This is a genomic window from Micromonospora sp. NPDC050276 (genome assembly GCF_044459545.1).
GTDB lineage: Bacteria > Actinomycetota > Actinomycetes > Mycobacteriales > Micromonosporaceae > Micromonospora.
This window is the reverse complement of the sequence record NZ_JBITJA010000008.1, coordinates 167,015-216,676: the sequence shown is the minus strand read 5'-3', so window position 1 is coordinate 216,676 and position 49,662 is coordinate 167,015. Positions and strand designations below refer to the sequence as shown.

The window sequence follows — 49,662 nt, the reverse complement described above, 5'->3', positions numbered from 1 at the left end:
AGCCCCCCCACGCCCCCCCCCCCCGCCCCCCCCCCCCCCCCCCCCCCCCCCCCCCCCCCCCGCGCCCCCCCCCCCCGGGCCCCCCCCCCCCCCCCCCCCCCCCCCCCCCCCCCCGCGGCGGGTCACTGACCCTGGTCGGGCTCCAGGCTGCCGATGGTCAGACCCGCCGCGTCCGCGGCGGCGTCCCGGTCGCCGCGGGTCTGGTCCTCCCGGCTGAGCAGGTTGGCGTACTCGGTCACGTCGGCCGGGTCAGGCACCGTCGGCAGGCGGCGGAGGAACGCCTCCACCGCACGGGTGGCGGCGGTGTGCGCGGCAGCCGCCTGGCGCAGCAGTTCGCGGTCGTCGGCGGGCGGGTAGAGGTCGGTCATGTCCGCCAGATACCCGGCCCACGGCGGTTCGCACCCCAGCGGCAGCTCAACCCGGTCGGACCCCGCTGGGCTGCCGGACACCGAACCCCGGGTTGCGCGGCAGCCAGGCCAGGTACGCCGGGTGCGGCGCCAACGAGTCGACGTACGCCGCCTTGGCCGTCTCCAGCACCAGCTCGGCGCCCTGTGCGGCGGGCGAGTCCGGATGCCAGCCGAGCAGCAGCCGCCAGCGCAGCGGCGTCCCGGCGAGTTGCCGGGTGACCAGGCCGCTCACCGGGCGGAAGGTCGCCTGGCACAGGGCCACCGCCACGCCGGCGTCCACCAGGTCGACGCAGCCGCGGATGTCGGTCTCGTACACCTTGCGGGGGGTGAAGCCGGCGCGGGCGCAGGCGGCGGCGAAGCAGTCGGCGAAGCAGCCGTCGCCCGGCGCGGCGACCCACTGCTCGTGGCGCAGGTCCGCCAGGCGTACCTCGTCGTGCGCCGCGAGGGGGTGGGTCTCCGGCAGCAGCACCAGCACCGGGTCGACGGCCACCTCCTGCCAACTCAACCCGAACCCGGCCGACGGGCTGGCGTCGCCGCACACACCGGCGAGCGCGAAGTCCAGGCGGCCGCCCGCCACCAACTGTGCCAGCTCATCCACCGACCAGGACGCGTACGTGGTGATCTGCGCCGGCGGCTGCTCGGCCGCCAACCGGTGCACCAACCGGCCCAGGATCGGGCTGTTCACCCCGCCGAACCGGTAGCACGGCGGCGTGTCGCCCGCCCCGGCCAGCCGGGCGGCCTCGTCCTGCAGCCCCTTCATCGCCGGCAGCAGCACCCGTGCGCGGGCCAGCACCAGCTCACCGAGCGCGGTGGGCCGGGCCCCGCGCCGGTCCCGATCGAACAGCGGGCCGCCCAGCGTCCGCTCGATGCGTTGGAGCTGGGCGGTGAGCGCCGGCTGGGCCAGGCCGAGCGCCGAGGCCGCCTTCGTCACACTTCCCGTCTCCGCGATCGCGCAGACCACCCGCAGGTGACGCAGCTCCAGGTTCATAGGGTGACGGTAGGACTACGACTCTGCTGGCGGAATAGCCCGAGCGGATCGGTGATAATGAATGCATTACTGGCTGTCGGCGGTCACCGGTCGCGCGGAGGCTCCGGCAGGTCCGCCAGGTACGTCGGCCGTCGGGTCACCGCGTCGAGGACCTTGTCCACCACCCCGACCGCCGGCTCCACGATCCGGTTCCACGGAGGGGTGGCCGGCGTGCCCGGGTGCGGTCGCGTCGGCGCGGCCTCCTCGGCGATCTCCAGCCGGTTGCCGAGCCGGATCAGCTCCTCCTCGGTGGCCACCGCGCGCAACTCGGTGACCAGCCCGTCCACCCCGTCGACGTGCCGGCGGACCCGCTCGGCGACCTCGGTCAGCGCCTCGTCCGTCAGCCCCTTCAGGGCGCCCAGGAGGGCCGCGTCGGCGTTGATCTCCGCGTCCACCCGTTCGGTGGCCGTCGGCAGCGCCGCGCGTACCGCCGGCAGCAGGTACTGCTCCTCGGCGGACAGGTGCCGCGACAGCGCGGCGGTGAGCACCGCCAGCCCCTCCTGCGGCGTGGTGTCCGGCCCGCTCAGCCGGTCCAGCAGCGCCAGCAGTTGCCGGTGCTCCCGGTCGACGATGTCGGCGATGCTGCGACCGCCGGGCCGGTAGCCCTCCTCGGATGCGGGCGCGGGCGGCAGTGGCGGCAGGGGAACGGCGGACATGGTGCCCTCCTCGACTGGCGGGCGGAAGCTCCGGCAGGGGACGTACGGTCGTGGGCGGCGATACCCGCACGCGCTCACCGCGAAACCGGCTCGTCGATGCGTCCACCCGCGCCGCCCGGTCGACCAGGTCGGGCTGGTATGAAGAGGCGATGACGAGCGATGCCGCCTCCGCCCGACCCGACCCCACCGCAGAGGTCGTGGACCTCTGCCGCGACCTGCTGCGCATCGACACCACCAACACCGGTGACAACGACACCAGCGTCGGCGAGCGCCGCGCGGCCGAGTACGTGGCGGAGAAGCTCGCCGAGGTGGGCGTGGAGTCCGTCCTGCACGAGTCCGCGCCGGGCCGGGCGAACGTGGTGGCCCGCATCCCGGGCGCCGACCCGAGCCGCGGTGCGCTGCTGGTGCACGGCCACCTGGACGTGGTGCCCGCCGACGCCGACGAGTGGTCGGTCGACCCGTTCTCCGGCGAGCTGCGCGACGGCTACCTGTGGGGTCGGGGCGCGATCGACATGAAGGACTTCGACGCGATGGTGCTCGCCGTGGTGCGGCACTGGCAGCGCACCGGGGTCCGACCGCCGCGCGACATCGTGCTCGCGTACACCGCCGACGAGGAGGCGGGCAGCGACTACGGCGCGCGCTTCCTGGTGGACAACCACCGTGGCCTCTTCGACGGCTGCACCGAGGCGATCGGTGAGGTGGGCGGCTTCTCCTACTCGGTCAACGACAGCCAGCGGCTCTACCTCATCGAGACCGCCGAGAAGGGCATCGACTGGCTGCGGCTGCACGCCAAGGGCCGCCCCGGGCACGGCTCGATGATGCACGACGACAACGCGGTCACCGCGCTCGCCGAGGCGGTCGCCCGGATCGGCCGGCACCGCTTCCCGGTGGTGGTCACCGACACCGTGCGGGCCTTCCTCACCGAGGTCTCCGACCTGCTCGGCATCGAGTTGGACCCGGACGACCCGGAGACGGCCATCGCCAAGCTCGGCCCCATCGCCAACATCATCGGCGCGACCATCCGCAACACCGCCAACCCGACCCGGTTGAGCGCCGGCTACAAGGACAACGTCATCCCCGGCCGAGCCACCGCCACCATCGACTGCCGCAGCCTGCCCGGCCAGTCCGAGTTGCTGGAGCGGCAGCTGCGCGAGCTGGTCGGCCCGGACATCGCGATCGAGTACGTCCAGCGGCAACCGGCGCTGGAGACCACCTTCGACGGTGACCTGGTCGAGGCCATGTCGGCGGCCCTGCGCGCCGAGGACCCGGGCGCGCGGCCCGTTCCGTACATGCTCTCCGGAGGCACCGACGCCAAGGCGTTCTCGCAGCTCGGTATCCGCTGCTTCGGCTTCGCCCCGCTCCGGCTGCCCGCCGACCTGAACTTCTCGGCGTTGTTCCACGGCATCGACGAGCGCGTTCCGGTGGACGGACTACAGTTCGGCGTGCGGGTTCTCGACCGGTTCCTCCGCACCTGCTAGCCGTGTCCGGCCGTGTCCGCCGGCGCGCAACCTCCCCATCGTGAAGGGACTGCCCCACATGACCGACCAGCATGGTGAGCTGGACGCCGCTCTCGAGCGGGTGATCGAAGCGGCCCGCCACCACCTGGCCGCCGTACGCGCCGCGCAGGGCCGCGTCGACGACGACGACGTCTGGCAGGCGTACGTGGCGTTGAACAACGCCTCCTTCGCGTACGACGAGCAGCTGCTCGACGCCTTCGGCGAGGTGACGCCGTGGGACGTCGACTCGATCGATCCGGACGAGGCCGACGAGCGGTTCGGCGGCGGCGAGGGGGCCGAGGCCAGCGACCCGCACCCTCGGGTGATCTCGGTGCGTCAGCGCCGTGACTACCGGATCCCGAGCGTCTCCGCTCTGCTGCGGGTGGCCGAGGCGGCCCGCCGCGAAGGCACCCCGGAGGACGACGAGCCGGCGCCGGTGGAGGGCGTCGGCGAGGCGGTGCTGGAGCTGCTGCAGAGCGGCGACGGCTCGCTCGGCGCGCTGGACGTCCCCGAGTTGGAACCCCTCGACGGGGTGGTCATGGTCAGCGAGGTCGGCACCCCGGTCGACCTGGAGTCGTTCGACGACGACGACGCGGTCGGCCCGTTCCAGCCGGCGGCTGACGACCGACTGGTCGGCCGGCTCGACGAGCACCCGTTCCTGGAGCTCGACGACGACCACGACCACGCCGGGCACCAGCACTAGGCCGCGTGCCGCCCGGGGCCCGCTCGGGCCCCGGGCGTGCGGCCCTCAGTACGACAGACCCGGCTGCGGCTGGTTGATCCGTCGACGGCGCAGCACCACCTGGCGCGTGCCGTCCCGGTACAGCCGCACCCGGGCCAACTCCCATCCGGAGAACTCCGCCTGGATCGCCAACTGCGCCGCGGCGGTCAACCGGTCGACGTTCGGCGGCAGCCGCAGTGGCGCGTACTCGTAGTCCATGCCACCCATGCTGCCCAGCCCAGCGGCCGTTCGCCACCCCCTCCGGGGTGACCCACGACGCTGCCGTGGCCGGTTCGTGCCGCCCGTGCCCCCATCACGCCGATCTTGCACTTTCGGTCGCCGAGATGAGTGGAACGCCCGCTATGCCGCGACAGCAACCGCAAGATCGCTGAGGGGGCCGGCCCTCGGCCGGTCGATCATGGAGTTGTGGTGTCCGTTTTGGGATGGTTACTGTGGTTTTGTTGCCCACCACAACTCCATGATCGACGGTGCGGGTGGGGTGCGGGTGGGGGTGCGGGTGGGGTGGGGGGGTTCAGCGGGTGGGGAGGTTTGTGGTTAGTAGGGCGGCGAGGGCCGGTGCGGCCAGGGTGACCGCTCGGGCGCTGCCCGGGTCGACCGCCAGCCCCCAGGACGGGTCCGGCCAGTCCTCGAACAACTCGGCGCAGGGCAGCGCGATGAACGGCACCCCGTCGCCGGTGAACGCGGCGAGCGCCCGAGGCGAGGTGAAGATCGGCAGCAGCGGCTCGCCGGTTGCGTCGCCGAGGACCGCCCACGGGAAGTCGGCATCCGGCGTCGGCTCCCCGACCAGCGGGACGCACACCGTGGCGCCGGCCAGCACGGCGAGATAGCCGGGTAGGTCACGCCGGTCGGCCGCCGCCGCGAGCACCGCCACCACCGCCGGCTCCGCCCCCTCGGCCGGAGTCGGCTCGACCTGGATCACCGCGACCGGGGCGGACTCGGTCGGTGCCGACCGGACGGCGACCGATCGCGCCGTCGGGCCGGGGCCCGCAGGCTGCGGCGCCGTGCCAGCGCCCGCAGCGGGTCGCGGCGTCGGGCCGGGCGCGGCCGGCGGTACCGCCCGGCAGGAGAGCGCGCCGGGCTCGTCGGTCAACACCTCGGCGGCGGTACGGGTGACGAACACACTGAGCCGCTCCACCTGCTCCGGGGTGCGCGATGCCTCGTACCACCAACTGCCGTCGCCGGTCGGACGGTGCCAGCCGAGCGCGGCCAGGCGTGCCTCGTCGTGGCCGGGGCAGACCACCCGCACCACGTCGCGGCGCACCAGCAGCCGGAGCCCGCGCGGACCGGCGGAGAGCTCCAGGTCGGTGTCCCGGTCGCAGCGGGCGACCGTCTCGCGCAGCCGAGTGACGATCTCCGGCCAGGTCGGCGACGTCACGCCGGTGCGCCGGGCAGGCGGTCGTCCAGCCGCCCGAGCCGGGCCATGGTCTCCTCGAGCCGGCCCAACGCCGAGAAGTCGCCCGGCGTGCCGAACAGGTCACCGAGCCCCGCGCCGAGCGCGACGTCCAACCCCTCGGTGTGCTCGTCGACGTGTTCGCTGGCCACCGCGCGGGCCCGCCGGTACGCCTCGAGCACCAGCTCGGCCAACCCCTCCGTGCCGGCGCGCAGAGCGGCGGGGGCGAGGGTGAGACCGGTCAGCGCGCCGGTGGCGTCGACGGTCGCCGAGACCAGACCGCTCTCGTCGGCCGCGGTGCCGGACAGCTCTGCCAGGTCGTCGCGGAGGCCCGCGAACCGGCGCTCGATGTCGGCGATCCGCCCGGCGAGCGCGTCGAACGCGGACGTCGGGTCCGTCATGAGATTCCTCCCCGTGGATCGTGCGGCCGGGTGGTGCCCGGCGGCCGGGAGATCGTATCGTCGGTGCGCTCGACTCATGGGGGAGGAACGGCATGCCGCCGGATATCGATGTCGACGTGCAGGCGGTCCGTCGACTGGAGACAGCCGCCAAGCAGGTCGCCAGCTCGCTCGCCGCCCTGGAGAGCCAGATCGTCTCGGCCGGCGACGTGCCGTCGGACGCCTTCGGCCATCTGCCGTTCGCCAGCGACCTGCTCCGCGACAAGTACGCCGAGCAGGTCACCGGCGGCAGGGAGCTGTTCGGCGCCGCCAATGCCGCGTTCGGTCGGGTCGCCAAGGCGTTGGCCGACACGGTCGAGGCGTACGAGCACAACGAGCGGGACCTCGACGCCGGGTTCAAGGCCATCCAGTCGGGGCTGCCCGGATGAGCGGCCCGGCTGGCAGCGCCGTCCAGCTGTGGAACGGCCTCGACAGCGCGTTCTCCGGGGTGCAGGACGCTGTGGACAGTGTCTGCCGGACCCTGGCCTGGCCCCTCATCCAGCTGGTCGACCTGGTCGACGGGGAGCCCGCCGTGCTGCGCGCCAAGGCCGCCGAGTGGGACGCGCTGGCCGCGCAGGTGCGTGACCTGGCGCAGGGGCACCGCGGCGCCCGCGAGTCCGCGCAGGCGGGGTGGCGCTCACCGTCCGGTGCGGCGTACGGCCAGCGGTTGGCCGATGTGGAGCAACAACTCCTCGACGTCGCGGAGCAGTTCGCCGCGACCGCGGAGTACCTGCGCAGTGTCGCCGACGGCCTGCAGACCGTGCACGACGTGCTCGTGGACCTCTGCGTGGAGTTCGTGAACTTCCTCCTGGTGACGCTGGTGACGGCGTTGCTGATGGCGCCGGTCACCATGGGCGCGTCCTGGGCTGCCGGCGTCGGCGTGGCCGTGACCAGGGGCCTGATCGTGGTCACCCGGATGTTGAAGGTCATCCGACCGCTCGCGGTGCACCTGCAGAAGGTCATCCGGCTGCTCCAGCGGATCATGCTGTACCTGCGCAAGCTGCGGACCCACCTGGACAAGCTGGTGGACATGCAGAAGGGGCTGCGCGCCGGCAAGAAGTACGCCGACAAGCGCCGCGCCGCCGGCAAGCTCGACAAGTGGCACCACAAGTTTCTCGACCCCACCAAGGGCACCTACAAGCTGGGCAAGTCCGGCTCCCCGTTCGACATGGGTGCCCTGGACAGGGCTGCCGCGCTGCGCGCGCACGGGGTCACCGACGGCGCCCGGGTGATCGCCCGGGACTGGGCCACCAACCTGCCGTGGAACGTGCCGAACTCGGTCGTGCACGGCGTCACCTGGGGGACCGTCGCGTTGACCAGCGGGCTGTCGGTCCCCGGCAGCGAACAGGTCGGCGACCAGATCGACCAGGCGGTGCAGGGCGGCGCCGACTGGATCGACCAGAATGTGTTCGGCCAGCCGCCGGCGGGCCAGCCGGCGGGCCAGCCGGCGGGCCGCTAGGGAGGCGACGCGTGATGTCAGGGGAGCGGGGCCGGCTCGGTCGGTTCACCGACGCGGTGCTCGGTGGCGCGCGGGCCGCCCGGGACAAGGCCCGTGAGCTGCGCGACGAGTTCCGCACCAGCGACGAACCCGAACGTGCCCTCGTCGCACCGCTGCTGACGGGGCAGGACCTGCGTTACGTGGGGCTGGGGCCGGTTCGCCTGTCGCAGACCCACCAGGCCGGTCGGCAGCTCGCGGACGAGGTCGGTGCCGAGCTGGCCGAGGCCCTCGACCCGAAGGTGCTGTTCGGGTTGCTCAACATCGTCAACCCGGTGGTCTGGGTCGACGCGGTGCTGACGCCGGTGCGGCTGGCCGCGGGGGTGCTGTTGCTGCCGGGCAAGGCCGGCGCCATCGCCGCCGGTGTGCCGGAGTTGGCCGAGCCGCAGCCGGATCTGCCCCACCAACCCGCCCAGCGCGAGCCGATCCCGCTCACCGCGGAGCAGGAGGCGTTCCGGGCGCTGTTCCGGCTGAGCCAGTACCGCCCGCTGGCCGACCAGCTCGCCGAGATCGCCTACCGGCGCCGGTACGTCTTCAGCGGCGACCTCGCCACCCTCGCCGGCAGCCTGCTGCTCTTCCTGGAGCGCTACACCGGCACACCGCTGGCCGTGACCGACACCCACCTGCACCTGCTGCGGATGGGCCCCCGCCCGGACGCCGACCGGCCCGACCGGCGTCAACCGCGGGTGCTGTGGAGTGTGCGGCGCGACCGGGTGGCCCGGGTCGACTCCGAGCGTGGTGCGAGCGGGCTGGTGCAGCTCGCCTCCACCATCGTCTTCGACGACGGCTCCTGGATCCGGCTCACCCAGCCCGCCCTGCGCGACGACCAGTCGCGCTTCCTCACCGCGATCCACGACCTCCCCGGGCAGCGTCCGACACCCTGACCCGCCCGGCGGGTCAGCCACGAACCGCCCGGCGGGTCAGCCGTCGCGCTCGGGGTAGCCGACCGGCACCGCGGAGACGTCGTCCAGCGCGGTGGTGATCTCCTCGGGCAGGGTGATCCGCTCCACCTGGAGCGCGCCGAGCAGCTGCCCCACCGTCCGGGCGCCGAGGATCGGCGCGGTCACACCGGGCCGGTCCCGGATCCAGGCCAACGCCACCTCCAACGGCGACACGCCCAGGCCGCCGGCCGCGGTCGCCACCGCCTCCACGATGCTGGAGCAGCGCGGCTCCAGGTACGTGGCGACGAACCGTTCGAAGTGCGGCGACGCGGCCCGGGAATCGGCCGGGCGGCCGTGCCGGTACTTGCCGGTGAGCACGCCCCGGCCCAGCGGCGACCAGGGCAGCACGCCCAGGCCGAGCGCGTCGCAGGCGGGCAGCACCTCCCGCTCCACGCCCCGCTCCAGCAGCGAATACTCCACCTGGGCCGCGACCACCGGCGCCCGCCCCGGCCAGGCGGTCTGCCAGGCGGCGGCCCGCGCGGTCTGCCAGCCGGAGAAGTTCGACACCCCGACGTAGCGGACCTTGCCGCTGGCCACCGCGTGGTCCAGGGCGGCCAGGGTCTCCTCCAGCGGGGTGTCCGGGTCGTACCCGTGCACCTGGAACAGGTCGACGTGGTCGGTGCCGAGCCGGCGCAGCGACGCGTCCAACGTCCGCAGCAGGTGCCCCCGGGAGCCGTCCCGGCGTCGGCCACTGCCGGGGCGCAGCCCCGCCTTGGTGGCGATCAGCAACTCCTCGCGGGGAACGAGGGAGCCCAGCAGCGAGCCGATCACCGACTCGGCGTCACCGTCGCCGTACACGTCGGCGGTGTCGATCAGGTTGCCGCCCGCGTCCAGGTAACTCTTCAGCTGGGCCGCCGCGTCGTCGGCGTCGGTGTCCCGACCCCAGGTCATGGTGCCGAGCGCGAGCCGGGAAACCGCCAGCCCGCTTCGGCCGAGCGGTCGCTGTTGCATGGGTGAACCTTATTTCGAACCTGCCGCTACGGATATCCTCGCTCCCGTATCTCTGCCGGTTCTGCCGGTTCCGCCGCCCCGGGCTGCCCCGATGGAGGGTGGATCATTGGTAGCGAGCCGGTGATCGAGTCCGTTATCGGCATTGCGTAACCTGGTGCGACCTGTGCCACGGATGGGGGAGGACCAGTGCGACTCGGGCTCAGTCTTGGATACCAGACGGCGTGGAGCACACCGGCCGACCACCTGGCGTTGGCCCAGGAGGCGGACCGGCTGGGCTACTCGGTGGTCTGGGCTGCGGAGGCGTACGGCTCCGACTCGCCCAGCATGCTCGCCTGGATGGCCGGGCAGACCGAACGGATCGACGTCGGCGCCGCAGTGATGCAGATTCCCGCCCGTACGCCGGCGGCGACCGCCATGACCGCCGCCACGATCGACGCGCTCTCCGGTGGCCGGTTCCGGCTCGGCCTGGGTGTCTCCGGCCCGCAGGTGTCCGAGGGCTGGCACGGCGTGCGCTTCGCCAAGCCCCTCGCCCGCACCCGCGAGTTCGTCGACATCGTGAAGTTGGCCATCGCCCGCAAGGAGGTGGCGTACGACGGCGAGCACTACACGTTGCCGCTGCCGGACGGCCCCGGTAAGGCCCTGCGGCTGGGCTTCCACCCACCCCGCGAGCACATACCGATCTATCTGGCCGCGGTCGGCCCGAAGAACCTGGAGTTGGCCGGCGAGATCGCCGACGGCTGGCTGGCGGTGTTCTACGCCCCGGAGTTCGCCGAGGAGCAGCTCGCCTCGGTGCGCGCCGGGCGGGCCAAGGTCGGCAAGGAGCTGGCCGGGTTCGACGTGGTGCCGTCGGTGCCCGTGGTGGTCGGCGACGACGTGGCCTCCTGCGCCGAACTGGTGCGCTGGTACGCCGCCCTGTACGTGGGCGGCATGGGCAGCCGTCAGCAGAACTTCTACAACCAGCTCGCCACCCGGATGGGCTACGGCGACGCCGCCCGCGAGGTGCAGGACCTGTACCTGGCCAAGCGGCAGCGCGACGCCGCCGCCGCCGTGCCCATGGAGTTCATCGACCGCACCTCGCTGCTCGGCCCGAAGGAGCGCATCGCCGAGCGGATGCGGGAGTACGCCGCCGCCGGCGTCACCACGCTGTCGGTGACCCTGTTCGTGGCCGACCGGGACAGCGGCGTGCAGACCCTGCGTACCGTCGCCGAGGCTCTCGAGCTTTCCGGAGTTGGCGAGTGACCTGGATCGAGGCCATCGTCCTGGGCATCGTCCAGGGGCTGACCGAGTTCCTTCCGGTCAGCTCGTCGGGGCATCTGCGGATCACCTCGGCGATCTTCTTCGACCGTGACGCCGGCGCGTCGTTCACCGCGGTCACCCAGCTCGGCACCGAAGCGGCCGTGCTGATCTACTTCGCCAAGGACATCTGGCGGATCACCCGGACCTGGCTGGTCGGCCTCCGGGACAAGTCGGTCCGTTCCAGCCTCGACTACCGGATGGGCTGGTACGTGATCGTCGGCTCGATCCCGATCGGGCTGTTCGGGTTCGTGTTCAAGGACCAGATCAAGACCGCCGGGCGCAACCTGTGGGTGGTGGCGACCACGCTCATCGTGTTCGCGTTCGTGCTGGCGTTCGCGGAGTACTGGGGGCGGCAGACCCGTACCCTGCAGAACTTCCGGATGAAGGACGGCATCGTGATGGGCTTCGCCCAGGCCATGGCGCTGGTCCCCGGGGTGTCCCGCTCCGGCGGCACGCTCACCGCCGGCCTGCTGCTCAACCTGACCCGGGAGGCGGCGGCACGGTACTCGTTCCTGCTGGCCATCCCGGCGGTGGTGATGTCCGGCGTGTTCAGCCTCGGGGACGTCTTCGAGCCGTCCGCCCCGGGCACGTCCGCGCCCTCGGTGGCCCAGATGATCGTGGCCACGGTCATCGCCTTCGGCATCGGGTACGCGGCCATCGCCTGGCTGCTGCGCTATGTCGCCCACCACACCCTGTACGTCTTCGTGCTGTACCGGGTCGCGCTGGGCACCCTGGTCCTGGCCCTGCTGCTGACCGGCACCATCAGCGCCACCTGACCGACCGTCGACGGCCCCCGGCTCCGCCCGCGAACGCAGGCGGAGCCGCGGTCGCCATCGGTGCCGCTTCACCCGCGACGGCCCGGGGCGGGGCGCAGGTCATAGGGTGGTCCCCGTGGCGACCCTCCTGCTTCTGCGACACGGCCGAACCACGGCAAACGCCGACGGCGGCCTGGCCGGTCGACAACCGGTCGAGTTGGACGACACCGGTCGCGCCCAGGCCACCGCGGTCGGCGAGCGGTTGCGGGCGGTGCCGCTGGCCGCCGTGGTGACCAGCCCGCTCATCCGGTGCCGGCAGACCCTGGAGTTGGCACTCCCGCAGGCCACCCCGGTGGTCGACGAGGGGTTGATCGAGTGCGACTACGGCAGCTGGGAGGGGCAGCCGCTGAAGAAGCTCGCCAAGGAGCCGCTGTGGCCGGTGGTCCAGCAGCATCCCAGCGCGGCGGTCTTCCCGGGCGGGGAGGCGATGGCGGCGATGGCGGCGCGGGCCGTGGCGGCGGTGCGGTCCTGGGACGCGCGGGTGAGCGCCGAGCACGGGCCCGAGGCGGTCTGGCTGGCGTGCAGCCACGGCGACGTGATCAAGGCCATCGTGGCGGACGCGATGGGCGTACACCTGGATGCTTTTCAGCGGATCGTGGCCGACCCGGCGTCGGTGACGGCCATCCGGTTCACGCCGTTGCGGCCGTTTCTGGTGCGACTCAACGACACCGGTGGGGACCTGGCGTCGCTGGTGCCGCCGCCGGCGAAGCGGCGTCGGCGCGCGAACCGGGTGGCCGACTCGGACGCCGCCGTCGGCGGCGGGGCGGGCGGGTCGCGGTGAGGCGCGTCACCACGCCGCCCCCGACCGGGTCGTCAGCGGACGCCAGGCGGGCCGCCACGCCCGGTTGTCGCCCCTGGTACGCCGGGCGCGCCGCCGCTGCGGCGATTCGCGTCGGTGGGGTGCGCGGTGCCGTGGCGGGCCGGATAGGGTCGTGGGTATGACCCACCAGGTGCACGCCTTCGAACCGCCGGAGCGGTTCGTCGCCGGGACTGTCGGGCCGCCGGGGGAGCGCACGTTCTTCCTGCAGGCCCGCGGCGGCGGCAGGCTGGTCAGCGTCGCGCTGGAGAAGGTCCAGGTGTCCCTGCTCGCCGAAAAGCTGGAGGAGCTGCTCACCGAGGCGCAGCGTCGCTTCGGGGTGGACCTGCCCGAGCTGGCGCCGGTGATCGGCGACAACGAGCCGCTGGACACTCCGGTCGACGAGGAGTTCCGGGTCGGGACCCTCGGGCTGGCCTTCGACGTGGACACCGCGACCGTGGTGATCGAGGCGATCGCGGCGGGCGAGGTGGAGCCCGAGGTCGAGCTGGGCGACGAGGACGACGACGAGGACGACGAGGACGACGACGAGCCGGACGAGGACCTGGACCGGCTCCGGGTTCGGCTCACCCCGCAGGCGACCCGCCAGTTCATCGAGCGGGCCCGGCGAGTGGTCAACGCGGGCCGGCCACCGTGCCCGCTCTGCGGCCAACCGTTGGACCCCGCCGGGCACCTCTGCCCGCGGCACAACGGTTATCACCGGTGACCTCGTCCGGCCTCCAGCCTCGCCAGGACGGCGACGCCGCGCTGCGGCTGCTGCGTGACGGGGTCCTCGACCTGGAGGGTCGGCTGGTCGACGCGTCGAACACGACGCTGCGCGGCATCCTGACCCTGGGCGAGCTGACCGCTCGCTGCGTCTACAAGCCGGTCCGTGGCGAGCGCCCACTCTGGGACTTCCCCGACGGCACGCTCGCCGGTCGCGAGGTCTCGGCGTACCTGGTCTCCCGGGCCACCGGATGGGACCTGGTGCCGCCCACCGTGCTGCGCGACGGGCCGTTCGGCCCCGGCTCCTGCCAGCTGTGGATCGACGAGCCGGAGGACGCCGAACCGCTCGTCGGTTTCCTTCCCGCCGGGGAGATACCGCCCCGCTGGATCCCGATCGCCGCGGCCCGGGACGACGACGGCGCCGCGTACGCCCTCGCCCACGCCGACGACCCACGGCTGGCCCGACTCGCGGTGCTCGACGCGGTGCTCAACAACGCCGACCGCAAGGGCGGGCACGTGCTCGTCGGTCCCGACGACCGGATCTACGGTGTGGACCACGGGGTGAGCTTCCACGTCGAGGACAAGCTGCGCACGGTGCTCTGGGGCTGGGCCGGCAAGCAGTTGCCCCCGGATGCCGTGGAGATGCTCGACGCGCTCGCCGGTCAGGTCACCGGGGCGCTCGGCGCGGAGCTGGCCGACCACCTGACGATCAGCGAGGTGGCCGAGGTGGCCGCCCGGATCGACCGGTTGCGGGAGACCGGCTGCTTCCCCCAGCCTCCGGAGGACTGGCCGGCGATGCCCTGGCCGCCCATGTGAGCTGCTGTCATTTTGATCACCCGTGGGGTGCTCCGGCGTCCTCGCCGGGCTGGCTAGGCTGATCCCATGGAGTCTTGGGCGGGACACGAGGTGCCACGGCTGCCGGGCAGGGGCGAGCCACTGGCGTTGTACGACTCGGCGCGGCAGGGTGTCCACCCGAGTGAGCCGGCCGACGCGGGGAGCATGTACGTCTGCGGCATCACCCCGTACGACGCCACCCACCTCGGCCACGCCGCCACCATGATCACGTTCGACCTGGTGCAGCGGATGTGGCGCGACGCCGGCCGCCCGGTGCGCTACGTACAGAACGTCACCGACATCGACGACCCGCTGCTGGAGCGGGCCGCCCGCGACGGCGAGGACTGGGTGGTCCTGGCGATGCGCGAGACGGCGCTCTTCCGGGAGGACATGGAGGCGCTGCGGATCATCCCGCCGGCGCACTACGTGGGCGCGGTCGAGTCGATCCCGGACATCGCCGACAAGGTCGAGGTGCTGCTCAAGGACGGCGCCGCGTACCGACTCGACGACGGCACCGGCGACGTCTACTTCGACATCTCCGCCACGCCCCGCTTCGGCTACGAGTCGAACCTGACCCGCGAGCAGATGCTGGAGATCTTCCCCGAGCGCGGCGGTGACCCCGACCGGGCCGGCAAGCGTGACCCCCTGGACCCGCTGCTGTGGCGGGGTGCCCGCGAGGGTGAGCCGTCCTGGCCGGGCGGCGAGTTGGGCCCGGGCCGCCCCGGCTGGCACATCGAGTGCGCGGTGATCGCGCTGAACCTGCTCGGCGACCGGATCGACGTCCAGGGCGGCGGCAACGACCTGCTGTTCCCGCACCACGAGGCGTCCGCCGCGCACGCCGAGCGGCTCACCGGCCAGGCGCCGTTCGCCGAGCACTACGTGCACGCCGGCATGATCGGCCTGGACGGCGAGAAGATGTCCAAGTCCCGCGGCAACCTGGTCTTCGTGTCCCGGCTGCGCGCCGACAAGGTCGACCCGATGGCGATCCGGCTGGCGCTGATCTCCGGGCACTACCGCAGCGACCGCACCTGGACCGACGACCTGCTCACCGCCGCACAGGAGCGCCTGGACCGCTGGCGGCGGGCCGCCGCCGCGCACGCCGGGCCGTCCGGGGCTGAGCTGCTGGCTGAGGTACGCGCCCGCCTGGCCGACGACCTGGACACCCCCGGTGCCCTGGCGGCGGCCGACCGCTGGGCCGACGCGGCCCTGTCCGGCAGCACGGACGACCCTGAAGCGCCCGCACTCTTCGCGAACACGGTCGACGCCCTCCTCGGCATCCGCCTCTAACTCGGAAGTAGACCTACTTCCTCCCGATTAGGGCCGCTTCGCGCAGCGGAGCGACAGGGACTAACCCAACCCGCAGCCCCGCCCCGCACCGGCGCCGCGCCGCCCCTGGGCGTTGATCGACTCGGCTTCCAGGAAGTCGCGGTGTCCCACACGGCGCGACCCACCGCTTTCCTGAAAGCCGAGTCGATCACCCAAAACCCCCTGGTCGATCATGAGGTTGACGGGCGGTTGGATCTCTGCCGGACCCGTCAACCCCATGATCGCCCGGGGAGGTCGCGGGTCGCGCGGGGTTGGGGTGGGGGTTGGGCGTCGGGTTAGCCGAGGACTAGGCCGGGGTCGGGTTCCGGGTCGGGGGTCGGGCCGGGAATCTTGTACTCCTCGGTCAACGTGGTCATGGGGCCGGGCCAGGTCGCCTGGGACACCTCGATCGGCTTGCGGTGCGCGTCGTACGCGACGTGCAGCAGGTGCAGCACCGGGGTGTCCGGCCGGATCTGGAGGGTCTCGGCCTCCTCCCGGCTGGGCTGGCGGGCGCTGATCGTGTCGGTGGCCGAGACGTACCGCCGTCCGGTGGCCTCCTCGGCCTCCTGGTAGAGCGGCCGGCCGAACGCCTCGGCGCGTTCCAGGGAGGTGCCGGCGGTGTCGCGGGGCAGGAACCAGGATGCGCCCACCTCGACGGGGGAGTCGTCGGTGCGGACGAGGTGCCGCCGGCAGAGCAGGTCGGTGCCGTCGGAGACCCCGAACGCGTCGGCCACCTCGGCGGGGGCGGGGGCGTGCCCGACGGAGACGAGTTGCTGGCGGTATCGGGCAGCCAGGTCGGTGTGGTAGCCGCGGAAGCCGCCGTACCGGCCTCGGGAGAGGCGGTTGAGGCGGCGGCGGGTGCCCCGGACGTACGTACCGGAGCCGGGTTTGGTGATCAGGATGCCCTCGACCCGCAGCTGGTCGACGGCGCGTTGCACGGTCTGCTTGGCGACGCCGAACATCTCGGCGATGGCCGGGATGGACGGCAGCCGCTCGCCCGGCCCCCAGTCGCCGCGGCGGACCTGGGCCTTGAGTTGCGCGGCGATCTGTCGGTGTGGGAACTCCGCGGCCCCGGGATTGATCTGCACACCCACCTCCGTGATCACATCTAGGTTCCTAGGATGCCCTAGCGGGTGTGACGGCGCTACCCCGGACACGCGAAAACGGGCCTCCGGACCCCAAAAGGTCCGAAGGCCCGCAGCGAAGCAGTGCTACCAGGAACCGGCGGTGGGGCCGGCCGAGCCGCCCCGGCGGCGCAGGTACTTCTCGAACTCCTGGGCGATCTCGTCACCGGTCAACGGGGTGATGCCCTCGTCGCCGACCCGTTCCTCCAGCTCACGGACGTACTCGCCCAGCTCGGCGTCCTGCTCGGCGGCGCTGCGCACCCGCTGCTCCCACTCGGCGGACTCCTCGGCGAGGTCGGCCATCGGCACCGGCAGGTCGACGACCTCCTCGACCCGGTGCAGCAGGGCGAGAGTGGCCTTCGGGCAGGGCGGGTTGTTGGCGTAGTGCGGCACGTGCACCCAGAACGAGACGGCGTCCACCTCGGCGCGGGTGCAGGCGTCGTGCAGCACGCCGACGATGCCGGTCGGGCCGTCGTACCGGGTGGGGGTGAGCTGGTAGCGCTCGGCGGCCTGCGCGTCGGAGGCGCTGCCGCTGATGGGCAGCGGCCGGGTGTACGGCACGTCGGCCAGCAACGCGCCGAGCAGCACCACCCGTTCCACCTCGAGGCTGTGGCAGATCTCCAGCACCTGTTCGCAGAACGTCCGCCAGCGCATGCTCGGCTCGATGCCGCGGATCAGCACCACGTCGCGGTCGGTGCCCTCCGGGCTGGCCACCATGAACCGGGTCGTCGGCCACTCCACCCGTCGGGTCTCCCCGTCGGCCATCGTGATGGTGGGCCGGCTGACCTGGAAGTCGTAGAAGTCTTCCGGGTCCAGCTCGGTGATCTGCCGGGCGTTCCAGACCTGCTCCAGGTGCTCGACCGCGGCGGTGGACGCGTCGGCGGCGTCATTCCAGCCCTCGAACGCGGCGATCGCCACCGGGGACCGCAGCACCGGCAGTCCGTCGAACTCGGTCACGCCGTCACCTCACCCTGCTCGTCGCGGCTGGCGTCGGGACCGCGCCCGGTCGTCATACCGTGGGGCACGGCGGCGTCCCTGTTGTCCTTCACGTCCGTCAGCCTACGTGCCGGGCGAGGGCGCGGCCTGTCGGCCGCGCCGGTCGGCCGGTCCGGCAGCCGGTCATACCCGAACGAACCAGACAGGGTGATCCCGGTGACACAATAGGGGATCGCTCGAGGGCGGTCGTGGAGTGCGGCCTGATCGCATTAACCTGAACGGGTGCGGACTTCATTGATGGATGTGCTGGCAGACCGGATCCTCATCGCCGACGGCGCGATGGGCACGATGCTGCAGGCTGCGGACCTCACGCTCGACGACTTCGACGGGCTGGAGGGGTGCAACGAAATCCTCAATGTCACCCGTCCGGACGTGGTGCGCGGGGTGCACGACGCCTACCTGGCCGTCGGTGCCGACTGCGTGGAGACCAACACGTTCGGCGCCAACCTCGCCAACCTCGCCGAGTACGACATCCCGCACCGCATCCGCGAGCTGTCCGAGGCGGGCGCCCGGATCGCCCGGGAGGCGGCCGACGCGGCCAGCACCCCGGAGCGACCCCGGTTCGTGCTCGGCTCGATCGGGCCGGGCACCAAGCTGCCCACCCTCGGCCACACCGCCTACTCGACCCTGCGCGACGCGTACCAGGAGAACGCCGCGGGTCTGATCGTCGGCGGCGCGGACGCGTTGATCATCGAGACCTGCCAGGACCTGCTCCAGGTCAAGGCGGCCGTGGTCGGGTCGAAGCGGGCGATGGCCGAGCTGGGTCAGTCCGTGCCGATCATCTGCCACGTGGCCGTGGAGACCACCGGCACCATGCTGGTCGGCAGCGAGATCGGTGCGGCCCTCGCCGCGATCGAGCCGCTCGGCGTGGACCTCATCGGGCTCAACTGCTCGACCGGCCCCGCCGAGATGAGTGAGCACCTGCGTTACCTGTCACAGCACTCCCGCATCCCACTGTCGGTGATGCCGAATGCCGGCCTGCCGGTGTTGACCGCCGACGGGGCGTACTTCCCGCTGACTCCTGTGGAGCTGGCCGAGGCGCTGGAGCGGTTCATCACCGAGTACGGCGTGGGGCTGATCGGCGGCTGTTGCGGCACCACCCCGGAGCACATCCGGGTGCTGGCCGAACGGCTGCACGGCGCCACTGCCCCGGCCCGCGAGCCCCGGCACGAGGCGGGCGTCTCGTCGGTGTACCACCCGGTGCCGTTCGCCCAGGACGCGTCGGTGCTGATGGTGGGGGAGCGGACCAACGCCAACGGCTCGAAGGCGTTCCGCGAGGCGATGCTCGCCGGCGACTGGCGGGCCTGTGTGGAGATCGCCCGCAGTCAGGCGCGCGACGGCTCGCACCTGCTCGACCTGTGCGTGGACTACGTCGGCCGGGACGGCACGCAGGACATGCGGGAGCTGGCCGGCCGGTTCGCCACCGCGTCGACGCTGCCGATCATGCTGGACTCCACCGAGCCGGCGGTGATCGAGGCCGGGTTGGAGATGCTCGGCGGCCGCTGCGTGGTCAACTCGGTGAACTTCGAGGACGGCGATGGTCCCGACTCCCGGTACGCGCGGGTCATGCCGATCGTTCGTGAGCACGGCGCCGCGGTGGTGGCGCTGCTCATCGACGAGGAGGGGCAGGCGCGTACCCAGGAGTGGAAGGTGCGGGTCGCGGCGCGGTTGATCGACGACCTGACCGGCCGGTGGGGGATGGACCGTTCCGACATCCTGATCGACGCGCTGACCTTCCCGATCGCCACCGGGCAGGAGGAGACCCGCCGCGACGGCATCGAGACGATCGAGGCGATCCGGGAGATCGCCCGCCGTTACCCGGGCGTCAACTTCACCCTGGGCATCTCGAACATCTCCTTCGGGCTCAACCCGGCGGCCCGGCAGGTGCTCAACTCGGTGTTCCTGCACGAGTGCGTGCAGGCCGGCCTGTCGTCGGCGATCGTGCACGCCAGCAAGATCCTGCCGATGTCGAAGATCCCCGACGAGCAGCGCGAGGTCGCCCTGGACCTGGTCTACGACCGGCGCCGCGAGGGGTACGACCCGGTGCAGCGCTTCCTGGAGCTGTTCGAGGGCGTGGACGTGACCAGCGCCCGGGCCAGCCGGGCCCAGGAGTTGGCGGCGCTGCCGTTGGACGAGCGGCTCAAGCGGCGGATCATCGACGGTGAGCGCAACGGCCTGGAGGCCGACCTGGACGAGGCGATGGCCGGTGGCCGGTCCCCGTTGTCGATCATCAACGACATCCTGTTGGACGGCATGAAGGTGGTCGGTGAGCTGTTCGGCTCCGGCCAGATGCAGTTGCCGTTCGTGCTCCAGTCCGCCGAGGTGATGAAGACCGCGGTGGCCTACCTGGAGCCGCACATGGAGACCGCGGAGGACGGCGGCAAGGGCCGCATCGTGCTCGCCACCGTGCGCGGCGACGTGCACGACATCGGCAAGAACCTGGTCGACATCATCCTGTCCAACAACGGCTACGAGGTGGTGAACATCGGCATCAAGCAGCCGATCAGCGCCATCCTCGACGCCGCCGAGCAGCACCGCGCCGACGCGATCGGCATGTCCGGGCTGCTGGTGAAGAGCACGGTCATCATGAAGGAAAACCTGGCCGAGATGGCTACCCGCGGGGTCGCGGAGCGGTGGCCGGTCCTGCTGGGTGGTGCGGCGCTGACCCGCGCGTACGTCGAGGACGACCTGCGGTCGACGTTCCCCGGGCAGGTGCACTACGCGCGGGACGCGTTCGAGGGGCTGTCCCTGATGGACAAGGTGATGACCGCCAAGCGCGGCGGTGCCCCGGTGATCGACCCGGAGCGGGAGGCGGCTCTCGCGGCCCGGCGGGCCCGCCGGGAACGGCAGCGCTCGATGGTCACCACGTCGCTGCCGGAGCTGCACGACTCGTCGGTCCGCTCCGACGTAGCCGCGGACGTGGCGGTGCCCACCCCGCCGTTCTTCGGCACCCGGGTGATCAAGGGCGTGCCGATGGCCGACTACGCGGCGCTGCTCGACGAGCGGGCCACCTTCTCCGGCCAGTGGGGCCTGCGCGGCGCCCGGGGCGGTAACGGGCCCTCCTATGAGGAGCTGGTCGAGACCGAGGGCCGGCCCCGTCTGCGGTACTGGCTGGATCGGCTGATCGCCGACCAGGTCCTGGAGGCAGCCGTGGTGTACGGCTACTTCCCCGCGTACTCCGAAGGCAACGACCTGGTGGTGCTCGACGAGAACGGGCACGCGGAGCGCGCCCGGTTCTCCTTCCCCCGGCAGCGGCAGGAGCGGCGGCTCTGCCTGGCGGACTTCTTCAAGCCCCAGGGCGACCAGCTCGATGTGGTCGCGTTGCAACTGGTCACCGTCGGCCAGCCGGTCAGCGAGTACGCGGCGAAGCTGTTCGCCCGCAACGAGTACCGCGACTACCTGGAGGTGCACGGGCTCTCCGTGCAGCTCACCGAGGCCCTCGCCGAATACTGGCACCAGCGCATCCGCAACGAGATGACCCTGCCCGACGGTCGTCCGCTGGGGCACGACGACCCGGCGGACCTGGCCGGCATCCTGCGCAACGACTACCGGGGCTGCCGGTACGCGTTCGGCTACCCGGCCTGCCCCGATCTGGAGGACCGGGCGAAGATCATGGATCTGCTCGGCGCGGACCGGATCGGGGTCGAGCTGTCCGAGGAGTTCCAGCTCATGCCGGAGCAGGCCACCGACGCGATCGTGGTGCACCACCCGGAGGCCAGCTACTTCAACGCCAAGTAACGGGCGCAGGTGCCCTGACCTGCACCGGAGGCCGCCCGGAAGACCGCTGAACCATGATCATGCCGTCTCCAGGCCGTCAACGGATTCCGGGCCGTCCCCGGCGGCTTGGTCCTCGCCGAACGCGGTGTCGATGGCGCGCCGCGTTCGGTCCTCGCTGGTCGGCAGGAGATGCGTGTAGGTCCGCAGGGTGAACCCAGGGTCGGCGTGGCCCAGGTACGTCGACAGGGCCTTGACGCTCTCGCCGGCGTCCAGGAGGACCGAGGCGTAGGTGTGCCGCAGGACGTGCATGCCGTTGTGACGGTCGTCGGGGATGCCGGCGGCCCGGATGGCGCGCTTCCAGACTCCGGGGTTGAACTTCGAGCGGCTGAGCGGCAGGCCGTCGGCGGTGGTCAGGTAGAGCGTGACGGTCGTGGGGTCGCCGGTCAGGGTTCCCCAGGGCAGGGTGACCTCTATGGACGGGTACTGCTTGGCGTGGTCGCTCAGGCGGTGAGCTACTGAGGCGGGGAGGGGAACCTCCCGGGTCTTGCCGCCTTTGGGTGGGGCGAAGATGAGCGCGCCGCGCACGAGTTTGACCTGACGGACGACTCGGAGGGTTGGCCGGGTCGCGTCCAGGTCGCCAGGGCTCACGCCGAAAATCTCTCCCTGCCGCAGTCCACAGCAGTCACCGAGGACGACTGATGCAAGGACCCTGCAACTCGCCCGGGGGTGACTTACTGGGTGACGACCGGGACGGACGCCCGCGGACGGACAGGGATGCTGATGGACGGTTCCAGCAGTTCAACCCCGTGAACGGCAGGCCAAAGCCCCGTGTTGGGTGCCTGGGGGTCAAGGGGTCGCGGGTTGACATCCATAGGAGCATCGGGATGGCTAGCCCAGCTACGCGGGCTGCGTCGCGTACGGGCGCGTTTGTTCCGCCCACTGCACCACGTAAGGCGTCAACAGGCCCGCCATGACGAACACCCCGCCGAGCAGGAGCCAACCAGGGACTCCCCAGGCGATGCAGAAGAGTGCCAACACGGTGGGTGCGATCACGTTCGCCAGGCCGGCACCGAACCCGAACAGTCCCATGTACTGCCCTTGGGCGTGGGCGGGAGCGAGGCTGAATCGGAGTTCCAGCGAACCGGCCGTGTGCCACAGTTCACCGAATGTGTGGACGATGATGCCGACGACGATGCCTGTGAGCGCAAGCCATGAGGGAAGTCCTGCCGCTGCCGCCATCGCGGCCATGCCGACGAAGAACGCCACGCCCGCGCGCCGCAGGGCTTTCCCGGCGGTGGCCCTGTCATTGACCCCTCGGCTAGCCCTGACTTGGAGCAGGACCACTAGAGCGGTGTTGACCAGTGCTGCCCCGCCGATCAGCCACCGGGGTGCGTCGGTGTGCCCGACGATCCAGAGTGGCAGTGCGAAGAGAAGCACCTGGTGGTGGATCGACATGATGCCGTCGAGCACGGTGACGGCAACATACGCCCGGTCCTTCAATACCTCCCACGAGCTGGTCGTTTGCGGCGCGGGCACGGGCGGTAGCGACGGCAGCGCTGCAATGATGGCGGCACTGGCCACGAAACTGAGCGCATTACCCAGCACCAGGGCCAGGTAAGCCGGACGCGTGTCGTACTGCACGGCGAAGCCAGCAGCCACGGCGGCGCAGCTTCCGGCGAGATTCGCGACCGAGCGTAGGTAAGCGCGGTATCTGGTGAGGTCAGCACCGCCGATTCCGCGAACCAGCGGACCACGTGCCGCACCCCCCGCTGAGCGAGCGAGTTCCCCCATGCACAGCGCCACCAGAACCAACCAGAATGACTGCACGAATACCAGCGCCGCCATCGCTGTGCCCTGAATGACGAGCATCAAGAGATAGATTTCTCGTGGCCCTCGTCGGTCAGCGAGATGCCCGACCGGCACGCCAGCAAAAAGGCCAGCGGCGGCCGCGATGCCCATTCCGATACCGACTTGAGTCAATGGAAGTCCGACAACACGGGTGAAGAAGAGCGCGGCGCTGACCATAAAGACGCCGCTGCCGATCATGTTGACGAACGTTGCCAGAGCAAGAACCCGTTGCGAGCGCGTATCGGGAATCAGCCCCCGTCGGACCAGCGCCCATGGCTTTTGCTCTTGATCGTCGGCCGAGCCGCGTCCGGAAGCGTGACTGTTCTTTCTACCCCGTAGAGATTGCACAGACTTCGGATCCTTCCCGTTGATTAGCTCGGCGAATCTAGCGAGATTGCGGTGAGCTTGTAATCAGTCTGTCGACCGATACCGGGAGTCCTGAGCCCGTGCTAACTTTCTTAGCGTCGAGAGAAGGGTGTGGAGCCGTTCCAACGCCCGGGTCGCCGTTGTGGTACCCCCGCCATTCCGGGGCACACAGGGGGCACAAGACACCGTGAAACGACATCAAGTAGCGTTGAACGAGGGCAACCCGAGACGCCGTGCCAGCAGACGTCCCCCGCGTAGATCCCGCTGGTCGTAGGGCAGCGGCTCTAAGTTCCGCTTCAACTCAACGCGAAATCCTTGATGCCAGTCGCTGTGGCGGACACGCTTCCGATCAAGCCCGACACTGTGGCGATCTTGGCGCTGGGGGTGGCCCACGTACCGCGATGACCTTCAGGCCGCGGGCCGAGAGCCCGGGGATGATGAGGTCGACTCATCAAGCGGTCGCCGGTAGATGGAGTCGGCACGCAGTTGTGCGGGGCGCCTACGCGGCATTGCCCTTTCGTGGAGTCGACATGCCGGTCATCGTTGCACATTCGGGATTGGCCCGCCCGCCGGACGACTACGGGCCTGAGCCGCACCTCAGGTCGGCTGGAAGGCGCGGATCTCATTGCCGCGCGTGGCGTACAGCTGCGGCGTTGGCCCCCACCGCGGTCATGCCGTCGCCTTCCAGCAGCGCCGTGCCGAGCGCGGTTGTGGTGTGGATGACCATGCCACCACGTCGAACGCTGGTGATGACGTTGTTCTGACGTAGCACCGCCAGGTGCTTGCTTGCCGCCGGCACGGAGATGCCGGCGATCCGGGCTATCTCGGAGGTGTTGCGGCCCGCCGCGAGTTCGAGGATGCGGCTGCGGGTGGCGCCGATCAGCGCCGCCAGAGGGGAGTGACCGGCGTCCGCGAGGACCCGGATGCCGGGGTCGACCGGATAGACCAGCACCGGCGGCAGGTCGAAGTCGGCGAGCACCATCAGCTGCCGGGCTTCCTTGAAGTACGACGGGATCAGCGTCAGCCCACGTCCATCGAGGTGCAGGTCGCTGTCGCCGGCCACGCCCCATTGCGCGATGACCAGACTGCCGTCGGCGTACCTTGCCTGCGGGTGTAGGCCGTCGAGCACCTGCGCCCACCCTCCGGCGACCAGGTGCCGCACGCGGTGTTGCAGGTCGGCCTGGACTGCGGCGGACACCTGCGCCCACATAGGTGCCAGCACCACGTCGCGGTAGGCCCGGATGGCGGTCCCGAGGGCCGCCAGCGCCGCCGGTTGGCCTCGGGCGAGACCGTCGACGTCGGCGCGGATGTCCCGGTTGGACGCGGCGAGGAGACCGATCTCCTGGTGCAGCCGCGCACGGGGGGTGGACAGGATGGCGTCGACACCGGAGTCGAACCCGTGGTCCGGGGGCGTCAGGAAGTCGGGGAAGTAGCCTCGCGGCGGGCTGAGAGCGATGATCGGGTTCGTCTTCGCTCTCAGCCCGGCGGACGGGTGTAGCTGTTGCCGCGCGGACCGCTTCCACGAGTCGAGAAGTGGATGGGAGTCGCGCAGACGCAGCTGGTGGATGCTGAGTGCCGTCTCCCAGAACCAGTCGACTCCGGGCGCGAAATGAATACGCGCCAGGTCTTCGCTCGAGAAGTGGATGCGCAACACACGGCGATGATCGGGGTGGCTGCGGGCCACTGGCAAGACCCAGACGGTGGCGGTGATGGCCCAGCCGTACCGACACCCGGCGCTGTGCTCGCCAGCTCAATGACGCGGCGGCGGTCAGTGGATCGCGCGGCAGCCTTCCCCGGACGGCAGCGGCCAGTAGAACGCGTCCCGGGTGAGCGGGCCGTAGATGCCGTCCGTATCTGTCTCCCGGATCGCCTGCGCCACGATGAGCAGGTCCTTGGTCTTCTGGCCGAAGTCGCCGTCCACGACAATCGGGGCGAAGTTCTGCGGCCGGTTACACCGGTTGATCGCATCTTGGAGCACACTGACGCCCGTGTTGTTGTAGTCGCCCAGGCGTAGGTTGCAGCTGGTCGACCCGGTGGACGACACGGCGGGAATCCACACCAGCTCGTTGTACGGGGCCGTCGCCACTTTCCGTTTGCCGTAACAGGTGGGGTAGGCGGCCGCGGCCGGGCCCGCCGACGTCAGCATCGCCCCGGCCAGAACCGTGCCAGCGACTGCCACGCTGGCGAGGCGCCGCGCAAACGCAGAGATCATCCGTGTTTCTCCTTGTGGTCAGGGCCGATCAGATCGTCGACCGAACGCGCACGACGCTACTGACGGGACCGGGACCGACCAACGCTGTTAACTCCTGCGGAACAGGCGCTGGTCAGGTCGCCTCGCAGGCAGCCTGGCACGCTGTGCGGATGCGACAGGTCACCGTGCTCGGCAATTGCGGCGCCTTCCCCGAGCCAGGCCGTGCCGGCGGCCGCGGTGGCCGCCGCGCGGGTTGAGTTACCGCAACCACACCTCACTCGGCGGCAAACCACCCATCAGCCGCGTCAACAACCCTGCTGGTCACTACAGCTAGCGGGCCTGCCACCCGACGAGGTGGTGCGCTCTGGATGTCGAGAGCGGCCGGGTGGCTCCGTCCTCGGGGGGAGGATGCGGTCACCGTGACCGCACCAGAGCAGGGAGATCCAGCATGGCGATCCAGCGGATGGACAACGTCCTCATCGTTGTCGAGGACCTTGACGCGGTCATCGCGTTCTTCGTCGAACTCGGCATGGAGGTGGAAGGGCGAGGGCCGGTCGAGGGGCGGTGGGTGGAGCGTGTCATCGGGATCGACGACGTCCGACAGGAGGTCGCGATGCTGCGGACCCCGGATGGCCACGGCAAGGTCGAGCTGGCGATGTTCCACCGACCGGCGGCGATCCGCGCGGAACCGAAGGACGCGCCGGCGAACACGCTCGGCATTCGGCGCATCATGTTCGCCGTCGACGACATCGACGACGTGATCGCCCGGCTGCGCGGCCACGGCGCCGAACTCGTCGGTGAGGTGGAGCGGTACGAGGACATCTTCCGGCTCTGCTACGTCCGCGGCCCCGAGGGCATTATCGTCGGACTGGCCGAACACCTCCGCTGACGGGTGCGGCGGGCTCAGGCGATCAGGGTGCCACCGTCGACGGTCACCACCGTGCCGGTGGCATAGGTCGCCTGGAGGAGGTAGGCGAACGCCTCGGCGACCTCCTCGGGCTCGCCCACCCGACCGAGCGGGAGCGACTCGCTGAGCTGGGCGTACATCTGCTCTCGGGTCTGCTCTGGCAGCGAGTCCCAGAGCGGGGAGCGGATCACGCCGGCGGAGACGGCGTTGACCCGGAGCGGGGCGAGTTCGACGGCGAGGGCGCGGACCAGTGCGTCAATCGCCCCGGTGATGCTGGCTGCCACCGACCAGCCGGCGCTGGGCCGGTGGTTGGCGGTGCCGGTGGTGAGGGTGATCGACCCGCCGGGGCGCAGGTGCGGGAGCGCCGCGTTGACCGCCGACAGGGAGCCGAAGTAGCGCAGGTCGAAGGCGGTCCGGGCGGCGGAGAGGTCGAGGGCGTCGACGGACATCAGTGCGAGCGGTTCACCGGCGGTGTAGACGAGGTGGTCGAATGATCCAAGATCGTGGAACAGCCGGGACACGGCGCCCGGGTCGGTGAGGTTGGCGACAGTACGACGACGCGCTTGTCGGTGAGGGTCATGATCGTGTCCTTCTGGATCGGGTGGTGGAGACGGTTACCACCGTGCTCCGCCGGGCACGCCCGCGTCCAAGACCTCTTTCAGCTGCTGTGATACCTCCAAGGTATCGTTTAAAGGTCGGGCGCGTGCGACTTCAACGGGGGGCGTATGGACGTCGATCTGCGCAAGCTCCGCTACTTCGTGGCGGTCGCGGAGGAGTTGCACTTCGGCCGGGCCGCCGCGCGCCTGCACATCGCCCAGCCGGTCCTGTCGCGCCAGATCCGGGCCTTCGAGCACGAACTCCGCGCCGAGCTGTTCGTCCGGGACCGCCGCTCCACCGTGCTGACCGAGGCCGGCCGCCAGCTGCTCACCGACGCCCGTCCGCTGCTCGCCTCGGCTGAGGCTCTGCGGCGGCGGGTGCAACGGGCCGCCCACGGCAGGGCGACGTTCACCATCGCGTTCATGCCCGGCGTGCTGGTCACCGCCGAGGCCCGCGCCATCGCCGAACGGCACCCCGATTTGGCCGTCAACGTCGTCCGTACGTCCTGGGACGACCAGGCCGACATTGTCCGCGAGGGGCGGGCGGACGTCAGCTACGTGCGGCTCCCGGTGGACCAGCGCGGTCTGCGCCTGCACCGGCTGTTCACCGAACCCCGCGTCGTGGTCCTGGACAGCGAACACCGCCTGGCCGGCAAGGAGGCGCTCGACATCGCTGAACTGGCCGAGGAACGGCTGCTCCAGGCCCCGGACGCGGTGCCCGAATGGCGGGATCTGCCGAACCGGCCCGCCGACCCCGATCCCCGCCCTCGGCCCGCGCTGAACTCCGTCGAGGAAAAGCTGGAGCACGTCGCCGCGGGCGCCGGGATGGTGATCCTGCCCCTGTCGACCGCGACGTTCTACACGAGGCCGGACGTCGTTCACGTGCCCGTCGCCGACCTCGCGGCCAACCAGGTGTGCCTGGCCTGGGCGGAGGGTAACGGATCACCGCTGGTGCACGAGTTCGTGGACATCGCCACGCGGCAGGCTGGGTCGACGAACCCCGGCTGACGAGGACATCACGTGGCGCTGTTGGGGAAGGTCTCGCGCAGCGCCGGGTCCAGGGAGCGACCACTCGTCGGTTCGATGAACAAATCGGCGAGCAGAAGGTCGGCAAGGTAGCTGGGGTTGACGCCCGACTCCTTGCGGCCGAGGGTCTGCGCCGCGCCGCCGAGTCGCAGCGCGGCCCGCGCCACCCCGGCCGGCAGGCGGCTGACCCGCCGGGGTCGGCCCACCGCCTCGGCGATGCGCGCGATCATGTCGTGCCAGCTGAGGTTCTCGTCGGCGACCGGGATGTCCGCGCCGCTGGCCTGCTCCAGGGCGTCGACCGCGACCTCGGCCACGCTGCGCGCGGAGGCCGCGGCGCTCCCGCCGGTCGGGGCGACCAAGGGTGTACGCGAGCGCGCCCACCGGTCCAGCGGTCCGGCCCAGTTGGGCAGCCGATCGCCGGCTCGACCGAAGACGAAGGGCAGTTCGAGGACGGCGACCGGCAGGTCCGGACCGGCGGCAGCCCGTCCTTCCCGGGCCTGCTCCAGGCGACACCGGATGTACGTGTGCCGCTCGGCCAGGCGCCACTGCGGGTGGAGCCGGTCGAAGTAGGTGTAGTAGGAGCCCATCACGACAGCCCGGGTGAGACCTTCGAGGCGGGCGGCGGTGAACAGGCGTATCACCGGTTCGACGTTGTCCCGGCGAAACTCGGGATAGATCGGTTTGGGCAGCGGCCGCTGCTCGTCGGTCCGGGTGGCGTACACGACGCCGTCGTGACCGGCGAGCAACGGCCGCAGTTCGTCGATCGAGGCGGACCCGACATCGAGCAGGTGGTCCACGCCCGGCTGGGCGGTACGCGCCACCGTGGTCGCGGCGTGCCCACGGTCCTTCAGGACGTCCACGACGTGAGCGCCGATCAGGCCGCTGCCACCCACCACAAGAATTCGCACGGTGCATCGTCCACTCTGGAACGGCCTCTTTGTCAAGCCGCTGACGCTGTGACTGCGGCGTGGTGCGACCAGAATGGCGCCCGGAGGTGATCGAACGTGGTTGACCAGGAGAGCGTGCCCAAGCTGTGTTCGGTGGTGCTCGACTGCACCGACGCCAGGGCACTGGCGGAGTTCTATCGACAGCTTCTGGGCTTCGTCTACCGGCCGGGTGACGAGCCGCCGGCGGCCGGCCAGGCTGACGAACGTGGCCGTGACTGGCTGGTGTTGCGGTCGCCCGCCGGCGGGACCCAGATCGCGTTTCAGCGGGTGGAGCATCTGCCGGAGGCGACGTGGCCGACGAATGTCGTGCCCCAGCAGCTGCACCTGGACCTGACCGTGGAGTCCGTCGAGGAGTTGCTGGTCCAGCACGAGCGCGTGCTGCGCCTCGGCGGCCGGCTGTTGTACGACCGCATCGGCGACCCCGACGAGCCGTTACGGGTGTACGCCGATCTGGCCGGGCATCCGTTCTGCGTCTTCGTCGGCTGACCGCTGACCGGAGCAGGACCAGACGCGCCGGCCGCACCTGCGCGCGCTGTTACAGGTGGAGGCGCCGGTGCCGCTCGGCGATCTACCGCCGACGCCCGGCGGGCCGGACGACGACGTCGCCACCGCGGCGCGCCGGGCCGTGGTGGTGCTGGCCCGGGAACTCAACGACCTCCTCGCGCCGATGATCGGGCAGCTCGACGCCGGAGTTCCCGCGGACTCCTGAGACGCCCACCGGCCGGTAGGGTCGTCGACGTGGATCTGGACGACATCGCCGCCCGGCTCGGGGTGCCCGTCGAGGACGTCGACCGCGTACACCGGCTCGCCGGGGACGGGCCGTCGGCGCCACTGCCGGCCAAGGCCGACGCACCCGCGCTCCTCGACCGGCTCGCCGTACGGCCGGACGACGCCGCCGAGATCATGGCGGGCTGGCCGGATCCCGGCTCTCCGCTGTGGACACCCGAGCTGCGCTGGCTGCTCGACCGCTCGATCGCACTGGTCCGCGCCGATCTCGCGGGCTACGACTGGCTGCCGCCCGGCCCGGAGCTGCCACGCGACCGAGGGCCGGCCTGGCGGCATCTCTACGTGTACGCCTACCTGGCCATGGTCGACGTCGTCCGGGCGTACCACCGCGACCACGGCATCCCCGATGCTGTGTCCTGGGTGACCCTCGCCGACCTGGGTCGCAACCTCGCGGTCGACCGGCGGATGCGCGGCGAGGGCTGGCCGATCATGCAGAGCTGGCTGACCCTGCACGCCCGCGGCAGCGTCTACGAGCTGGGCCGGCTTCAGCACCAGCGCGGCGACGGCGCGATCGGCCTGCACGTCCCGGAGTCGGGGCCGTTGACCCCGGAGGCGATCGAGGCATCGCTCGACGAGGCCCGCGCGTTCTTCCCCCGGCACTTCCCCGACGAGCACTACACCGCGTTCTCCTGCGGCTCGTGGCTGCTCGACCCGCAGCTGCGCGACTACCTTCCCGAGGACTCCAACATCGTGCGGTTCCAACGCCGGTTCGAGCTGGAGCCCTACCAGGAGTCGGCGGGGCCGGACGCCGACATCGAGGTGCTGCGGTTCGGGTTTCGCACCCTGTCCACGCCGCTCGACGAGCTGCCGCGCCGCACCGTGCTCCAGCGCGCGATCATCGACCACCTGAAGTCCGGCGGCCACTGGCACTGGCGTCACGGCCGGTTCCCGATCTAGCCGTGCGCGCCGACCGCTGAATCCCACCACGCCCCATTGGCGGCTGCCTGGGTGGCCGGTTCGATGATCTCCCACACCTCCGCGATGAGCCCGTCGGCGATTCGCAGGACGTCGACGACCACGATCTCCGGCCCCGCAGTGGGTAGTCGGCGTCGCGAGTGCACCACGACGTGATCACCGTCGGCCAGGAGGTGCAGGATGTCGACCTGCATGCCGGCGGTCGGGCCCAGCGCGGCGCGGACCGCCGCGAGCCACTGCGCCTTGGTCGAGGTCGTCGAATCCGACCGGTGGTGGGTGAAGTCCTCGCTGAGGTACGACGCGAGCGTGTCGACGTCGCCCGTGTCGACCAGCCCCGCCAGGGCCTGCCCGACGATGGTCTTGTTCTCGGTGCTCATGGGCGCCAGTGTTTCCCCGGCCCCGGGTCGTTGTCGATGACATCACACTTCATGGCGTCCCGAGCGACGATGAGTAGGCTCATGATCGTGTATGCGGTCGGGGCGCTCCTACGGCAGTGGCGCAAGCGTCGAGGGCTCAGCCAACTCGACCTGGCGATCGCCGCGGATGTCTCGGCCCGGCACGTCAGCCTGGTCGAGACCGGCAAGTCCACGCCGAGCGCCGACATGATCCTTCGGCTGGCCGAGCAACTCCACGTGCCGCTGCGTGATCGCAACCAGCTGCTGCTCGCCGCCGGCTTCGCACCCCGGTACGCGCAGCGCCCGCTCGATGACGCCGCCCTGTCGGGTGCCCTCGACGCGGTCCGCAGGGTGCTCCAGGCGCACGAGCCGTATCCGGCGCTGGTCTTCGACCGTCGGTGGAACATCGTGCTGACCAACCGCGCGGTCGACCCGTTCTTCGCGTACGCGGCGCCCGACCTGTTGCGGCCACCGGTGAACCTGGTTCGGCTGGGCCTGGACCCGCGCGGGCTCGCCCCCCTGGTCGTCAACCTGGCGGACGTGCGGGCGGTGTTCCGCAGCCGGATCTCGCGGCAGCTCGCCGCCGCTCCCGACGCGGAACTCGCGGCGCTCTACGACGACCTGCTGAAACCGATGGCCGATGACCCGACAAACCAACGGGTCGACGCCGACGTGGTGATCCCGATGATCCTGCGGGTCGGTGGACGCGAACTGCGGCTGTTCTCGACCATCACCACGTTCGGCACCCCGATGGACATCACCATCGAGGAGATCGCGGTGGAGTCCTACTACCCGGCGGACCCGCAGAGCGCCGCCTACTTCACCGGGTAGGGCCCGGCCTGGTCACCATCAAGGCCGGGCCCATCACCCGCTCGTCAGCTGGTGCTCAGGGTGAACCTCTCCCAGGATCCGACCGACGTACGGTTGGCGATCAGTGCCCCCGCACCGGCGTTCTCGGCCGCCACGATCTGGTTGTTGGCCAACGCCCGCAGACCGACCGTCCCGTCGGAGTTGTTGATGATCTGGAACGTCTCCCACTGTCCGATCGTGGTGCGGTTCGCGATCAACGGATTGGCGCCGGCGTTGTCGGCGCAGACGTACAGTCCGTTGGCGCGGGACCGGAGGGCGATGTTGCCGTTGCCGGCGTCGACCCGGTCGAACTGCTCGGTGGCGCCGACGCTGGCCTTGTTGGCGATCAGCGCGCTGGTGCCGACCGCGGACACGTACTGGTTGTTGATCTGTGCTCGGAGGGTGGTTACCGGAGTGCCGCTGCTGGTGCCGGTGGTGAAGGTGAACGCGTCGACGTCGAACAGGTTGCCGGACCCACCCTTGAACACCAGGTACAGCGTGGTCGTCGAGGTGGGCGGGTTGCTGATGGCGGTGGAGACGTCGACGAAGGTCTCCCAGTTGCCGGTCACCGGCACGGTGGCGGTGCCGAGCAGGCTGCCGGTGGCCGACCCGGTGCGAACCTCGATGGTGCCGCCGGCCCCGGCCGAGGAGACCCGGGCGGTGAACCGGTTCACGTTGGACAGGTTGTACGGCTGGTACGAGATCCAGTCGTTGTTCTCGATGAACCCGGCCGTGCGGCCACCCTCGGCGTTGGTGTGGTCGGTGACCTGGACACCGGACGTGGCGCTGAAATGCTCACCCTGGCGGTGCTTCGGTTGCAGCGTCCTGATGCTGTGCGTGGTGAGCCCACCGTTGTCGGTGTAGGCGGCGTCGAAGACCCCGTAGATGTTGGCCGCCGAGTCGTGCTCCCCGTCGGTCGGCACGGTGATCGAGCCGCTGCACCCGGTCTTCGAGGTGATCTGGTGAGCGTGACTGTCGTGGCCCAGCGCGTAGGTCAGGCTCACCTTCGCGCAGTCGATCGTGCCGTCCTGCGGGTCGCTCACCGAGATGGTGTACGGCACTGTGTCACCGAAGGTGAAGAGCCGCCCGTCGGCGGGCGAGGTGAGCGTCACCGTCGGGGCCGTGTTGCCGACGGTGACGACCAGGCTCGCCGTGCCGGACAACCCGGCCGGGTCGGTGACCTTCAACGTGGGCGAGTACGTGCCGTTCGTGGTGTACGTCTTGGTGGGGTTGGCGGCCGTCGACGTCGTGCCGTCGCCGAAGGTCCACAGGTAGCTCAGTGCGCCACCCTCCGGGTCGGAGCTGCCGGCCGACGAGAAGTTGACCGTCAGCGGGTTGGCCCCCGAGGTCGGGTTCGCTGAGGCCACCGCGATGGGGCTGCGGTTGCCGCCGCCGATGTACTCGATCCGGAACAGTGCCTGGTTGTTCGAGCCGGTGCCGTAGTCCAGCACGTACAGTGCGCCGTCCGGGCCGAAGGCCATGTCCATGACCTGGGTGCCGCTCCACGGGAAGTTGGAGATCTCCCCACGCGAGCCGTCGGAGTTGACCGCGATCGCCTTGATCCAGCGGCGGCCGTACTCGCCGGCGAAGAACTGGCCGTTGAGCGACTGCGGGAACTTGATGCTGGAGTTGAGCGAGGCGTCGTACCGGTAGACCGGGCCGCCCATCGGGGATTCCGAGCCGCTGCCGAACTCCGGCGGTGACCCGGAGTCGCCGGCGTACTTGATCCAGGCCGGCTTCGCTGCCGGCAGCGTGGTGAGCCCGGTGTTGCGGAACGAGTTGTTCGTCGGCCCGCCCGTGCAGTTGTACTTGGACTGCGACGGCCCGGACGGGAAGGTGTATTCATTGTATGTTTCGGCACTCGTGTTGGTGCCGGTGCAGTACGGCCAGCCGTAGTTGCCGGGCGCCGTGATGCGGTTGAACTCCACCTGACCCTGGGGGCCACGACTGGAGTTGGTGCTCCCCGCGTCCGGGCCGTAGTCGCCGAGGTAGACGACGCCGGTCGCCTTGTCGACGCTCATCCGGAACGGGTTGCGCAGACCCATCGCGTAGATCTCCGGACGGGTGTTGGCCGTGCCGGGCGCGAACAGGTTGCCCGACGGGATCGTGTACGTGCCGTCCGCCTGCGGCTTGATCCGCAGCACCTTGCCCCGCAGGTCGTTGGTGTTGCCCGCCGAACGCTGGGCGTCGAACTGCGGGTTGCGGTTGGTCCGCTCGTCCAGCGGCGCGTACCCGGACGACTCGAACGGGTTGGTGTCGTCACCGGTGGTCAGGTACAGGTTGCCGGCGGCGTCGAAGTCCAGGTCACCGCCGACGTGGCAGCACTGTCCACGGTCGTTGGCGACCTGGAGCACGATCTTCTCGCTGCCGAGGTTGAGCGTGTCGTCGGAGTTGAGGGTGAACCGGGACAGCCGCAGGTGCCCCTTCCACCGGTCCCAGTCGGACTGTGAGCCGGTGGTCGGGGCGTCCCCGGACGGGGTGCTCAACGTGGGCGAGTAGTACAGGTAGATCCACCGGTTGGTGGCGAAGTTGGGGTCGACGGCGACGCCCTGCAACCCCTCCTCGTCGTGCGTGTAGACGGACAGGGTGCCGGAAACCTTGGTGTTGCCGGCCACGTCGGTCACCCGAAGGACGCCGTTGCGGGCGGTGTGCAGCACCGAGCGGTTGGGCAGGACGGCCAGGGACATGGCCTCACCCAGCTCGGCCGACCCGGTGGCGAGTTTGACCTGTTGATAGTCGGAGGCGGGAATCACCGCAGCCTGGGCGGTGGACGGTGCAGCCACAGCGAGGGCCGCGCTCGCGACGGTGAGGACCGCCGCGAAGAGCGCCCGGGGCCAGCGCCGGGGGTACGAGAGCATGATCGTCCTTTCTCGACGACCGGGGGACGGGCGCGCGGGGGCGCACCACGACCAGGTGGTGGTGGTGGAGAACGAGCGGGGGACAGGTCAGTTGGTGGTGACCAGGTCGAACTTCTCCCACTGGCCGATCGAGGTCCGGTTGGCGATCAGCGGGGACGCGCCGGCGTTGTCGGCGGCGACGTAGCGGTTGTTCACCGTGGCCCGCAGGCTCACCGTGCCGTCGGAGTTGCGGACCAACTGGAACGTCTCCCAGGCGCCGGCGCTGGCCCGGTTGGCGATCAGCGCGGCAGCGCCGGCGTTCTCGGCCGCGACGTACTGGCCGTTGCTCTTGGCGCGCAGCGCCACGTTGCCGTTGGCGAGGCTGACCAGGTCGAACCGCTCACTGGTGCCGACGGAGGTCTTGTTGGCAATCAGCGCGGTGGTCGAGTTGGGCGCGCTCACGTACTGGTTGTTGGCGCGGGCCCGCAGGGTGGAGCCGCTGGTCGGCGGGGTGGTCGTGCGCGGCGAGCAGTCGGCCGTCACGGAGCCCGCGGCGACCTGGAGGCCGCCGAGCAGCATCCGGGTGAAGTTCGGGTCGGTGTACGACGCCTCGGTGTGGCCGAGGCCCGTGTACCAGGCCCGCCCGCCGCCGTACGCCTTGCACCAGGTGATCGGGTGGTCGCCGCTCATGTTGCCGCCGCTGTAGGACGACTCGTCGAGGTTGGCCAGGACTCGTGCGCCCGACCGGGGGTTGGTGCGGTAGTTGTACCACTCGTCGGAGCGGACCCAGGTGGTGCCGAGGTGCGCGGTCGACGGGTTCGTCTGGTCCTCGATCCGCACGGTCGCGGTCTGGATCGCCGGGTGCGAGTCGAACCACGCCCCGACGAGCCCGCCGTACCACGGCCAGCTGTACTCGGTGTCGGCGGCGGCGTGCACGCCGACGTAGCCGCCACCAGCGGCGATGTACGACTCGAACGCGGTCTGCTGGCTGGAGTTGAGCACGTCGCCGGTGGTCGACAGGAAGACCACCGCCTGGTACTGGGCCAGGTTGGAGGTGGTGAACTGGGCGGCGTCCTCGGTCGCGGTCACGGTGAAACCGTTGGCGGATCCGAGCTGCTGGATCGCCGCGATGCCGTTGGGGATGGACGAGTGGCGGAAGCCGGCGGTCTTGCTGAAGACCAGGACCTTGGTCAGCGGCGCCGCCGACGCGGGGGTCGGCAGGGCGACCAGGCTGGTCAGTAACACGGACAGACCGGTGATGGCGGCCAACAAGCGGGAACGGGAACGCATGCTCGTGCTCCTTAGCTGAGCGACGACCTCAGGGCGTGCACGCGGGCAGGCCAGGGGCCAGGGCGGCGGTGGTGCGGGAGCCGGGCCGCCGATGCTCGGCTGAGGTGCTGCGGGGTGGTGGGGGTGGTGGGGGATGGTGCGGCGGACCAGCCGACGAACTCAACCAACCACTGTGGACGGTTAAAATTCATCGACTGGTATCGTTGACGCAGTAAACCTCCGATGTCTGCGCCTCGTCAAGCCCACCGCCGCGGCGGTGGGACGACGCGCAGCGTGCTTCGGTCCGCTAGGCGGGACCGCGAGTGCCCCTGGTCGCCATGAGGATGAGGTCGGCGATCGTCTCCGGGTGCGTGACCATGGCGAGATGTGACGATTCGACCTCGATGGTGGTCGCGTTCATCCGATCGGCCAGAAACCGCTCCAGCTCCGGTGCGGTCGTGCGGTCCTGCGTGGAGATCGAGTAATAGCAGGGTCGGTCCCGCCAGGCGGCCGTCGTCGTGCGGCCCTGGAAGAGGTCCTTGGCGATCGGGCCCTGCACCGCGTACAGGGCGCGGGCCCGGGTCTCCTCGACACCACCGGCGAAGTCGCTCAGAAAGGCGCTCTCGCTGAGCTGCGCGTACCCGTCCTGGTGCACGAGGCCGGCGTTGGCCGGCGGCGTGGGGTACTTCGCCGCCAGCGCGCTGTAGTCCTCGCCGGCGTCGGGCGCGCGGGCCGCGACGTACACCAGGGCGGTGACCCTCGGGTGGTTGCCGGCCTCGCTGATGATCGTGCCGGCCCAGGAGTGGCCCACCAGCACCGTCGGCCCGTCCTGGCGGTCGAGGGCGCGGTTGGTGGCGGCGACGTCGTCGGCCAGGGAGGTCAGCGGGTTCTGCACCGCCGTCACGGTCAGCCCGGCCCGCTGCAGCAGCGGGATGACGTCGGACCAGGAGGAGCCGTCGGCGTACGCGCCGTGGACCAGGACGACGTTGCGGGCCGGCGTGGCCGACGACGTGTCGCTCATCTGAATCCTCCATGCCCGCCCGACGCCCTGCCGTCGCTCGACAGCTCTCGCCTGCCACTCTTCCCCACACCGGCCAGGCAGGCGGGCCAAACGCCGAGGCTTCAGCCCCTCAACGCACCGGTTCCGATGCGAGGGCGCGCCAGTTCAGGCGGTCCCGGTAGCGGTGTCGCAGGGCGAGACGAGGTCCGGCGCTCACCACGCGCGGGGTAGGCGGCGGCGGCAAGGGCGGACCGTCAGCGGCCCAGGACGAGGTAGGCGAGGCCGAGGACACCCCGGTAACCACCGACGTACTGGCGCAACCGGTCGTCGAGCTCCGCGCGGACGCCGGCCGCACGGGGATCCTCCGGGTACGCCAGCAGCCACTCCTGCCGGCCGGCGAGCCAGGTGGATTCGAAGTCGTCCCATTCCCGCTGATCGGCGGTGCTCAGGTGCAGCAACCGCCAGCCGCGCTCGCGGGCGGCCTCGATCAGCCCGGGGAGAGTCGCCACCTCCGGGCCGAAGACCTCGGCGATCTCCGCCGTGGGGGACCGTTCCCAGTACCCGTCGCCGAACAGCAGCCGTCCGCCGGGCCGGACCACGGCGGCGAGGGCGTCGAGGGCGGCCGCGGTGCCGCCGAAGGCGTGTGCCGAGCCGATGCAGAGCACCCGGTCGGCGGGTTCCTGCCAGGCCGCCGCTTCCCCCTTCACGAAGGCGACGTGCCGGTTCATCGACCGATCCGCAGCCAACCGTCGCCCTCGGGCGAGCGCGGCGTCCTCGGTGTCGACACCGACACCCCTGGTCGCGACGGGGCCGGACACACCACCGGCGGCAACCGCCCGCAGCAGCAGCTCACCCCAACCACAGCCGAGGTCGAGCACGCGCGCTCCGGGGCGTACGTCCAGCCGTTGCAGCAGCAGCGCGGCGTGTTCCGGCGACAGCGGAGTGTTCCAGCGCATCCGGGCGTAGCGGGCGGCGGCGAGGTGGTCGGTTGACTGCATCCGTTGAGGGTGTCAAGCCGTGCGCCGGTGTCGGCACCCGGGCGTACGGCAGGATCGGTGTGGTGGACGCGGAGCGTGCGGGACGGTCGCGACGGCCGACCCCGCAGCAGGTGGCGGCGGCGGCCGGCCGAGGGCTGGTGGACGTGATCGGCCCCGGGCTGCGCGTGCTGTTCTGCGGTTTTAACCCGGGTCTGTACTCCGCCGCGGTGGGGGAGCCGTTCGCCCGCAAGGGCAGCCGGTTCTGGCCGGCCCTGCACGGGGCTGGTTTCACCGACCGCCAACTGCACTCGTCAGAACGCGACGAGCTGCTGCGGCAGGGCCTGGGCATCACCAGTCTCAGCAACCGGGCCACCGCCCGCGCCGCCGAGCTGACCTCCGAGGAGCTGGTCGCCGGAGTCACCGGGTTGGCGGTGAAGGCCGAACGCTACCGCCCGCGCTGGGTGGCGATTCTCGGGGTGACCGCGTACCGGATCGCCTTCGCCCAGCCGAAGGCCGGGCTGGGTCCACGGCCGGATCGACTGGGCCCGGCCAAGGTCTGGGTGTTGCCGAACCCCAGTGGCCTGAACGCGCACTTTCCCCTGCCGGCGTTGACCGTCGAGTTCGCCAAGCTGCGGCGGCAGCTCGACCCCTAGCCGGCCGCGGCGACCAGCCCCTGGTAGTAGGGCTGCATCGCGGGGTGGTACTCATCGAACTCCGGGCGGGGCGAGCCATCCCGGGAGGCGACCAGCAGGTCCAGGTAGTACTCCCAACCGGCACCCACCTCGGCGATGCCCTCCACGCTGCTCAGGTGCTGCACGAAGCGCAGCTCGGTGGTGCCGTCGGTCTCGGTCAGCGACAGCTCCAGCAACCAGCTGCCATAGCTGTCGACCATCGACACGGCGAGACGCTGCGGCGGTTCGCACGCGTCGATGCGCACCTCACACCAGGGCTGCTGCTCCTCGTACGCCATCTGGACCCGGATGGTCCGTCCGGGCCCGGCGTCGCCCTCCCACGGGCCAAACCAGCGGGCGGTGCGCTCCGACTCGGTCAGGCTGGCCCAGACGTCCGCCACCGGGGCGCGGAAGGTCCGGGTGAGGACGAGATCGTGGCCGGTGTCGGTGCGAAACAGGCGTCCGGCGGGTGTACGGGTCATGCCGTGTTCTCCCTTCGGTGTGCTGCCGGGCCGCGGCTGCGGCGCTCTCGGCGGGTGCGATAGACCTCGGTCTCCAGCGCGTCGAGGTGCCGCGCCCACCGGTCCGTGCCGGCGAGCCCGGTGAGCCAGTCGATCAGCGGCGCGAGTGGGGCCGCGTCCAGGCGGTAGATCCGCCGTCGTCCGACCAGCTCGTCGCGGACCAGCCCGCTGTCGCGGAGCACTCGCAGGTGGCGGCTGACGGCGGGCCGGCTGATCGTGAACCGCTGGGCGATGTCGCCGGCGGAGAGGGGCTCCTCTCGCAGCATGGTCAGGATGTGCCGGCGCACCGGGTCCGCGATCGCGACGGCCACCTCATCCACTTTAGAAGCGTAACCTATGGGTTACGGGTCTGCCGGCATCGCGGCGTCGATGGTGGGCGGCGGGTCGCCCGCCAGCCGCTCCGCGCGGGCGTTCAGGTAGCGCTGCTGCGCCAGGTTCGTCGAGCGTGCCGCCGCCATCCGGTACGCCTCCCGTGCCGCGACCCGCTCACCCACCCGCTCCCACAGGTGGGCGCGGGCGGCCGGCAGTCGAGGGTCGTCGGCGAGACGCGGATCGTCGGCCAAGTCGGCGAGCAGCGTCAACCCAGCCGACGCGCCCCGGCTCATCGCCACCGCCACCGCGTGGTTCAGCGCCACCACCGGGTTGTCGGACATCCCCAGGAGCACCTCGTACAGCGCGGTGATCTGCGCCCAGTCGGTGGCCGCCGCGCTGGGCGCCTCGTCGTGCACGGCCGCGATGGCCGCCTGCACCTGGTACTGCCCGACGACCCCGCGCGGTAGCGCCCCGGTGATCAGCTCGACCCCCTCGGCGATCTGGTCGGCCCGCCACCGGCTGCGGTCCTGCTCCGCCATCGGCACCAGCTCACCGTGCGGGCCGATCCGCGCCGGAGCCCGGGCGTCGGTGAGCAGCATCAAGGCGAGCAGCCCGGTGACCTCGGGGTCCTCGGGTACCAACCGGTGCACCAGGCGGGTCAGCCGGATCGCCTCGGCGGTCAGGTCGGCGCGCAGCAACCCGGGCCCGGCCGTGCGCGCGTACCCCTCCGTGAAGATCAGGTAGAGCACGTGCAGCACGGCGGCGAGCCGGTCGGCGCGCTCCGGACCGGTGGGCGGCGCGAACCGCAGGCCGCTGTCGCGGATCCGCTGCTTGCCCCGGCTGATCCGCCGGGTCATCGTCGCCTCCGGCACCAGGAACGCGCGCGCCACCTCGGCGGTGCTCAACCCACCGACCGCGCGCAGGGTGAGCGCGATCTGCGACGCCGCCGACAGCGCCGGGTGACAGCACAGGAACAGCAGGATCAACGTGTCGTCGGCGTCCGCCGGTGGACGGTCGGCGGCGGGCGCGCGCCACTGCTCCGGCAGCATCCACCGCGCCACCGTGTCCTCCCGCCGCATCCGGGCCTGCTCACGACGCAGCAGGTCGGTCAGCCGGCGGGACGCCACGGTGATCAACCACCCGCGCGGATTCTCCGGTACGCCGTCGCGCGGCCAACCGGTCGCCGCGGCGATCAGCGCCTCCTGCACCGCGTCCTCGGCCGTGTCGAAGTGCCCGTAGCGGCGGACCAGCGCGCCGAGGACCTGCGGTGCCAGCTCGCGCAGCAGGTCCTCGACGGGAGTCTGGGGCACCGGTCAGCCGGCCAGGTCCTCGACGCCGTCGAGCACCGGCCGCACGTCCACGTAGGCACCAGCGGCGTCCGGGTCGACCAGACCGGCGGCGATCTCGGTGGCCCGGTCGAAGCTGGCGCACTCCACGATGGTGTAACCCGCGAGGACCTCCTGCGTCTCCGGGTACGGGCCGTCGGTGACCACGGGTGCCCCCTCGCGCACCTGCACCCGACGGGCGTGCACCGGCTCGCTCAGGCCCCGCGCGTCGACCAGCTCGCCGGACTCGGCCAGCGCCTGGTGGAAGGTCTCCATGTGCTGGTGCATCGCCGCGATCTGCTCGGCCGACATCGCCGGCCGGTCGGTGGCCCGCCCGGTCAGCACGTCGTAGTCCTGCTGCGACCCGTAGAGCAAGATCATGTACTTCACGGTGGCCCTCCTGTCTCCGGTGCCGCCCCGGCACCGCTCACCAGAAACGTCGAACCCAACCCCGCTCCCCGGACACCCCCACCCCACTCGATCTGTTGATCAAGAGGTTTGCGGCACGACACGCCGGGCGCGATGACGCCAATCTCTTGATCGACGGGCGGAGGTGGTGGCGGGTGGGGTTTAGGTTGGCGGGATGACGGTGGCGTGGGTGGTGGTCGGGGTTCTTGTGGTGGTGGCGGGTGTGGCCGGGGGAGTCGTCGTTCGTCGCGGGCGGGAAGCGGGCGGCGGGTTCGACCGTGAGGCTGGGCGGAAGGCTCGGGATCGGCAGCAGGGGTACGAGGCCGAGCGGCACGGCGGTCAGGGTGACACCTGGCAGCGCGGTCGTGAGTCCGGCGGTTGAGTGAGCCTATTGGCCGTACGAGAGGCGGAGCCGGTTGTTGATCAGGTAGTTGAGGCGGTGGCGTAGGTGGCCGAGGGTGCTCTCGCTCGGCAACTCCCCGTCGGTGGTGAGCGTCCAACGCAGCGTGCAGTCCCCGCCGGGCAGCCCGGGTGTCAGGTCGAAACGGATTCGGTCCAGCGGTCGGTGCGGCCACAGCGACGACCACACCAGCAGCAGCGGTGCGTAGCCCGCCACCACCCGGGGTGGCACCTCGTCGTCGCGCAACTCCAGCCACGGTCGGCCGCCGGCCTCGTACGGGTCGCGCAGTGACCGCCACAGCACGTGCGCCGGCGCCGGCTGACGTCGACGGCGGCTCCCCAACTCGTACACCACTGCCTCTCCCCCCTGCTCCTACCCCCACCCGAGCCGTTGATCATGAAGTTAGCGTCACGACACGCCGGGACGAGTGACGCTAACTTCATGATCAACGAGGTGTCGAGCCCGCGCGGTGCGTGAACCGTCGGGGCACGCCGCACGTGAAACCGGTGAGGCGTGGCGGTCGTATCGTCGGGGTACAGCGCAGCGTGAACACCGATGTCTGGGGAGGCACAGTGGGGGCACGGTTCGGACGCGACGCGCGGGGCCCGATCGCGGGCCTGCTGATCGCCGCGCTGGTGTCGCTCGCCTGCGCCGGTGGTGGGCTGGCCGAGCCGGAGGCCGAGCGCCCCGGGGCAGACCCGTCGGCCGCCTCGCCGGGGCCGAGCACCACCCGGGCCGACAGCACCACCAGCGTCGCCGAGTTCGAGCAGGACGTCGCCGACGCGCAGGCGGTCGCCGAGCGGTACTGGGCCGCCCAGTTCAAAAAGTCCGGGCAGCGGTTCCAACCGATCCGGCGGATCACCCCGTACCAGCGGGCCGGCGAGGTGTCCTGTGGCGGCCAGCCGTTGCCCCGCAACAACGCCGTCTACTGCTCGCAGGGCGACTTCATCGCCTACGACGTCGCCTGGTCGGTGGCGGCGTTCCGGCAGGTCGGCGACGCGTTCGTGTTTTACCTGCTCGGGCACGAGTACGCGCACGCCATCCAGGTGCGGCTCGGCATCAACTACCGCTTCACCATCCAGCAGGAGTTGCAGGCCGACTGCATGGCCGGGGCGTTCCTCGGCGACTCGGTGCGCTCCCGCGCCCTCACCCTCGCCGAGGGCGACCTGGACGAGTTCCGGGAGGGGGTGGCGGCGGTCGGCGACGACCCGGACCAGCCGTGGTTCGCGGAGGGGGCGCACGGCACCGCCGAACAGCGCACCGACATGTTCTTCCGGGGCTACGAGGGTTCCCTGAAGGAGTGCGACCTGGGCTGAACGGGGTTGCCCGGATCACCCTGGCGCCCGTTGGCGCCACTGGCCACGGGCGCTGCTGGCAGGATCGCCGGTGTCGGTCACGACCCTGGAGGTTCCGCTGAGCAGCCATCACCCCGCCGCTGTGCTCTTCGACATGGACGGCACGTTGGTCGACAGCGAGAAGCTGTGGGACGTCGCGTTGCAGGAACTCGCCCGGGAGTACGGCGGGGAGCTCTCCGCCCACGCCCGCCAGTCGATCATCGGCACCGCCATGGCCGAGTCGATGCGCATCCTGCACGACGACCTGGGACAGCCGGAACGGGATCCGGAGATCAGCGCGGCGTGGATCAACGCCCGGATCCTGCAGCTGTTCCGTACCGGGCTGCGCTGGCGGCCCGGGGCGTTCGACCTGTTGCGCGCGGTCCGCACGGCGGGGATCCCCACCGCACTGGTCACCTCCAGCCCCCGGGCGCTGGTGGAGATCGCCCTGGACACCCTCGGCCGGGACAACTTCGACACGGTGGTCGCCGGCGACGAGGTGGTGGCGGCCAAGCCGCACCCCGAGCCGTACCTGACCGCCGCCCGGCTGCTGGGTGTACCGATCGAGCGGTGCGTGGCGATCGAGGACTCACCCACCGGGGTGGCCAGCGCGCTCGCCTCGGGCGCGGCGGTGCTGGCCGTACCGGCCGAGGTGGCGTTGCCGCGCACTGTCGGCGTACACCAGGTGGAGAGCCTGACCGGCGTGGACCTGGACCTGCTCGCGGCGCTGCTGGCCGACCGGGCCGCGGCGACCGGCTGACGCGGCCGGCGCCGGTGAGCGGCGCTCGGCGAAGGCCGAACGGCCGAGGCCCCCGGTCGCGCGGATGGCGACCGGGGGCCTCGCTGTTGCCGATCAGTCGTGGGCGATGGCACCCAGGACGTTGATCCGGGCCGCCCGCACGGCCGGGAGCACCGCGGCCACCACGCCGATGATGGCGGCGAGACCGAGGAAGACCCCCATCTGACCCCAGGGCAGGATCAGGTCGGTGATGCCCTCGTCCTTGAGCGCCTCGACCACCGCGGCGCCGAGGCCGGTGCCCACCGCCACGCCGAGCAGCGCGCCGAACACCGAGATCACCACCGCCTCCACGGTGATCATCCCCATGGTCTGCGACCGGCGCAGGCCGATCGCCCGCAGCAGACCCAACTCCCGGGTCCGCTCCAGCACCGACAGGGCCAGGGTGTTGATGATGCCGAGAACGGCGATCACGATGGCCAGTGCGAGCAGGATCTGGATCATCGTGAGCAGCCCGTCGAGTGAGCTGGTCTGCTGCTTGATGAACGCGTCCCGGTCGGCCACCGACACCTCGGGGCTGTCCGCGAGCAACGCCTCCACCTGCGGCTGAACGTCGGACACCCGGGTGCCCGGGGCCAGCTGGATGAAGCCCTGGATGGGCTGCGGGATGGCGAAGTCCTTCGCCGCCGCCGGCGGCAGGGTCACCGGGTTGGTCAGCTGCGACGACTCGTAGATGCCGCTGATCGTGTAGGTGCGGGCCTCGCCCCGGGTCAGCTGCACGCTCACCGTCGAGCCCACCGACCAGCCACGCGAGGCGGCAGTGTCCGAGCTGGCCAGCATCTGGGTCGGCCCGATCCGGTCGATGTCACCGGCGGTGGGCTTCGCCCCGAAGATCTGCCGCAGCGACGCCGGGTCGCTGCTCGCCGCGACCCAGGTGCTCTCGCCGTCGATCCGGCCCATGTCGCCGTACTCGCCGTCGACCATCTGCACACCGGGCAGGGCCTTAACCCGGTCCAGCACCCCCGGGTCGAAGGTCGGCGGACGCGGGCCGCCCTGCTGCCCGGCGATCACCAGCTCGGCCTTGATGGTGTCCTGGGCGAGCGCGCTGATGCTGCCCTTGGCCGAGTCGAGGATCACCGTGACGCCGGTGACCAGCGCGATGCCGACCATCAGCGCGGCGGCGGTGATCGCGGTGCGGCGCGGGTTGCGCCCGGAGTTGAGCCGGCCCAGCTTGCCCGGCACCGACCAGGAGAAGATCGCGCCGAGCAGGCTCACCACCGGCCGGCTGATCAGCGGGGTCAGCAGCGCCACCCCGATGAAGGCGAACAGCACCCCGCCGAGGATGGTGGACAGCGTCTGACCGCCGGCGTTGCCGCTGAGCCCGAGGAACAGCAGCACCGCGCCGATGCCGGTGACCAGCGACCCGGCCACGGTGACCTTGGTCAACGGCCGGTCCGGGGTGGCCACGTCCTGCATCGCCGCGATCGGCGGGATCCGGGACGCCCGCAGCGCCGGCAGCAGCGCCGCCACCACGGTGATCAGCAGACCGACGGCGAACGAACCGATCACCGCCGCCGCCGGCACGCCGATCCCGGCCAGGGTGAGCCCACCGGCGAGCTTGCCGAACAGGAACGCCAGCAGCGCGCCCACCCCGATGCCGGCGGCCAGGCCGAGCACCGACGCGATCAACCCGACCGCGATGGCCTCCAGCACCACCGAACCGATGATCTGCCGGCCGCTGGCCCCGATGGCGCGCATCAGCGCCAACTCCCGGGTCCGCTGCGCCACGATGATCGAGAAGGTGTTGAGGATCAGGAACGTGCCCACCAGCAGCGCCACCGCGGCGAAGCCCAGCAGGATCTTGTTGAAGAAGGACAGGCCCTCCTTCAGGCTGGCCGAGGCGTCCGCGGCCACCTGCTCGCCGGTCTTCACCTCGAAGTCCGCGCCCAGGGTGCGGGCCACGTCGTCGCGCAGCTTCTCGTCGGAGACCCCGTCGGCGGCCTGGACGGTGATGCTGCTGAACACGTCCGGCTCGCCCAGCATCAACCGCTGCGCCACCGGCGTGGTGAAGAAGACCTCGTTGACCCCGCCGATCGAGTCCCGGTCACCGCTGTAACCGAACACGCCGACCAGCGTGAAGTCGCGCTTCTTCGACTCGAACGCGGTGAGCACGCCGACCTTCTGGCCAACCTTGACCTTCGCGGCCGTGGCCAACGCCTTGTTGATGACGATCTCGTCCTCGGCCTGCGGCGCGCGCCCCTCGCGCAGCTGCAGCAGCTCGCTCTCGCCGGTCCAGTTCTCGCCCAACTGCGGCGGGCCGAACGAGGTGACCACCTTGCCGTTGCTGCCGATCACCCGGGCGCCATCGGCGTTGACGACACCGGTCGCCGACGCCGCCCCCGGCACCTGCTTGACCCGGTCCACCACGGCGGCCGGCAACGGGGCGACGGTCTGCTCGCCCTCCATCTCGTTGACCTCGACCTTCGGCTTCGCCGCGACGTTCACGTCGATCTCGGAGAAGCCGTCGGCGAAGACCGAGTCGAACGAGCGACCCAGCGTGTCGGTGAGGACGAACGCGCCGGAGACGAACATCACCCCGAGCACCACCGCCAGACCGGACAGGATCAGCCGAACCTTGCGGGCCAGCAGACTCTTCAGTGTCGCGCGGAACATCAGTTGCCCACCTCGGCCGGGGTGTCCAGCTTCTTCATGGTGTCCAGCACGGTCTCGGCGGTCGGCTCGATCAGCTCCGAGACGATCTCGCCGTCGGCGAGGAAGACCACCCGGTCGGCGTACGCGGCGGCCGTCGGGTCGTGGGTGACCATCACGATGGTCTGGCCGTGCTCCCGCACCGAGTTGCGCAGGAAGTTGAGCACCTCCGCGCCGGAGCGCGAATCCAGGTTGCCGGTCGGCTCGTCCGCGAAGATCACCTCGGGCCGGGAGACCAGGGCCCGCGCGCACGCCACCCGCTGCTGCTGCCCACCGGAGAGCTGCGACGGCCGGTGGTCCAGCCGGTCCTTCAGACCCACCGTCTCGATCACCGTGTCGTACCAGGCCGGGTCGGGCTTGCGCCCGGCGATCGACAGCGGCAGCAGGATGTTCTCCTTGGCGGTCAACGTCGGCAGCAGGTTGAACTGCTGGAAGATGAAGCCCACCTTGTCGCGCCGCAGCTTCGTCAGCCCCGCATCGCCCAGCCCGGTGACCGTCGTCTCACCGATCGACACCGTCCCCCGCGTCACCGAGTCCAGGCCGGCCAGGCAGTGCATCAGCGTCGACTTACCGGAACCCGACGGGCCCATGATCGCGGTGAAGCGGCCACGTTCGAACTCGGCGCTGACCCCCCGCAGCGCGATGACCTGAGCCTCGCCGCTGCCGTACACCTTCCACACGTCGTTCGCCCGGGCCGCGGCCTGCGCCTGCTGGCCTACCGTCGCGGTCACGTCATCTACCTCTTCCGTCTGTCCGAAATTGCACGCCGCCCCCCGATGGTCCGGCGCGACTGTTCCATCATCGGTGCTGTGTACGCCCGCCCCGTCCGACCCTGGGGGGACCCCGCGCGGATTTCTCGCTGCGGGTGCACCCCCATGTCGAATCAGGGTTGCCCCTGAGTCGACGGCGGTCGACCGTTTTTCCCCTCAGCGGCGGGCGGCAGCACCGACACTTCCACCTGACGCCACAGGAGGGTCAACCGAACCGGGCCGTCTCCGGTCACGGTAGGTGACGACGGCAACGGCAGCCGTCCCCCCACGGAGGGATCTTCGAGTACGCCGGGTGAGGTACCCGGGCCGGTTCGGCTACGCCCGGGGGCGGACCAGCCCCGACTCGTACGCCAGCACCACCGCCTGCACCCGGTCGCGTAGCCGCAGCTTGGTCAGCACGTGCCCGACGTGGGTCTTGATGGTGGTCTCGCTCACCGACAGCACCGTCGCGATCTCGGCGTTGGACAGCCCCCGGGCCACCTGCACCAACACCTCGCGCTCCCGGTCGGTGAGCGCGTTGAGCGCCGCCGACGGTGTGGCCGCCGGGTCCGGCAGCAGCTCGGCGAAGCGGTCCAGCAGCCGCCGCAGGATCCGAGGTGTCACCACCGCGTCCCCGGCGGCGACCGTGCGGATCGCCGCGATCAGGTCCTCGGCCGGCACGTCCTTGGCCAGGAACCCGCTGGCGCCGGCCCGCAACGCGCCCACCACGTATTCGTCCAGGTCGAAGGTGGTCAGCACCAGCACCCGCACAGGCAGTCGGGCGTCGACGATAGCCCGGGTCGCCGCCACCCCGTCCATCCGGGGCATCCGGATGTCCATCAGGACGACGTCGGGCAGCAGTCGACGGGACAGCTCGACGGCCTCCACGCCGTCGCCGGCCTCCGCCACCACGTCCAGGTCGCTCTCGGCGCCCAACACCATCCGGAACCCGGTCCGCAGCAGCTGTTGGTCGTCGGCGAGCAGGACCCGCACCGGCCGCGCCGAAGCCACCCGATCGGTCATCTCATCTCCCGTCCCCGACGTCGTGCCGCGCACCCGGTCATCCTCGCGTACGCAAGCCGGAGCGTCGCGGATCACCGTAGAGGCCCGCCCGTCGCCCTGTCCCGACCGCGGCGGCACCGCTGCGGTCGGGTCTACGGAGTCGGTGGGTGGCAGCCGACCCGGCGGCCTGGATCGCCGCGCCGGGCGCGAGCGTCGCTCAGCGGGCCGTCACTCGTCGGCGCCGGGCGTCACCGGGGCGGCCCGGGAGTCGCGTAGCGGGTCGGCGCTCGCCGCCGCGACCGGGAACGGCGGAGGGGTGCCGCCGAAGCTCGGACACAGCGCCTGGTGGCTGCACCAGTCGCAGAGCCGACTCGGTCGGGGCCGGAAATCCTGCCGGGCGGTGGCCTGCTCGATGGCCCGCCACAACGCCACCACGGTGCGCTCGAAACGGACCAGCTCGTCGGCGTCCGGCGTGTAGTCCAACACCTCGGCGTCGCGCAGGTAGAGCAACCGCAGCACCCGCGGCACCACCCCCCGGGTGCGCCACAGCACCAGTGCGTAGAACTTCAGCTGAAACAGCGCCCGCGCCTCGAACGCCTCCCGTGGAGCGCCGCCGGTCTTGTAGTCGACCACCCGCAGCGCGCCGTCCGGGGCGACGTCGAGCCGGTCGAGGTAGCCCCGGATCAGCAGCTCCTCGTCGACCACCGCGGAGATCAGGCTCTCGCGCTCGGCCGGCTCCAGCCGGGTCGGGTCCTCCACCGCGAAGTAGCCCTCCAGCAGCCCGGCGGCCGAGCGGAGGAACTCCACCGGGCCGGCCGGCTCCGCGTCGTCGAAGATCCCCGCCAGCTCCGGCTGCTCGGTGACCAGCCGGTCCCACTGGGGCGCCACCAGGTCGCCGGCCGCCTCCGGTGTGCGGCCGGTCGCCGGCAGGTCGAACAGGCGCTCCAGCACCGCGTGCACCAGCGTGCCCCGGGCCTGCTCGATGGTGGTGCGCTCGGGCAGCCGGTCGATGCTGCGGAACCGGTAGAGCAGCGGGCAGGTCTTGAAATCCGCCGCCCGGGACGGGGACAGCGAGGCCCGCACCGTCGGCGGCGTCTGCGCCGCGGGGGAGGGATGGGAGGTGGTGACCGGTTCCGCCGTCATGTCGGCAAAGGTTAGGGCACCGGTGTGACACCGACCGCCGCCCGCCCCACCCAGCGACGGTCCGTAGCATCGTGGCGATGGAGCAGACAACCCGGCCGCCGCGCCGACCAGACCGACGCCTCGGCCTGAACGTCGGACGGGTGTTCGGGGTGCCGCTGCACCTCAACGGCTCCATGGTCCTGCTCGCGGTGCTCATCGCGGTGCTGTACGGCGAGTTCGCCCGCCGACAGCTGGACCTGCCGCAGGTCAGCGGCTACCTGATCGGGTTCGGATTCGTCGTGTCACTGCTCGGCTC

At 71.2% G+C, this 49,662-nt stretch carries 52 protein-coding genes (1 of these 52 running past the window's edge); 23 read left to right on the top strand and 29 right to left on the bottom strand.

Annotation, left to right across the window (positions count from 1 at the left end):
* Positions 1–122: 122 nt before the first annotated feature.
* The 3 genes from ACIBF8_RS19665 to ACIBF8_RS19655 all read right to left on the bottom strand — a co-directional run bounded on the left by ACIBF8_RS19665 (position 123) and on the right by ACIBF8_RS19655 (position 2,090).
* On the bottom strand, positions 123–368 hold the full coding sequence (locus ACIBF8_RS19665; RefSeq protein WP_030490930.1) for a hypothetical protein: 246 nt from the start codon (positions 366–368) through the stop codon (positions 123–125).
* A 46-nt stretch (positions 369–414) separates the two neighbouring features.
* Positions 415–1,395, bottom strand: coding sequence for a LysR family transcriptional regulator (locus ACIBF8_RS19660; RefSeq protein ID WP_396784620.1), 981 nt, complete (start codon positions 1,393–1,395; stop codon positions 415–417).
* 83 nt (positions 1,396–1,478) lie between these two features.
* Positions 1,479–2,090: a hemerythrin domain-containing protein gene (locus ACIBF8_RS19655; protein ID WP_396784619.1), complete on the bottom strand. Its 612-nt coding sequence runs from the start codon at positions 2,088–2,090 to the stop codon at positions 1,479–1,481.
* Positions 2,091–2,239: 149 nt separating this feature from the next.
* Here ACIBF8_RS19655 and ACIBF8_RS19650 point away from each other — a divergent pair, with 149 nt between their 5' ends.
* Together ACIBF8_RS19650 and ACIBF8_RS19645 are read left to right on the top strand one after the other, a co-directional pair.
* Complete coding sequence (locus ACIBF8_RS19650; protein WP_396784617.1) at positions 2,240–3,568, top strand: M20/M25/M40 family metallo-hydrolase; 1,329 nt, start codon at positions 2,240–2,242, stop codon at positions 3,566–3,568.
* 58 nt (positions 3,569–3,626) lie between these two features.
* On the top strand, positions 3,627–4,289 hold the full coding sequence (locus ACIBF8_RS19645) for a hypothetical protein (protein ID WP_396784616.1): 663 nt from the start codon (positions 3,627–3,629) through the stop codon (positions 4,287–4,289).
* Between the two features lie 45 nt (positions 4,290–4,334).
* On the opposite strand, the gene ACIBF8_RS19640 is transcribed toward ACIBF8_RS19645, so the two are convergent.
* The 3 genes from ACIBF8_RS19640 to ACIBF8_RS19630 form a co-directional block, all read right to left on the bottom strand.
* Positions 4,335–4,526 carry a DUF5703 family protein gene (locus ACIBF8_RS19640; protein WP_030332768.1) on the bottom strand — a complete coding sequence of 64 codons (192 nt, stop codon included), beginning with the start codon at positions 4,524–4,526 and terminating at the stop codon, positions 4,335–4,337.
* A 313-nt stretch (positions 4,527–4,839) separates the two neighbouring features.
* On the bottom strand, positions 4,840–5,703 hold the full coding sequence (locus ACIBF8_RS19635) for an SseB family protein (RefSeq protein ID WP_396784614.1): 864 nt from the start codon (positions 5,701–5,703) through the stop codon (positions 4,840–4,842).
* Positions 5,700–6,119 (bottom strand): YbaB/EbfC family nucleoid-associated protein, encoded by a 420-nt coding sequence (locus ACIBF8_RS19630; protein WP_396784613.1) that lies wholly within the window; start codon positions 6,117–6,119, stop codon positions 5,700–5,702. The genes ACIBF8_RS19635 and ACIBF8_RS19630 overlap by 4 nt, the downstream gene beginning before the upstream one ends.
* A 92-nt stretch (positions 6,120–6,211) precedes the next feature.
* Here ACIBF8_RS19630 and ACIBF8_RS19625 point away from each other — a divergent pair, with 92 nt between their 5' ends.
* Genes ACIBF8_RS19625 through ACIBF8_RS19615 form a run of 3 tightly spaced genes read left to right on the top strand, consistent with a single transcriptional unit; the run spans position 6,212 to position 8,534 of the window.
* On the top strand, positions 6,212–6,544 hold the full coding sequence (locus tag ACIBF8_RS19625; RefSeq protein ID WP_396784612.1) for a hypothetical protein: 333 nt from the start codon (positions 6,212–6,214) through the stop codon (positions 6,542–6,544).
* Positions 6,541–7,614, top strand: coding sequence for a WXG100 family type VII secretion target (locus ACIBF8_RS19620; RefSeq protein ID WP_396784611.1), 1,074 nt, complete (start codon positions 6,541–6,543; stop codon positions 7,612–7,614). Before ACIBF8_RS19625 ends, ACIBF8_RS19620 begins: the two co-directional genes overlap by 4 nt.
* Positions 7,615–7,625: 11 nt before the next feature.
* Positions 7,626–8,534, top strand: a complete 909-nt coding sequence (locus tag ACIBF8_RS19615; protein WP_396784609.1) for a hypothetical protein — start codon at positions 7,626–7,628, stop codon at positions 8,532–8,534.
* A 36-nt stretch (positions 8,535–8,570) separates the two neighbouring features.
* Here the strand turns inward: ACIBF8_RS19615 and ACIBF8_RS19610 are convergent, their stop codons facing one another.
* On the bottom strand, positions 8,571–9,542 hold the full coding sequence (locus ACIBF8_RS19610) for an aldo/keto reductase (protein ID WP_088989714.1): 972 nt from the start codon (positions 9,540–9,542) through the stop codon (positions 8,571–8,573).
* Positions 9,543–9,728: 186 nt separating this feature from the next.
* Here ACIBF8_RS19610 and ACIBF8_RS19605 point away from each other — a divergent pair, with 186 nt between their 5' ends.
* The 6 genes from ACIBF8_RS19605 (at position 9,729) to mshC (ending at position 15,293) form a co-directional block, all read left to right on the top strand.
* Positions 9,729–10,781 (top strand): LLM class F420-dependent oxidoreductase, encoded by a 1,053-nt coding sequence (locus ACIBF8_RS19605; protein ID WP_396784608.1) that lies wholly within the window; start codon positions 9,729–9,731, stop codon positions 10,779–10,781.
* On the top strand, positions 10,778–11,614 hold the full coding sequence (locus ACIBF8_RS19600) for an undecaprenyl-diphosphate phosphatase (RefSeq protein WP_396784607.1): 837 nt from the start codon (positions 10,778–10,780) through the stop codon (positions 11,612–11,614). The genes ACIBF8_RS19605 and ACIBF8_RS19600 overlap by 4 nt, the downstream gene beginning before the upstream one ends.
* 106 nt (positions 11,615–11,720) lie before the next feature.
* Complete coding sequence (locus ACIBF8_RS19595; protein ID WP_396784605.1) at positions 11,721–12,434, top strand: MSMEG_4193 family putative phosphomutase; 714 nt, start codon at positions 11,721–11,723, stop codon at positions 12,432–12,434.
* 157 nt (positions 12,435–12,591) lie between these two features.
* Positions 12,592–13,173, top strand: coding sequence for a DUF3090 domain-containing protein (locus tag ACIBF8_RS19590; protein ID WP_030332806.1), 582 nt, complete (start codon positions 12,592–12,594; stop codon positions 13,171–13,173).
* Entirely contained in the window at positions 13,170–13,988 is an 819-nt protein-coding gene (locus ACIBF8_RS19585) for an SCO1664 family protein (RefSeq protein WP_396784603.1), read from the top strand. Before ACIBF8_RS19590 ends, ACIBF8_RS19585 begins: the two co-directional genes overlap by 4 nt.
* A gap of 66 nt (positions 13,989–14,054) precedes the next feature.
* Positions 14,055–15,293 carry a cysteine--1-D-myo-inosityl 2-amino-2-deoxy-alpha-D-glucopyranoside ligase gene (gene mshC, locus ACIBF8_RS19580; RefSeq protein WP_396784601.1) on the top strand — a complete coding sequence of 413 codons (1,239 nt, stop codon included), beginning with the start codon at positions 14,055–14,057 and terminating at the stop codon, positions 15,291–15,293.
* A gap of 314 nt (positions 15,294–15,607) precedes the next feature.
* Here mshC and ACIBF8_RS19575 read toward each other — a convergent pair whose 3' ends face one another.
* Both ACIBF8_RS19575 and ACIBF8_RS19570 read right to left on the bottom strand, forming a co-directional pair.
* Positions 15,608–16,399, bottom strand: a complete 792-nt coding sequence (locus tag ACIBF8_RS19575; RefSeq protein ID WP_396784902.1) for a GntR family transcriptional regulator — start codon at positions 16,397–16,399, stop codon at positions 15,608–15,610.
* 123 nt (positions 16,400–16,522) lie between these two features.
* The gene (locus ACIBF8_RS19570) at positions 16,523–17,392 is read right to left on the bottom strand and encodes a PAC2 family protein (RefSeq protein WP_282259701.1); all 870 of its coding nucleotides are present in this window, start codon (positions 17,390–17,392) and stop codon (positions 16,523–16,525) included.
* Between the two features lie 276 nt (positions 17,393–17,668).
* On the opposite strand from ACIBF8_RS19570, the gene metH reads away from it, so the two are divergent.
* Positions 17,669–21,169 carry a methionine synthase gene (metH, locus tag ACIBF8_RS19565; RefSeq protein WP_396784599.1) on the top strand — a complete coding sequence of 1,167 codons (3,501 nt, stop codon included), beginning with the start codon at positions 17,669–17,671 and terminating at the stop codon, positions 21,167–21,169.
* A 57-nt stretch (positions 21,170–21,226) separates the two neighbouring features.
* Here the strand turns inward: metH and ACIBF8_RS19560 are convergent, their stop codons facing one another.
* The 4 genes from ACIBF8_RS19560 to ACIBF8_RS19545 form a co-directional block, all read right to left on the bottom strand.
* Positions 21,227–21,820 (bottom strand): tyrosine-type recombinase/integrase, encoded by a 594-nt coding sequence (locus ACIBF8_RS19560; protein ID WP_396784900.1) that lies wholly within the window; start codon positions 21,818–21,820, stop codon positions 21,227–21,229.
* Positions 21,821–22,045: 225 nt separating this feature from the next.
* The gene (locus tag ACIBF8_RS19555; protein WP_396784598.1) at positions 22,046–23,344 is read right to left on the bottom strand and encodes an MFS transporter; all 1,299 of its coding nucleotides are present in this window, start codon (positions 23,342–23,344) and stop codon (positions 22,046–22,048) included.
* A 640-nt stretch (positions 23,345–23,984) separates the two neighbouring features.
* On the bottom strand, positions 23,985–25,016 hold the full coding sequence (locus ACIBF8_RS19550; protein WP_396784597.1) for an ArsR/SmtB family transcription factor: 1,032 nt from the start codon (positions 25,014–25,016) through the stop codon (positions 23,985–23,987).
* Positions 25,017–25,130: 114 nt separating this feature from the next.
* A complete protein-coding gene (locus ACIBF8_RS19545; RefSeq protein ID WP_396784595.1) occupies positions 25,131–25,574 on the bottom strand; it encodes a peptidoglycan-binding protein in 444 nt (147 codons plus the stop codon).
* A 427-nt stretch (positions 25,575–26,001) separates the two neighbouring features.
* On the opposite strand from ACIBF8_RS19545, the gene ACIBF8_RS19540 reads away from it, so the two are divergent.
* The gene (locus ACIBF8_RS19540; protein WP_396784593.1) at positions 26,002–26,442 is read left to right on the top strand and encodes a VOC family protein; all 441 of its coding nucleotides are present in this window, start codon (positions 26,002–26,004) and stop codon (positions 26,440–26,442) included.
* Positions 26,443–26,456: 14 nt separating this feature from the next.
* Here the strand turns inward: ACIBF8_RS19540 and ACIBF8_RS19535 are convergent, their stop codons facing one another.
* A complete protein-coding gene (locus ACIBF8_RS19535; protein ID WP_396784591.1) occupies positions 26,457–26,981 on the bottom strand; it encodes an SDR family oxidoreductase in 525 nt (174 codons plus the stop codon).
* Positions 26,982–27,185: 204 nt separating this feature from the next.
* Here ACIBF8_RS19535 and ACIBF8_RS19530 point away from each other — a divergent pair, with 204 nt between their 5' ends.
* A complete protein-coding gene (locus ACIBF8_RS19530; RefSeq protein WP_396784589.1) occupies positions 27,186–28,064 on the top strand; it encodes a LysR family transcriptional regulator in 879 nt (292 codons plus the stop codon).
* An 8-nt stretch (positions 28,065–28,072) separates the two neighbouring features.
* On the opposite strand, the gene ACIBF8_RS19525 is transcribed toward ACIBF8_RS19530, so the two are convergent.
* Positions 28,073–28,990: an NAD-dependent epimerase/dehydratase family protein gene (locus ACIBF8_RS19525; RefSeq protein ID WP_396784588.1), complete on the bottom strand. Its 918-nt coding sequence runs from the start codon at positions 28,988–28,990 to the stop codon at positions 28,073–28,075.
* 96 nt (positions 28,991–29,086) lie between these two features.
* Between ACIBF8_RS19525 and ACIBF8_RS19520 the strand changes: the two genes are divergently transcribed.
* From ACIBF8_RS19520 to ACIBF8_RS19510, 3 genes are all read left to right on the top strand, one after another.
* Positions 29,087–29,515 carry a VOC family protein gene (locus tag ACIBF8_RS19520; RefSeq protein WP_396784587.1) on the top strand — a complete coding sequence of 143 codons (429 nt, stop codon included), beginning with the start codon at positions 29,087–29,089 and terminating at the stop codon, positions 29,513–29,515.
* Between the two features lie 67 nt (positions 29,516–29,582).
* Positions 29,583–29,738 carry a hypothetical protein gene (locus ACIBF8_RS19515; protein ID WP_396784586.1) on the top strand — a complete coding sequence of 52 codons (156 nt, stop codon included), beginning with the start codon at positions 29,583–29,585 and terminating at the stop codon, positions 29,736–29,738.
* Between the two features lie 29 nt (positions 29,739–29,767).
* Positions 29,768–30,712, top strand: a complete 945-nt coding sequence (locus tag ACIBF8_RS19510; RefSeq protein WP_396784585.1) for an acyltransferase domain-containing protein — start codon at positions 29,768–29,770, stop codon at positions 30,710–30,712.
* Here the strand turns inward: ACIBF8_RS19510 and ACIBF8_RS19505 are convergent.
* On the bottom strand, positions 30,709–31,107 hold the full coding sequence (locus ACIBF8_RS19505) for a nuclear transport factor 2 family protein (RefSeq protein WP_396784583.1): 399 nt from the start codon (positions 31,105–31,107) through the stop codon (positions 30,709–30,711). The genes ACIBF8_RS19510 and ACIBF8_RS19505 overlap by 4 nt on opposite strands.
* An 81-nt stretch (positions 31,108–31,188) precedes the next feature.
* On the opposite strand from ACIBF8_RS19505, the gene ACIBF8_RS19500 reads away from it, so the two are divergent.
* Positions 31,189–31,956 carry a helix-turn-helix domain-containing protein gene (locus tag ACIBF8_RS19500; RefSeq protein WP_396784582.1) on the top strand — a complete coding sequence of 256 codons (768 nt, stop codon included), beginning with the start codon at positions 31,189–31,191 and terminating at the stop codon, positions 31,954–31,956.
* Positions 31,957–32,000: 44 nt separating this feature from the next.
* On the opposite strand, the gene ACIBF8_RS19495 is transcribed toward ACIBF8_RS19500, so the two are convergent.
* The 4 genes from ACIBF8_RS19495 to ACIBF8_RS19480 form a co-directional block, all read right to left on the bottom strand.
* Positions 32,001–34,832, bottom strand: coding sequence for a PQQ-dependent sugar dehydrogenase (locus ACIBF8_RS19495; protein ID WP_396784580.1), 2,832 nt, complete (start codon positions 34,830–34,832; stop codon positions 32,001–32,003).
* A gap of 87 nt (positions 34,833–34,919) precedes the next feature.
* A complete protein-coding gene (locus ACIBF8_RS19490) occupies positions 34,920–36,101 on the bottom strand; it encodes a ThuA domain-containing protein (RefSeq protein WP_396784579.1) in 1,182 nt (393 codons plus the stop codon).
* Between the two features lie 286 nt (positions 36,102–36,387).
* Positions 36,388–37,101, bottom strand: coding sequence for an alpha/beta fold hydrolase (locus ACIBF8_RS19485; protein WP_396784577.1), 714 nt, complete (start codon positions 37,099–37,101; stop codon positions 36,388–36,390).
* Between the two features lie 233 nt (positions 37,102–37,334).
* A complete protein-coding gene (locus tag ACIBF8_RS19480; protein ID WP_396784576.1) occupies positions 37,335–38,078 on the bottom strand; it encodes an SAM-dependent methyltransferase in 744 nt (247 codons plus the stop codon).
* 62 nt (positions 38,079–38,140) lie between these two features.
* Here ACIBF8_RS19480 and mug point away from each other — a divergent pair, with 62 nt between their 5' ends.
* Positions 38,141–38,710, top strand: coding sequence for a G/U mismatch-specific DNA glycosylase (mug, locus tag ACIBF8_RS19475; protein WP_396784898.1), 570 nt, complete (start codon positions 38,141–38,143; stop codon positions 38,708–38,710).
* On the opposite strand, the gene ACIBF8_RS19470 is transcribed toward mug, so the two are convergent.
* From ACIBF8_RS19470 to ACIBF8_RS19455, 4 genes are read right to left on the bottom strand one after another with little or no spacing between them, the layout of a single operon-like run.
* The gene (locus ACIBF8_RS19470; RefSeq protein ID WP_396784574.1) at positions 38,707–39,210 is read right to left on the bottom strand and encodes an SRPBCC family protein; all 504 of its coding nucleotides are present in this window, start codon (positions 39,208–39,210) and stop codon (positions 38,707–38,709) included. The genes mug and ACIBF8_RS19470 overlap by 4 nt on opposite strands.
* Positions 39,207–39,569, bottom strand: a complete 363-nt coding sequence (locus ACIBF8_RS19465; RefSeq protein ID WP_396784573.1) for a metalloregulator ArsR/SmtB family transcription factor — start codon at positions 39,567–39,569, stop codon at positions 39,207–39,209. The genes ACIBF8_RS19470 and ACIBF8_RS19465 overlap by 4 nt, the downstream gene beginning before the upstream one ends.
* A 21-nt stretch (positions 39,570–39,590) precedes the next feature.
* A complete protein-coding gene (locus ACIBF8_RS19460) occupies positions 39,591–40,871 on the bottom strand; it encodes an RNA polymerase sigma factor (RefSeq protein WP_396784571.1) in 1,281 nt (426 codons plus the stop codon).
* A 3-nt stretch (positions 40,872–40,874) separates the two neighbouring features.
* The gene (locus ACIBF8_RS19455) at positions 40,875–41,267 is read right to left on the bottom strand and encodes a YciI family protein (protein WP_396784896.1); all 393 of its coding nucleotides are present in this window, start codon (positions 41,265–41,267) and stop codon (positions 40,875–40,877) included.
* 202 nt (positions 41,268–41,469) lie between these two features.
* On the opposite strand from ACIBF8_RS19455, the gene ACIBF8_RS19450 reads away from it, so the two are divergent.
* Entirely contained in the window at positions 41,470–41,676 is a 207-nt protein-coding gene (locus tag ACIBF8_RS19450) for a hypothetical protein (protein ID WP_396784569.1), read from the top strand.
* A 6-nt stretch (positions 41,677–41,682) separates the two neighbouring features.
* On the opposite strand, the gene ACIBF8_RS19445 is transcribed toward ACIBF8_RS19450, so the two are convergent.
* Positions 41,683–42,048 (bottom strand): hypothetical protein, encoded by a 366-nt coding sequence (locus tag ACIBF8_RS19445; protein WP_396784568.1) that lies wholly within the window; start codon positions 42,046–42,048, stop codon positions 41,683–41,685.
* 191 nt (positions 42,049–42,239) lie between these two features.
* On the opposite strand from ACIBF8_RS19445, the gene ACIBF8_RS19440 reads away from it, so the two are divergent.
* The gene (locus ACIBF8_RS19440; protein WP_396784567.1) at positions 42,240–43,010 is read left to right on the top strand and encodes a neutral zinc metallopeptidase; all 771 of its coding nucleotides are present in this window, start codon (positions 42,240–42,242) and stop codon (positions 43,008–43,010) included.
* 121 nt (positions 43,011–43,131) lie between these two features.
* A complete protein-coding gene (locus ACIBF8_RS19435; protein WP_396784894.1) occupies positions 43,132–43,788 on the top strand; it encodes an HAD family hydrolase in 657 nt (218 codons plus the stop codon).
* A 93-nt stretch (positions 43,789–43,881) separates the two neighbouring features.
* Here ACIBF8_RS19435 and ACIBF8_RS19430 read toward each other — a convergent pair whose 3' ends face one another.
* The 4 genes from ACIBF8_RS19430 to ACIBF8_RS19415 all read right to left on the bottom strand — a co-directional run bounded on the left by ACIBF8_RS19430 (position 43,882) and on the right by ACIBF8_RS19415 (position 49,367).
* On the bottom strand, positions 43,882–46,437 hold the full coding sequence (locus tag ACIBF8_RS19430) for an ABC transporter permease (RefSeq protein ID WP_396784565.1): 2,556 nt from the start codon (positions 46,435–46,437) through the stop codon (positions 43,882–43,884).
* Complete coding sequence (locus tag ACIBF8_RS19425; RefSeq protein ID WP_396784564.1) at positions 46,437–47,204, bottom strand: ABC transporter ATP-binding protein; 768 nt, start codon at positions 47,202–47,204, stop codon at positions 46,437–46,439. Before ACIBF8_RS19425 ends, ACIBF8_RS19430 begins: the two co-directional genes overlap by 1 nt.
* A gap of 354 nt (positions 47,205–47,558) precedes the next feature.
* Complete coding sequence (locus tag ACIBF8_RS19420) at positions 47,559–48,245, bottom strand: response regulator (RefSeq protein ID WP_396784563.1); 687 nt, start codon at positions 48,243–48,245, stop codon at positions 47,559–47,561.
* 207 nt (positions 48,246–48,452) lie between these two features.
* Positions 48,453–49,367: a RecB family exonuclease gene (locus ACIBF8_RS19415; RefSeq protein WP_396784561.1), complete on the bottom strand. Its 915-nt coding sequence runs from the start codon at positions 49,365–49,367 to the stop codon at positions 48,453–48,455.
* Positions 49,368–49,507: 140 nt separating this feature from the next.
* On the opposite strand from ACIBF8_RS19415, the gene ACIBF8_RS19410 reads away from it, so the two are divergent.
* Positions 49,508–49,662: the start of a site-2 protease family protein gene (locus ACIBF8_RS19410; RefSeq protein WP_396784892.1), read on the top strand. Its footprint extends 937 nt past the window's final position; 155 of the gene's 1,092 nt are visible here — the first part of the coding sequence; its start codon is at positions 49,508–49,510; its stop codon lies beyond the right edge, outside the window.

Coding starts and splice junctions, on each gene's coding strand:
- ACIBF8_RS19665 (WP_030490930.1), bottom strand. CDS start 368: ATGACCGACCTCTACCCGCCCGCCGACGACCGCGAACTGCTGCGCCAG.
- ACIBF8_RS19455 (WP_396784896.1), bottom strand. CDS start 41,267: ATGATCTTGCTCTACGGGTCGCAGCAGGACTACGACGTGCTGACCGGG.
- ACIBF8_RS19490 (WP_396784579.1), bottom strand. CDS start 36,101: ATGCGTTCCCGTTCCCGCTTGTTGGCCGCCATCACCGGTCTGTCCGTG.
- ACIBF8_RS19505 (WP_396784583.1), bottom strand. CDS start 31,107: ATGAGCACCGAGAACAAGACCATCGTCGGGCAGGCCCTGGCGGGGCTG.
- ACIBF8_RS19630 (WP_396784613.1), bottom strand. CDS start 6,119: ATGACGGACCCGACGTCCGCGTTCGACGCGCTCGCCGGGCGGATCGCC.
- ACIBF8_RS19420 (WP_396784563.1), bottom strand. CDS start 48,245: ATGACCGATCGGGTGGCTTCGGCGCGGCCGGTGCGGGTCCTGCTCGCC.
- ACIBF8_RS19480 (WP_396784576.1), bottom strand. CDS start 38,078: ATGCAGTCAACCGACCACCTCGCCGCCGCCCGCTACGCCCGGATGCGC.
- ACIBF8_RS19590 (WP_030332806.1), top strand. CDS start 12,592: ATGACCCACCAGGTGCACGCCTTCGAACCGCCGGAGCGGTTCGTCGCC.
- ACIBF8_RS19430 (WP_396784565.1), bottom strand. CDS start 46,437: ATGTTCCGCGCGACACTGAAGAGTCTGCTGGCCCGCAAGGTTCGGCTG.
- ACIBF8_RS19485 (WP_396784577.1), bottom strand. CDS start 37,101: ATGAGCGACACGTCGTCGGCCACGCCGGCCCGCAACGTCGTCCTGGTC.
- ACIBF8_RS19500 (WP_396784582.1), top strand. CDS start 31,189: ATGATCGTGTATGCGGTCGGGGCGCTCCTACGGCAGTGGCGCAAGCGT.
- ACIBF8_RS19640 (WP_030332768.1), bottom strand. CDS start 4,526: ATGGACTACGAGTACGCGCCACTGCGGCTGCCGCCGAACGTCGACCGG.
- ACIBF8_RS19415 (WP_396784561.1), bottom strand. CDS start 49,367: ATGACGGCGGAACCGGTCACCACCTCCCATCCCTCCCCCGCGGCGCAG.
- ACIBF8_RS19650 (WP_396784617.1), top strand. CDS start 2,240: ATGACGAGCGATGCCGCCTCCGCCCGACCCGACCCCACCGCAGAGGTC.
- ACIBF8_RS19655 (WP_396784619.1), bottom strand. CDS start 2,090: ATGTCCGCCGTTCCCCTGCCGCCACTGCCGCCCGCGCCCGCATCCGAG.
- ACIBF8_RS19495 (WP_396784580.1), bottom strand. CDS start 34,832: ATGCTCTCGTACCCCCGGCGCTGGCCCCGGGCGCTCTTCGCGGCGGTC.
- ACIBF8_RS19660 (WP_396784620.1), bottom strand. CDS start 1,395: ATGAACCTGGAGCTGCGTCACCTGCGGGTGGTCTGCGCGATCGCGGAG.
- ACIBF8_RS19530 (WP_396784589.1), top strand. CDS start 27,186: ATGGACGTCGATCTGCGCAAGCTCCGCTACTTCGTGGCGGTCGCGGAG.
- ACIBF8_RS19610 (WP_088989714.1), bottom strand. CDS start 9,542: ATGCAACAGCGACCGCTCGGCCGAAGCGGGCTGGCGGTTTCCCGGCTC.
- ACIBF8_RS19645 (WP_396784616.1), top strand. CDS start 3,627: ATGACCGACCAGCATGGTGAGCTGGACGCCGCTCTCGAGCGGGTGATC.
- mshC (WP_396784601.1), top strand. CDS start 14,055: ATGGAGTCTTGGGCGGGACACGAGGTGCCACGGCTGCCGGGCAGGGGC.
- ACIBF8_RS19545 (WP_396784595.1), bottom strand. CDS start 25,574: ATGATCTCTGCGTTTGCGCGGCGCCTCGCCAGCGTGGCAGTCGCTGGC.
- ACIBF8_RS19450 (WP_396784569.1), top strand. CDS start 41,470: ATGACGGTGGCGTGGGTGGTGGTCGGGGTTCTTGTGGTGGTGGCGGGT.
- metH (WP_396784599.1), top strand. CDS start 17,669: ATGGATGTGCTGGCAGACCGGATCCTCATCGCCGACGGCGCGATGGGC.
- ACIBF8_RS19625 (WP_396784612.1), top strand. CDS start 6,212: ATGCCGCCGGATATCGATGTCGACGTGCAGGCGGTCCGTCGACTGGAG.
- ACIBF8_RS19470 (WP_396784574.1), bottom strand. CDS start 39,210: ATGACCCGTACACCCGCCGGACGCCTGTTTCGCACCGACACCGGCCAC.
- ACIBF8_RS19620 (WP_396784611.1), top strand. CDS start 6,541: ATGAGCGGCCCGGCTGGCAGCGCCGTCCAGCTGTGGAACGGCCTCGAC.
- ACIBF8_RS19540 (WP_396784593.1), top strand. CDS start 26,002: ATGGCGATCCAGCGGATGGACAACGTCCTCATCGTTGTCGAGGACCTT.